The sequence below is a fragment of the Geminicoccus roseus DSM 18922 genome (assembly GCF_000427665.1).
In the GTDB taxonomy this organism is placed as follows: Bacteria; Pseudomonadota; Alphaproteobacteria; order Geminicoccales; family Geminicoccaceae; genus Geminicoccus; species Geminicoccus roseus.
Genome location: NZ_KE386572.1, coordinates 2,374,230 through 2,429,487 on the forward strand (window position 1 = coordinate 2,374,230; position 55,258 = coordinate 2,429,487).

At 69.0% G+C, this 55,258-nt stretch carries 54 protein-coding genes and 1 pseudogene (2 of these 55 only partly in view); 36 read left to right on the forward strand and 19 right to left on the reverse strand.

What is annotated here, in order from left to right; all coding sequences use genetic code 11:
* A pseudogene (locus GEMRO_RS35820) lies at positions 1-574 on the forward strand (IS5/IS1182 family transposase); it begins 195 nt to the left of the window's first position.
* Between the two features lie 148 nt (positions 575-722).
* On the opposite strand, the gene GEMRO_RS0112085 reads toward GEMRO_RS35820, so the two are convergent.
* Entirely contained in the window at positions 723-1,208 is a 486-nt protein-coding gene (locus GEMRO_RS0112085; RefSeq protein ID WP_027134190.1) for a peroxiredoxin, read from the reverse strand.
* 204 nt (positions 1,209-1,412) lie between these two features.
* Between GEMRO_RS0112085 and GEMRO_RS0112090 the strand changes: the two genes are divergently transcribed.
* Complete coding sequence (locus tag GEMRO_RS0112090; protein ID WP_027134191.1) at positions 1,413-1,988, forward strand: YqgE/AlgH family protein; 576 nt, start codon at positions 1,413-1,415, stop codon at positions 1,986-1,988.
* A gap of 60 nt (positions 1,989-2,048) precedes the next feature.
* Here GEMRO_RS0112090 and GEMRO_RS29285 read toward each other — a convergent pair whose 3' ends face one another.
* Together GEMRO_RS29285 and GEMRO_RS0112100 are read right to left on the reverse strand one after the other, a co-directional pair.
* Positions 2,049-3,419 carry an HlyD family type I secretion periplasmic adaptor subunit gene (locus tag GEMRO_RS29285; protein WP_084506855.1) on the reverse strand — a complete coding sequence of 457 codons (1,371 nt, stop codon included), beginning with the start codon at positions 3,417-3,419 and terminating at the stop codon, positions 2,049-2,051.
* Complete coding sequence (locus GEMRO_RS0112100) at positions 3,419-5,647, reverse strand: type I secretion system permease/ATPase (protein ID WP_205624958.1); 2,229 nt, start codon at positions 5,645-5,647, stop codon at positions 3,419-3,421. The genes GEMRO_RS29285 and GEMRO_RS0112100 overlap by 1 nt, the downstream gene beginning before the upstream one ends.
* 410 nt (positions 5,648-6,057) lie before the next feature.
* On the opposite strand from GEMRO_RS0112100, the gene GEMRO_RS0112105 reads away from it, so the two are divergent.
* From GEMRO_RS0112105 to GEMRO_RS0112140, 8 genes are all read left to right on the forward strand, one after another.
* Positions 6,058-7,701 (forward strand): TolC family outer membrane protein, encoded by a 1,644-nt coding sequence (locus GEMRO_RS0112105; RefSeq protein WP_169728374.1) that lies wholly within the window; start codon positions 6,058-6,060, stop codon positions 7,699-7,701.
* 199 nt (positions 7,702-7,900) lie between these two features.
* On the forward strand, positions 7,901-9,436 hold the full coding sequence (gpmI, locus tag GEMRO_RS0112110; RefSeq protein ID WP_035485217.1) for a 2,3-bisphosphoglycerate-independent phosphoglycerate mutase: 1,536 nt from the start codon (positions 7,901-7,903) through the stop codon (positions 9,434-9,436).
* A gap of 61 nt (positions 9,437-9,497) precedes the next feature.
* Entirely contained in the window at positions 9,498-10,646 is a 1,149-nt protein-coding gene (locus GEMRO_RS0112115) for a murein hydrolase activator EnvC family protein (protein WP_169728375.1), read from the forward strand.
* Entirely contained in the window at positions 10,646-11,959 is a 1,314-nt protein-coding gene (locus GEMRO_RS0112120; RefSeq protein WP_051328990.1) for a S41 family peptidase, read from the forward strand. Before GEMRO_RS0112115 ends, GEMRO_RS0112120 begins: the two co-directional genes overlap by 1 nt.
* A 206-nt stretch (positions 11,960-12,165) precedes the next feature.
* Complete coding sequence (locus GEMRO_RS0112125; RefSeq protein ID WP_084507778.1) at positions 12,166-13,011, forward strand: MetQ/NlpA family ABC transporter substrate-binding protein; 846 nt, start codon at positions 12,166-12,168, stop codon at positions 13,009-13,011.
* Between the two features lie 74 nt (positions 13,012-13,085).
* A complete protein-coding gene (locus GEMRO_RS35650; protein WP_027134198.1) occupies positions 13,086-14,165 on the forward strand; it encodes a methionine ABC transporter ATP-binding protein in 1,080 nt (359 codons plus the stop codon).
* On the forward strand, positions 14,146-14,802 hold the full coding sequence (locus GEMRO_RS0112135; RefSeq protein WP_027134199.1) for a methionine ABC transporter permease: 657 nt from the start codon (positions 14,146-14,148) through the stop codon (positions 14,800-14,802). The genes GEMRO_RS35650 and GEMRO_RS0112135 overlap by 20 nt, the downstream gene beginning before the upstream one ends.
* Positions 14,803-14,878: 76 nt before the next feature.
* Entirely contained in the window at positions 14,879-15,451 is a 573-nt protein-coding gene (locus GEMRO_RS0112140; protein WP_240476676.1) for a GNAT family N-acetyltransferase, read from the forward strand.
* A 57-nt stretch (positions 15,452-15,508) separates the two neighbouring features.
* Here the strand turns inward: GEMRO_RS0112140 and GEMRO_RS35655 are convergent, their stop codons facing one another.
* Positions 15,509-15,643: a hypothetical protein gene (locus GEMRO_RS35655; protein ID WP_276202825.1), complete on the reverse strand. Its 135-nt coding sequence runs from the start codon at positions 15,641-15,643 to the stop codon at positions 15,509-15,511.
* A gap of 199 nt (positions 15,644-15,842) precedes the next feature.
* On the opposite strand from GEMRO_RS35655, the gene GEMRO_RS0112150 reads away from it, so the two are divergent.
* Positions 15,843-16,772 (forward strand): SHOCT domain-containing protein, encoded by a 930-nt coding sequence (locus tag GEMRO_RS0112150; protein ID WP_027134201.1) that lies wholly within the window; start codon positions 15,843-15,845, stop codon positions 16,770-16,772.
* A 6-nt stretch (positions 16,773-16,778) separates the two neighbouring features.
* Here the strand turns inward: GEMRO_RS0112150 and GEMRO_RS0112155 are convergent, their stop codons facing one another.
* The gene (locus GEMRO_RS0112155; protein WP_027134202.1) at positions 16,779-17,966 is read right to left on the reverse strand and encodes a M24 family metallopeptidase; all 1,188 of its coding nucleotides are present in this window, start codon (positions 17,964-17,966) and stop codon (positions 16,779-16,781) included.
* Positions 17,967-17,975: 9 nt separating this feature from the next.
* Positions 17,976-19,118, reverse strand: coding sequence for a M24 family metallopeptidase (locus GEMRO_RS0112160; protein WP_205624959.1), 1,143 nt, complete (start codon positions 19,116-19,118; stop codon positions 17,976-17,978).
* Positions 19,119-19,417: 299 nt separating this feature from the next.
* Between GEMRO_RS0112160 and ehuB the strand changes: the two genes are divergently transcribed.
* From ehuB to hydA, 6 genes are all read left to right on the forward strand, one after another.
* Positions 19,418-20,275, forward strand: a complete 858-nt coding sequence (gene ehuB / locus GEMRO_RS0112165; protein WP_027134204.1) for an ectoine/hydroxyectoine ABC transporter substrate-binding protein EhuB — start codon at positions 19,418-19,420, stop codon at positions 20,273-20,275.
* Between the two features lie 40 nt (positions 20,276-20,315).
* Positions 20,316-21,044 (forward strand): ectoine/hydroxyectoine ABC transporter permease subunit EhuC, encoded by a 729-nt coding sequence (ehuC, locus tag GEMRO_RS0112170; RefSeq protein WP_157505558.1) that lies wholly within the window; start codon positions 20,316-20,318, stop codon positions 21,042-21,044.
* Between the two features lie 17 nt (positions 21,045-21,061).
* Positions 21,062-21,724: an ectoine/hydroxyectoine ABC transporter permease subunit EhuD gene (ehuD, locus tag GEMRO_RS0112175; protein WP_027134206.1), complete on the forward strand. Its 663-nt coding sequence runs from the start codon at positions 21,062-21,064 to the stop codon at positions 21,722-21,724.
* On the forward strand, positions 21,724-22,503 hold the full coding sequence (gene ehuA / locus GEMRO_RS0112180; RefSeq protein ID WP_027134207.1) for an ectoine/hydroxyectoine ABC transporter ATP-binding protein EhuA: 780 nt from the start codon (positions 21,724-21,726) through the stop codon (positions 22,501-22,503). The genes ehuD and ehuA overlap by 1 nt, the downstream gene beginning before the upstream one ends.
* Positions 22,500-23,216 carry a GntR family transcriptional regulator gene (locus GEMRO_RS29290; RefSeq protein WP_051328992.1) on the forward strand — a complete coding sequence of 239 codons (717 nt, stop codon included), beginning with the start codon at positions 22,500-22,502 and terminating at the stop codon, positions 23,214-23,216. Before ehuA ends, GEMRO_RS29290 begins: the two co-directional genes overlap by 4 nt.
* A 99-nt stretch (positions 23,217-23,315) precedes the next feature.
* Positions 23,316-24,776: a dihydropyrimidinase gene (hydA, locus tag GEMRO_RS0112190; protein ID WP_027134208.1), complete on the forward strand. Its 1,461-nt coding sequence runs from the start codon at positions 23,316-23,318 to the stop codon at positions 24,774-24,776.
* A gap of 51 nt (positions 24,777-24,827) precedes the next feature.
* Here the strand turns inward: hydA and GEMRO_RS34210 are convergent, their stop codons facing one another.
* Positions 24,828-25,205, reverse strand: coding sequence for a hypothetical protein (locus GEMRO_RS34210; RefSeq protein WP_157505559.1), 378 nt, complete (start codon positions 25,203-25,205; stop codon positions 24,828-24,830).
* A 104-nt stretch (positions 25,206-25,309) separates the two neighbouring features.
* Positions 25,310-25,843 carry a bactofilin family protein gene (locus GEMRO_RS29295; protein ID WP_051328993.1) on the reverse strand — a complete coding sequence of 178 codons (534 nt, stop codon included), beginning with the start codon at positions 25,841-25,843 and terminating at the stop codon, positions 25,310-25,312.
* Between the two features lie 315 nt (positions 25,844-26,158).
* Here GEMRO_RS29295 and GEMRO_RS0112205 point away from each other — a divergent pair, with 315 nt between their 5' ends.
* The 3 genes from GEMRO_RS0112205 to GEMRO_RS0112215 are packed head-to-tail and all read left to right on the forward strand — an operon-like array spanning position 26,159 to position 29,614.
* Positions 26,159-27,166, forward strand: coding sequence for an adenosine kinase (locus GEMRO_RS0112205; RefSeq protein ID WP_027134210.1), 1,008 nt, complete (start codon positions 26,159-26,161; stop codon positions 27,164-27,166).
* A gap of 17 nt (positions 27,167-27,183) precedes the next feature.
* Positions 27,184-28,044: a DMT family transporter gene (locus GEMRO_RS34665; protein WP_169728376.1), complete on the forward strand. Its 861-nt coding sequence runs from the start codon at positions 27,184-27,186 to the stop codon at positions 28,042-28,044.
* Between the two features lie 37 nt (positions 28,045-28,081).
* Positions 28,082-29,614, forward strand: a complete 1,533-nt coding sequence (locus GEMRO_RS0112215) for a hypothetical protein (protein ID WP_027134212.1) — start codon at positions 28,082-28,084, stop codon at positions 29,612-29,614.
* A 37-nt stretch (positions 29,615-29,651) separates the two neighbouring features.
* On the opposite strand, the gene GEMRO_RS0112220 is transcribed toward GEMRO_RS0112215, so the two are convergent.
* Entirely contained in the window at positions 29,652-30,941 is a 1,290-nt protein-coding gene (locus tag GEMRO_RS0112220; RefSeq protein WP_027134213.1) for an O-acetylhomoserine aminocarboxypropyltransferase, read from the reverse strand.
* Positions 30,942-31,028: 87 nt separating this feature from the next.
* Between GEMRO_RS0112220 and GEMRO_RS0112225 the strand changes: the two genes are divergently transcribed.
* Entirely contained in the window at positions 31,029-32,078 is a 1,050-nt protein-coding gene (locus GEMRO_RS0112225; protein WP_027134214.1) for a hypothetical protein, read from the forward strand.
* Positions 32,079-32,332: 254 nt separating this feature from the next.
* Positions 32,333-33,301 carry a sugar-binding protein gene (locus GEMRO_RS0112230; RefSeq protein ID WP_027134215.1) on the forward strand — a complete coding sequence of 323 codons (969 nt, stop codon included), beginning with the start codon at positions 32,333-32,335 and terminating at the stop codon, positions 33,299-33,301.
* A gap of 117 nt (positions 33,302-33,418) precedes the next feature.
* Here the strand turns inward: GEMRO_RS0112230 and GEMRO_RS0112235 are convergent, their stop codons facing one another.
* Together GEMRO_RS0112235 and GEMRO_RS0112240 are read right to left on the reverse strand one after the other, a co-directional pair.
* Complete coding sequence (locus GEMRO_RS0112235; protein ID WP_027134216.1) at positions 33,419-33,940, reverse strand: CoA-binding protein; 522 nt, start codon at positions 33,938-33,940, stop codon at positions 33,419-33,421.
* 58 nt (positions 33,941-33,998) lie between these two features.
* The gene (locus tag GEMRO_RS0112240) at positions 33,999-34,796 is read right to left on the reverse strand and encodes an enoyl-CoA hydratase (protein ID WP_027134217.1); all 798 of its coding nucleotides are present in this window, start codon (positions 34,794-34,796) and stop codon (positions 33,999-34,001) included.
* A gap of 105 nt (positions 34,797-34,901) precedes the next feature.
* On the opposite strand from GEMRO_RS0112240, the gene GEMRO_RS0112245 reads away from it, so the two are divergent.
* The 4 genes from GEMRO_RS0112245 (at position 34,902) to GEMRO_RS34220 (ending at position 36,669) form a co-directional block, all read left to right on the forward strand.
* Entirely contained in the window at positions 34,902-35,342 is a 441-nt protein-coding gene (locus GEMRO_RS0112245) for a PaaI family thioesterase (protein WP_169728377.1), read from the forward strand.
* Between the two features lie 112 nt (positions 35,343-35,454).
* A complete protein-coding gene (gene rplM, locus GEMRO_RS0112250; RefSeq protein WP_027134219.1) occupies positions 35,455-35,922 on the forward strand; it encodes a 50S ribosomal protein L13 in 468 nt (155 codons plus the stop codon).
* An 8-nt stretch (positions 35,923-35,930) separates the two neighbouring features.
* Complete coding sequence (gene rpsI / locus GEMRO_RS0112255; RefSeq protein ID WP_035485221.1) at positions 35,931-36,416, forward strand: 30S ribosomal protein S9; 486 nt, start codon at positions 35,931-35,933, stop codon at positions 36,414-36,416.
* A gap of 103 nt (positions 36,417-36,519) precedes the next feature.
* Positions 36,520-36,669, forward strand: coding sequence for a hypothetical protein (locus tag GEMRO_RS34220; RefSeq protein WP_157505563.1), 150 nt, complete (start codon positions 36,520-36,522; stop codon positions 36,667-36,669).
* A 139-nt stretch (positions 36,670-36,808) separates the two neighbouring features.
* On the opposite strand, the gene GEMRO_RS0112265 is transcribed toward GEMRO_RS34220, so the two are convergent.
* The 7 genes from GEMRO_RS0112265 to argC all read right to left on the reverse strand — a co-directional run bounded on the left by GEMRO_RS0112265 (position 36,809) and on the right by argC (position 42,995).
* Positions 36,809-37,021, reverse strand: a complete 213-nt coding sequence (locus GEMRO_RS0112265; protein WP_027134221.1) for a hypothetical protein — start codon at positions 37,019-37,021, stop codon at positions 36,809-36,811.
* Positions 37,022-37,029: 8 nt separating this feature from the next.
* The gene (locus GEMRO_RS0112270) at positions 37,030-37,929 is read right to left on the reverse strand and encodes a dihydrodipicolinate synthase family protein (protein WP_027134222.1); all 900 of its coding nucleotides are present in this window, start codon (positions 37,927-37,929) and stop codon (positions 37,030-37,032) included.
* Positions 37,930-37,969: 40 nt separating this feature from the next.
* Positions 37,970-39,073, reverse strand: a complete 1,104-nt coding sequence (locus tag GEMRO_RS0112275) for a cis-3-hydroxy-L-proline dehydratase (protein ID WP_027134223.1) — start codon at positions 39,071-39,073, stop codon at positions 37,970-37,972.
* Positions 39,070-39,732, reverse strand: a complete 663-nt coding sequence (locus tag GEMRO_RS0112280; RefSeq protein ID WP_035485224.1) for a GntR family transcriptional regulator — start codon at positions 39,730-39,732, stop codon at positions 39,070-39,072. The genes GEMRO_RS0112275 and GEMRO_RS0112280 overlap by 4 nt, the downstream gene beginning before the upstream one ends.
* Before the next feature lie 318 nt (positions 39,733-40,050).
* Positions 40,051-40,641, reverse strand: coding sequence for a DNA-binding transcriptional response regulator (locus GEMRO_RS0112290; protein ID WP_157505564.1), 591 nt, complete (start codon positions 40,639-40,641; stop codon positions 40,051-40,053).
* Positions 40,642-40,722: 81 nt separating this feature from the next.
* Positions 40,723-41,952, reverse strand: a complete 1,230-nt coding sequence (locus tag GEMRO_RS29300; protein ID WP_051328994.1) for a threonine ammonia-lyase — start codon at positions 41,950-41,952, stop codon at positions 40,723-40,725.
* Positions 41,949-42,995, reverse strand: coding sequence for an N-acetyl-gamma-glutamyl-phosphate reductase (gene argC, locus GEMRO_RS0112300; RefSeq protein ID WP_027134226.1), 1,047 nt, complete (start codon positions 42,993-42,995; stop codon positions 41,949-41,951). Before argC ends, GEMRO_RS29300 begins: the two co-directional genes overlap by 4 nt.
* 193 nt (positions 42,996-43,188) lie before the next feature.
* Here argC and purD point away from each other — a divergent pair, with 193 nt between their 5' ends.
* The 3 genes from purD to GEMRO_RS0112315 all read left to right on the forward strand — a co-directional run bounded on the left by purD (position 43,189) and on the right by GEMRO_RS0112315 (position 46,053).
* Positions 43,189-44,463 (forward strand): phosphoribosylamine--glycine ligase, encoded by a 1,275-nt coding sequence (gene purD, locus GEMRO_RS0112305; RefSeq protein WP_027134227.1) that lies wholly within the window; start codon positions 43,189-43,191, stop codon positions 44,461-44,463.
* 61 nt (positions 44,464-44,524) lie between these two features.
* Complete coding sequence (locus tag GEMRO_RS0112310) at positions 44,525-45,097, forward strand: biotin transporter BioY (protein ID WP_027134228.1); 573 nt, start codon at positions 44,525-44,527, stop codon at positions 45,095-45,097.
* Positions 45,094-46,053, forward strand: coding sequence for an L-threonylcarbamoyladenylate synthase (locus GEMRO_RS0112315; protein WP_027134229.1), 960 nt, complete (start codon positions 45,094-45,096; stop codon positions 46,051-46,053). Before GEMRO_RS0112310 ends, GEMRO_RS0112315 begins: the two co-directional genes overlap by 4 nt.
* A gap of 483 nt (positions 46,054-46,536) precedes the next feature.
* On the opposite strand, the gene GEMRO_RS35950 is transcribed toward GEMRO_RS0112315, so the two are convergent.
* Positions 46,537-46,875 carry a hypothetical protein gene (locus GEMRO_RS35950; protein ID WP_027134230.1) on the reverse strand — a complete coding sequence of 113 codons (339 nt, stop codon included), beginning with the start codon at positions 46,873-46,875 and terminating at the stop codon, positions 46,537-46,539.
* A gap of 108 nt (positions 46,876-46,983) precedes the next feature.
* Between GEMRO_RS35950 and GEMRO_RS0112325 the strand changes: the two genes are divergently transcribed.
* The 7 genes from GEMRO_RS0112325 to deoA all read left to right on the forward strand — a co-directional run.
* Positions 46,984-47,976, forward strand: a complete 993-nt coding sequence (locus tag GEMRO_RS0112325) for a BMP family ABC transporter substrate-binding protein (protein WP_027134231.1) — start codon at positions 46,984-46,986, stop codon at positions 47,974-47,976.
* Positions 47,977-48,000: 24 nt separating this feature from the next.
* Complete coding sequence (locus GEMRO_RS0112330; protein ID WP_027134232.1) at positions 48,001-49,536, forward strand: ABC transporter ATP-binding protein; 1,536 nt, start codon at positions 48,001-48,003, stop codon at positions 49,534-49,536.
* Complete coding sequence (locus tag GEMRO_RS0112335; RefSeq protein WP_027134233.1) at positions 49,536-50,645, forward strand: ABC transporter permease; 1,110 nt, start codon at positions 49,536-49,538, stop codon at positions 50,643-50,645. Before GEMRO_RS0112330 ends, GEMRO_RS0112335 begins: the two co-directional genes overlap by 1 nt.
* A 351-nt stretch (positions 50,646-50,996) precedes the next feature.
* The gene (locus GEMRO_RS0112340) at positions 50,997-51,971 is read left to right on the forward strand and encodes an ABC transporter permease (RefSeq protein WP_027134234.1); all 975 of its coding nucleotides are present in this window, start codon (positions 50,997-50,999) and stop codon (positions 51,969-51,971) included.
* Between the two features lie 435 nt (positions 51,972-52,406).
* Positions 52,407-53,618: a purine-nucleoside phosphorylase gene (locus GEMRO_RS35270; RefSeq protein ID WP_084506863.1), complete on the forward strand. Its 1,212-nt coding sequence runs from the start codon at positions 52,407-52,409 to the stop codon at positions 53,616-53,618.
* Positions 53,615-54,418: a deoxyribose-phosphate aldolase gene (gene deoC / locus GEMRO_RS0112350; RefSeq protein ID WP_051328995.1), complete on the forward strand. Its 804-nt coding sequence runs from the start codon at positions 53,615-53,617 to the stop codon at positions 54,416-54,418. The genes GEMRO_RS35270 and deoC overlap by 4 nt, the downstream gene beginning before the upstream one ends.
* Positions 54,419-55,258, forward strand: partial view of a thymidine phosphorylase gene (gene deoA / locus GEMRO_RS0112355; protein ID WP_027134237.1) — the 5' portion only. The gene runs 477 nt beyond the window's last position; the window shows 840 of its 1,317 coding nt (coding positions 1-840); the start codon lies at positions 54,419-54,421; its stop codon lies beyond the right edge, outside the window.

The following is a 55,258-nucleotide window of genomic DNA, read 5'->3' on the forward strand; positions in this document are numbered from 1 at the left end:
ACAACCGCTACAACAGCCTCCTGGTCGCGGCTCCTTAAAAGATCGGTTCATCCATCGCGTGATGGATGATGGGCACGTCGCGGATGGTGGCAGCGTCCGTTCCAGCAGATGGCTGGTAGCTACCCACTGCCAGAGGGACTCCCGATCGACAGCAGCCACATCAAGGCCCATCGCCCCGCGTCGGAGGGTTGGGCGGGCCGAATGGTGTCAGGCGACCGGCTGCTTGCGGGGCGGCCGGTTGCCTGTGCCCTGACGCCGGGCAACATCGCCGACCTTCGCATGACCCTCCCGCTGCGCCGCATGGACCCACCACCTCGGCGGGTCATCGCCAACTAAGCCCCTGATGCCGACAGCCGGCGTGCCTGGCTCTAGCTCGGCACATCCACGCGGTCATTCTCTCACCGTCAGCCGTACCATCCCCTATCGGCTCGACCGCAAGGCGTACGCCCAAGGCAACCTGTCGAGCGGCCGTTCGGCCGGCGCAGGAACTGGCGGAGCATCGCCACGCGCTCGCCTCGCCCTGGACTGCCTGGCCATGCTCGCGCCCGTCGCCCTTGCCTCAGCATGGGCCTGAAGGAGTTCCCTGCCCGGGCGTCGTTGCCGGCACGGGCTCGATTTCCGGCGGAGGCTGCTGTTCATGCATGGGGCACCTGCCCCCGACAGCGTTCGCGCCGCCGCTTGGCAGCGGCGGGACGATCGTTGCCAGCGTCAGAAGGCCGGGATCAGAGGGCGGCCAGCAGCTTGTCAGCGCCGGTCACTTCCATCACGCCCGGGCTCTCCTCGACGTTGAGGATCTTCACCACGCCGTCCTCGAGCAGCATGGAATAGCGCAGCGAGCGGATGCCAAGCCCGGCGCCGGAGCCGTCCAGCTCCATGCCGATCGCCTTGGTGAAGGTGCCGTTGCCATCCGCCAGCATCTGCACCCGGCCCTGGACATCGTTGGCCTTGGCCCACTGGTCGAGGACGAAGGCGTCGTTGACGGCGACGCAGGCGATGGTCTCGATCCCCTTGGCCTTCAGTTCCTCGGCATGCTCCAGGAAGCTGGGCAGGTGGCGGGAGTGGCAGGTCGGGGTGAAGGCACCCGGAACCGCGAACAGAACCGCCTTCTTGCCGCTGAACAGCTGGGTGGTGGTGACGTCGTCCAGCCCGTCGGCCGTCCGCACCTTGAACTTGGCCTCAGGCAGCCGATCGCCCACACGGATCGCCATGTCTTGTTCTTCCTGTCGTCGGGCCCCCGGAACGAGCCGGGAGCGCTCCTTGTCCACGATGGGGCATGATCGCCCGTGGCGCAGAGATGGAACGCCCCGCTCGCCGGCGCAACTCCCCCTTCCATGCCCGACGGACGGGAGAAGACGCACGAAGCTGCGCACGAGCATCTTGGCGCATCGCGCATTGGCCCCTATCTCCGGGGTATGGCTTCGCAGGACCAGACCAGCACCCACTTCACCGGCATGATGCTGATCGCCATGCCCAGCATGGCCGATTCACGCTTCGCAAAGTCGGTGGTCTATGTCTGCTCGCACTCGGAAGAGGGCGCGATGGGCATCGTCGTCAACCAGGTCATCGACCAGCTGCGCCTGCCGGCCGTGCTCCAGCAGCTCGGCATCGAGGGAGCCGGGCGACCGGAGGACCAGCCGGTGCATGTCGGCGGGCCCGTCGAGAGCAATCGTGGCTTCGTCCTGCATTCCGCCGATTACCGGCTGGATTCGACCCTGCAGATCGACGAAACGTTCGCCCTCACCGCGACGGTCGAGATCCTGCGGGCGATCGCCGAGGGCAAGGGCCCAAGCCGGCTCGTGCTGGCGCTGGGCTATGCCGGCTGGGCGCCGGGCCAGCTCGATGCCGAGGTCCTGGACAATGGCTGGCTTCTGGCGCCGGGCGATGCCGACATCGTGTTCGGCCGCGACGACGACGACAAGTGGAACCAGGCGCTGGCCAAGCTGAAGGTCGACCCGATCCTCCTGTCCGGGGCCAGCGGCCACGCCTGACGGGAGGCGGAAGCGATCCTTGAGGGCCCGCCCGTGGCAGGCCCCCGGCCGTTCCAGCCCTCAGCGTTCACGCAGCGCCTCGGAGCGAGCGCGCAGGATCGGCTTCAGCAGATAGTCCATCACCGTCTTCTTGCCGGTCAGGATGTCCACCTGCGCGGTCATGCCCGGGATGATCTCCAGGGGCCGTTCCTCGGTCCCCAGATAGGCCCTCTCGGTCCGCACCCGGACCCGGAAGAAGGTCTCGCCGCGCTCGTCGGCCAGCGTGTCGGCGCTGATGTCCTCGACCCGGCCCTGCATCCCGCCATAGATCGAGTAGTCGTAGGCGGTGACCTTCACCGTTGCCGGCAGGCCCGGGCGCAGGAAGGCGATGTCGGAGGGGCGCACCATTGCCTCGACCAGCAGCGTGTCCTCGATGGGCACGATCTCCATGATCTCGCCGCCCGGCGGCAGCACCCCGCCCACGGTGTTGATCTTGATCTGCTTGATCAGGCCGCGGACCGGGGAGCGTACCTCGGTACGACGGACCTGGTCGGCGCCGGCTGACACCATTTCCTTGATGCTCTGCAGCTCGGTCCGCTTCAGGGTCAGCTCGCGCAAGGATTCCGAGCGGAACTCGCTCTGGACCGCCTGGATCCGGTGGTTGGCCTCCTGGAGGGCGGCCTCCGCCCGAGGCTTTTGCAGCCGTGCCTGGTCGAGCGAGGACTGCAGGTCCAGGACCTGCCGGCGCAGCCGCAGCACGTCCATCTTGGAGAAGATGCCCTTGGCGGCCAGCGGGGTCGCCATGTCGAGTTCCTGGGTCGCCAGTTCCAGGGAGGCGGCCAGGCTCTGCTCCTTGTTGGCAAGCTCGGTCAGCTCGTTCTCACGCTGCTCGACCTGCCGGCGGAGGACGGAGATCTGGTCGTTCAGCTGGTCCTGGCGCGACTGGAAGAGGCTGAGCTCGCTTCGCGCCAGCATCGGGGCATTGTCCATCACCTCGTCGGGAAACTCGAGCTCGCGCCCGTCGATCTGCGCCTGCAGCCGCTCGACTGAAGCAAGGAGGCCCCAGTAGCGGATCATGTTCTCCCGGTAGTCGCTGGCGGCCCGGACGTTGTCGATGCGCGCCACCACCTGGTCCTTTTCGACCAGATCGCCCTCCCGCACCAGCGTCGCGGCCAGGATGCCGCCTTCCAGGTTCTGGACGATCTGCACCTGCCGGGAGGGGATGACCCGCCCCTGGCCATGGGTCACCTCGTCCAGGGTCGCCCACTGCGCCCACCAGAAGAACACCACCACGAACGCCACCACGCACCAGAGGATCAGGTGGCTGAACAGCCGCGGCTTCCAGCGCGAGGCGCCATGGGCGCCCGGGATGAAGGCCTGCTCCGGGCCGCCGCCGAGCGACCAGCCCTTGGGGGCGGGGACCGGGTTGCGCCCGGCCTGTCTGGTCGCCATCAACGCTCTCCTCGGATCTGGCCGGACGACAACGCCTTGAGCACCTTCTCCTTCGGTCCGTCGGCGGCGACCTTGCCGTTGTCGATCACCAGGATGCGCTCGGCCAGGGTGAGCATCGACTGGCGATGGGTGACCAGCAGCACGGTCCGGCCGGCGATCTCCCGGGCAAGGCGCGCCTTCAGCCGGTTCTCGGCCCCGGTGTCCATGGCGCTGGTGGGCTCGTCCAGGATCAGCACGGGCGGATCCAGCAGCATGGCGCGCGCCACCGCCACCGCCTGGCGCTGGCCGCCGGACAGGGCCTCGCCCCGTTCGCCGACATGCAGGTCGTAGCCCATCGGGTGCCGGGTGGCGAACTCCTCCACGCCGGAAATCCGCGCCGCCCGCAGCACCGCCTGGTCGTCGACGAAGGCGGCGCCCAGGGTGATGTTGTCGCGCAGGCTGCCCTGGAAGAGATAGACGTCCTGCGGCACGCAGCCGATGCTGCGGCGCAGGTCCGCCGGGTCGAGCTGGCGCACGTCGGTGCCGTCGATCAGGACCGCGCCCTCCTGCGGCTCATAGAGGCCCAGCACCAGCTTCTCGATGGTGGTCTTGCCCGAGCCGATCCGCCCGATCAGCGCGACCCGCTCGCCCGCCGAGATCTTGAACGACACGTTCTGCAGGGCCGGCAGCTTCTGGTTCGGGTAGGTGAAGGTGACGTTCTTGAACTCGATGTCGCCGCGCAGCGACGGCCGGTGCACGAACCGGCTGCCTTCCGGCCGCTCGGTCGGCAGCGCCATGATGTTGTTCAGGGTCTCCAGGGAGGTGCGCGACTGGTGGAAGCGGGTGAGCAGGGCGGCCACCTGCCCGAGCGGCGCCATTGCCCGGCTGCCGATGATGGTGCAGGCGATCAGGGCGCCCACGGTCAGTTCGCCCTCGGCGATCTTGTAGACCCCCATCACCACCATGCCGACATAGACGAGGTTCGCGGAGGTCGCGGCGAAATTGACGGTCAGCGACGAGAGGAACCGCGCCTTGTTGGCGGTCTGGGCGGTGGTCGCCACCAGCCGCTCCCAGCTGCGCTGCATCCGTCCCTCGGCGGCCACGCTCTTGATGGTCTCCAGGCCGTTGATGGCCTCGACCAGCAGGCCGTGCTTCATCGAGGTCTCGCGGAAGCTTTCCTTGACGATCCGGTCGAGCGGCAGCTGCATGAGCAGTCCTACCCCCAGCACCAGCGGCACGGCGATGCCCGGGATGATGACGAGGTCGCCGCCGATCAGGAACACGATCGCCAGGAACAGGACGATGAACGGCAGGTCGACCAGGGCAGTCACGGTGGCCGAGGTGAAGAAGTCCCGCAGCGTCTCGAATTCCCGCAGGTTGCTGGCGAATGCGCCGGCCGAGGCCGGGCGGCTGGCCAGCCGGATGCCCATGACCTGCTCGAAGATCCGGCTCGCCATCACGACATCCGAGGCGCGCCCGGCGGTATCCACAAAATAGCCGCGCGCCGTCTTCAGGATGAAGTCGAAGGCGAAGATGATCAGGGCGCCGATCGCCAGCACCCATAAGGTTTCCAGCGCGTTGTTCGGCACGACCCGGTCGTACACGTTCATGACGAACAGCGGCGAAACCAGGGAGAAGACGTTGATCAGCAGCGCCGCGATCAGGACCTCGATATAGACCGGCCACTGCTTGAACAGGGTCGACCAGAACCAGTGGTCGCCGAAGCGCGGGGCTGGATTGCGCTTGTCCCGCTCGTTCAGCTCCAGCTCGGGCCGGGCGAAGAAGGCATGGCCGATATAGATCCGCTCCAGCTCGGCCAGGTTGATCTCGCGCACGCCCAGCCCGGTCTCCGGCACGATGATCCGGACCTTGTCGTCGTCGCGGGAAATCAGCACGCAGCTGCGCCGGTCGCGCAGGAGCAGCACGCAGGGCAGCGCCAGCTCGTCGATGTCGCGCAGGCCGCGGCGGACCAGCTTGGCGTCCAGCCCGGCGCGCTCGGCGGCGCGGGGGAACAGGGCGGGGGTGAGCCGCTCGTCCTCCAGGGGCAGGCCGGCCCGCAGCGCGTCCGCCGACGAGGCGCGATCGAGCAGATGGGTGAGGGCCACCAGGCTGGCCAAGAGCGGATCGTCGATCTGCGCCGTGGAGGTGCGGATCCGCCACTGGGGCTGCTGCGGCTTGGGCGCGTCCGCTGCACGCGCCGGCGGAACCGGGTCGGCCGCGGCATTCGGATCCGCGGTCGGGTCGGCCACCGTGCGTTCGGATCCACCTTCTGGCTGGATCTCCGTCATCATCATTCCTCGAACGTCAAACCACGATCACGCCACTGCCGCAGCGGCTGCCGGCCCGCCTGTGATACTTAGGGCACAAGGCCAGCCATCGGCGTTCTACCACCGACAGGTTAGCTTTCCCTTCCCATTCTCGCTTCTTAAACACAAGCTGTCGCAGCGTTGCTCCTGCGCACCATTCCGATCACGAGATCATGAGTGGCGGGCGGCGCAACAAGTGGGATTTCCATGGGTGGTGCCGTTGACGCGTGTTCACGGGAAAGACTATCCAGGGTTGAAAGGGTTGCAAGCCCTTTCCCGGATGAAGCGATTCAGGGCGGAATGATCGGATGCGAACGTACCTAGGACGGCTCCCGGCACGAGTGTGGGTCGGCTTGCTGACGACCACGGCGCTCGTCCTGGTCGCCGGTTCGGGCGAGGCCGCGACGATCGCCGACACCGTCCGTGCAACCATCACCAGCAATCCGGAGATCGGGGTGGTCCGCAACGACCGCCTCGCCGTTGACCAGGAGCTGCAGCAGGCGCGCGCGCTGGGGCTGCCGACCATCGATCTGCGGGTGGCCGGAGGACCGGAATACACCAACTCGGTCGGAACCCGGGCGCGTGACGACAGCAATGGCCGGTTCCGCAGCGATGCGTCCCTGACCCTGACCCAGCGCGTCTTCGACGGCGGCGCCACCCGCAGCGAGATCGACCGCCAGCTCGCGCGGGTCGACAGTGCCGCCCACCGGGTCCGGGAAGCGGCCGAGTTCATCGCCCTGGACGGAATCCAGAGCCATCTCGACATCCTGCGCAATCAGGAGCTGATCGCGCTTGCCGACACCAACGTGGCGGACCATCGGCGGATCCTGGGCGAGGTGCGCGACCTCGAATCGGGCGGCACCACCGGCATTGCCGACGTCCGCCAGGCCGAAGCCCGTCTCGCGGCGGCGGTCGACAGCCTGGAGCAGATCCGCGGTGATCTTGCCAATGCCGGGGCCACCTACCTGCAGGTGGTCGGCATGCCGCCGGTCGATCTGGAACTGGAGATCCCGCCGGTCGAGGCGCTGCCGTCCGGCATGGAAGCGGCGGCCCTGCGTGCCTCGACGTCCAATCCGACCGTGCTGATCGCGGCTTCCGACGTGGACGTGGCCGCCGCCGAGGTCCGGGCCGCCAAGGCCGGCTACTTCCCGCGCCTGAACGTCGAGGCCGGCGCCACCACGGCCGACAACGTGAACGGCCTGGACGGCAGCGACGTGAACGGCCAGGTGCTCCTGGTCATGCGCTACAACCTGTTCCGGGGCGGGGCGGATATCGCGCAGGAACGCGAGGCGTTCCACCGCCTGAACGAGGCCCGTTCGTCCCTGGCGCGGGTGCGGCGTCAGGCGGAGGAGGACGCGCGCAACGCCTACATCACCCTGGCTACCGCCAGGGCCCGGGTGGCGACGCTGCGCGATCAGGTCGAGGCTAACCGCCGGACGCGCGACGCCTACGCAGATCAGTTCATCGTCGGTCAGCGCACGCTCCTGGACCTGCTCGACGCGGAGAACGAGCTGTTCGTTTCCCGGGTCAATCTGACCACCACGGAATACCAGGAACGGTTCGCGGTGTACCGCGCCATCACGGTGACTGGTGCGCTCCTGGATACGCTGGGAGTCGACCGGCCGCGCGAGGACATCAACATCGAGCGCACGCCGGAGATCGTCCACACGCCGGAACGGATCGCCGCAAAGACCCAGCAGCTCTACAGCCCGAGCGCTGAAGCGCGGCCCCTGCGCGGAGCAGAAGCCGGTGAGCCGTCCCCGCTGCCCGACAATCCCGGGCTGGCCGGCGCCATCGCTCCGGTGGAGGAGGCGACGGCCGATGCGGTGGTCGAGCCGGCGGCTCCTCCGGTCACGGCGGTCGACACGGGCGATCTGGCGGCGGTGGAGCCGACCGCCGGGCCTGTCACCCCTGCTGCCCCGGCCCCCGCGCCTGCCCAGGGCGGTGCGTCCTACGACGACTTTGGAAGCTTCTGGAGCGCGATCACCGGAGACTGATGCCGGCCGAGCGAGGAGGAGGCACGCGTCAGCTTTCTCGCTGGGCAAGAAGAGACTCCGGCCATCGTCCCGGCTCGGCTCGGGCAGGCTGGACCGTTCCGTCGATCAGGGTTAAGCCGGCTTCCATCCGGGCGTCTGGTCCTTCCCGCACGGCGTGGGCAGGGCCTCGCCAGCCGACTGCCGAGGGTGAGGGTTCTGCATGGTGATCAGGCCGGTCGCGTTGGTGATCCTCGATGGCTGGGGGGAGCGGGACGACCCGACCGACAATGCCGTGAGGCTGGCCAACACCCCGGTCGTCGACCAGATCCGCGCCGCCCATCCGATGACCACCCTGCGTGCCGACGGCAAGGCGGTCGGGCTGCCGCCCGGCCAGTTCGGCAATTCCGAGGTCGGCCACACCAATCTCGGCGCCGGCCGGATCGTGGTGCAGGACCTGCCGAAGATCACGGAAGCCGCCGAGGACGGCAGCCTCGCTGCCGACGACCAGCTGCGCGCCGCGGCCGAGGCGGTGAAGGAGGCCGGCGGGCGCTTTCATCTCCTGGGCCTGGTGTCTCCGGGGGGGGTGCATTCCCACCAGGACCATGCCGTGGCCCTTGCCAAGGCCCTGGCCGGGCAGGGAGTCGAGGTGCTGGTCCACGTCCTGACCGACGGGCGCGACACGCCACCATCCTCCGGGAAAGGCTTCGTGGAGAAGCTGGAAGCCGATCTGGGCGAGGCGGCGAAGGTCGCCACCCTGGGTGGCCGCTATTTCGGCATGGACCGGGACAACCGCTGGGACAGGGTCCAGAAGGCCTGGCACGCGATCGTGGATGCCGAGGCGCCCCGGGTCGCGAGCGCGGCGAAGGCGCTCGAGGAAGCCTACGGCACCGGCAAGACCGACGAGTTCGTCGAGCCGGTGGTCGTCGGGGACTATGACGGCATGCGCGACGGCGATGGCCTTCTGTGCTTCAACTTCCGCTCCGATCGGGTCCGCCAGATCATGGACGCCTTCGTGGCCCCGGATTTCTCAGGCTTCGAGCAGGAGCGCCGCCCGAAGCTGTCCGCCGCGATCGGGATGACCAGCTATTCGAGCAGCCTGGACCAGCAGCTGACCACGCTGTTCCCCCCCGAAACGATGTCCGACCTGATGGGCGAGGTGGTCGCCAAAGCCGGGCTGAAGCAGCTCAGGGCGGCCGAGACCGAGAAATACCCGCACGTGACGTTCTTCTTTGACGGCGGGGAAGAAAGGAAGCTGCCAGGGGCCCAGTACATCCTCGAACCATCGCCCAAGGTGGCGACCTATGACCTCCAGCCCGAGATGTCGGCCCCGGGCCTGACCGATCGGGTGGTCGAGGCGATCGGCCACGACCAGCCGGACTTCATCCTGCTGAACTTCGCCAACCCCGACATGGTCGGGCACAGCGGCAATCTGGAAGCTGCCGTGAAGGCAGTCGAAACCGTGGATGCCTGCCTCGGCCGGGTGCTCGCCGCGGTCCGGGCGCGCGATGGCGCCATCCTGGTGACTGCCGACCACGGCAATTGCGACGTGATGCGCGATCCGGAAACCGGCAACCCGCATACGGCCCACACCACCAACCCGGTGCCGCTGATCCTGGTGGGCGGACCGCCCGGGATCGGCCTGCGCGAGGGCGGTGTCCTTGCCGACGTGGCGCCCACCGTTTTGGACCTGCTCGGGGTCCCCAGGCCCGATGCCATGACCGGCAGGTCGCTTCTTTGCCCGTCCAAGGATCCTTGAGCGGATGAACCGGTTGGGCAGCCTCGTTCTTCTGGCGCTGGGCGTCCTGCTCGCCGGGTTCGTGGCCGCCTCGGCGGCCACGCTGTCGCCGGAAGTCGCCGCCGGGCCGCAAGCGGCGCCGGATTCAGCCGATCTTGAGGCGGTCGCCCAGCGGATGCGGCGCCTGCATCTTGCCACCATCGGGCTGGATGCGGCCGATGGTCACGCGCGCATGGCGATGGACCGCATGACCGCCCTGGAAGATGCCGCCGCCGCCGCGCGTGACGTGCAGGCTGCGCAGGTGCGGCAGGTGCGGCTGGCCGCGGCCGGGGGAGTGGCAGCGGTGATGGCCGCGCTGCGGGCCGAGGCGGATCCGCGGGCGCGCGCGGCGCGGCGCGCGGCGCTCTCGGTCCGCCGGTTCGCCTGGACGGCGACCGAGCGGGATTGGCGTGGCGCGCAGGCTTCGGTGGCGCAGCTGGCTGCCACGCGGTTCCGCAACGAGCTCCTGGTGCGCGATCTGGATGAGCGCGCGCTTCAGGTCGCCCGCCAGCGGGATGCCGTCGACGATCTGCCGCTCGCCGCCGTGGCGATGGCCGCCCGGAACCGCCCCTCCATGCAGGACAGCTTCGCCGTGCAACTGGCCGACATCCCGTTCGATCAAGTGCCGGTCGGGCTGGGCGAGCCGCAGCTGACCTCCGCGGCCCTGCGCTCCCAGCGTGGGATGGTGATGGGCCCGATGCCGATGCCCTCCCGAGGTCAGGGACTGCCCTGGCCTCCCCTGGGAGACGTGGCCGCTCAGGGTAGCAACGAAGGCGGGATGGACCAGCTGGACGGCAGCCTGACCGCCTGGAGCGGGCTGTTGGCCTCGATCCCGGCCACGGGCGATGCGCTCGACCTGGACCGGATGACCGATCGTGGCCTGGTCCTCCAGGCGCCTGCCGGCGGCGCCATCGCGGCGCCCGATGCCGGCACCGTGGTGTTCGCAGGATCGTTCCGGAGCTACGGGCAAATCTTGATCATCGACCACGGCAATGACTACCATACGTTGATGGCTGGATTTTCGCACCTCGACGTTGCCGAGGGTGCGCATGTCCAGGCCGGCGAGCGGATCGGCGGGATGGACCCTGGGTCCAGCGTGCCGGGACGCCTATATGTCGAAGTCCGGCGTCGTGGTGTGCCGGTTGATCCGATGCCGTGGCTTGCGGCTCGCGAAGACAAGGTCCGGGGTTGATGACGGCGAGATATCTACGCTCTGGGCTCCTGATCGGCGGCTCCGTCGCCGTCGGTGTCCTGCTCGGTCAGGTGACGCCTCTGTCCGCGCAGTCGGGCGGGGAGGTGTACCGGCAACTGAAGCTGTTCGCCGACGTGTTCGAGCGGGTCCGGGCCGACTATGTCGAGGAGGTGCCGGACCAGAAGCTGATCGAGCATGCCATCAACGGCATGCTGACCAGCCTGGATCCGCATTCCGGCTACCTGGATACCGAGCGCTACCGCGACATGCAGGTGCAGACCCGCGGTGAGTTCGGCGGGCTGGGGATCGAGGTCACCATGGAGAATGGCCTGATCAAGGTCGTCTCCCCGATCGACGATACCCCGGCTGCCCGGGCGGGTGTCGAGTCGGGCGACCTGATCACCCATATCGACGACGAGCCGGTCACCGGCCTGGCGCTCTCGGAAGCGGTCGACAAGATGCGCGGTCCGGTCGACACCTCGATCAGGCTCCGCCTCCTGCGCGAGGGCAGCGAGGAGCCGATCGACGTCACCCTGGCCCGGGCGATCATCAAGATTTCTCCGGTGCGCGCCCATGCCGAGGGCACCGTCGGCTATGTCCGGCTGACCACGTTCAGCGAGCAGACCGCCAGCGGGATGCGCGACGCCGTCGACAAGATGCGCGAGGAGATGGGCGGGGAGATGCAGGGGCTGGTGCTGGACCTGCGCAATAATCCGGGCGGCCTGCTGGACCAGGCTGTCGCGGTGTCCGACGCCTTCCTGGACCAGGGCGAGATCGTCTCGACCAGGGGGCGGGACAACGACAACATCCAGCGCTTCAATGCCCGCAAGGGCGACCTGCTCGACGGCGTGCCGATGGTCGTCCTGATCAATGGCGGATCCGCATCCGCCTCGGAGATCGTGGCTGGCGCGCTCCAGGATCATCACCGCGCCATCGTCATGGGCACCCAGTCGTTCGGCAAGGGCTCCGTGCAGACGATCATGCCGATCTCCGGCCATGGCGCGATCCGGCTGACCACGGCGCGCTACTACACGCCGGCTGGCACCTCGATCCAGGCAAAGGGCATCACCCCGGACATCGAGGTGCATGCCGCCAGCATCGAGGAGGCCGACGACACCAGCGGCCGTCGCGAGGCGGATCTGCGGGGACGGCTGCTCAACGAGCAGGGCGAGGAGATCGAGGGCGTCGAGCCTCCGTCGCCGCCGGAAGCCTCCGCGATCCCGGTGGAGGGCCAGGAGGACTACCAGCTGTCGCGGGCGGTCGACCTGTTGCGAGGAATTGCCCTCTACAGCGCCCGGGGACCGATCGACTGATCCAGGGCAGGCGGAAGGACCTTGAGCCTTCCGCCTGCCCGGTCCTAGCGCTTCAAATAGTCGATAGATTTTATTGATATTCCTGAACCCGTCGGGTCCGTTAGGTTCCGCCCGCTCGAGCATGTGCGCCATATCGGCCTTTCGCCGGGCAAGTCCCGGTCGTCCGGCCGGGCAGGAACAAGCAAGACGGGCTGATCAAGATGAAGATGGCGGACCTGATGGTCGGCGCCGGGCCGTCCGGGCCGAGGCGCGATGTGCTGAAGGCGGCGGCTCTCGCAGCCTTGGTGGCGGGCTTTTCCTCGTTCGCGGCCGGGACGGTCCTGGCGCAGGACGGGCCGGTTCGGGTCGGCATCATGGCGGGCGAGGACGAGGAAGTCTGGAAGGTTGTCGTCGACGAAGCGGCCAAGCGCGGCCTGACGGTCGAGACCGTGGTGTTCTCGGACTACACGCAGCCCAACGAGGCGCTGGCGCAGGGCGAGATCGACGCCAACGCGTTCCAGCACGGCCCATATCTGGATGCCCAGGTTGAGGCGCAGGGCTATGAAATCACTCCCGCCGGCTTCACCGCGCTGTGGCCGATTGGCCTGTACTCGAGGAAGCATGAGAGCGTGGCGGACCTGCCCGAGGGCGCGACCATCGGCGTGCCGAACGACCCGTCCAACGAGGGCCGGGCGCTGCGCCTCCTGCAGGACCAGGGGCTGATCGTCCTGGCGGAGGATGCCGGCATCCTGGCCACGGTCGCCGACATCACCGGGAACCCGAAGAACCTGGAGATCACCGAGCTCGACGCCGGGATCGTCGGGCGCGCCGTCGATGATTTCGACGCAGCGGTCGTGAATACCGACTGGGCGCTCAAGGCCGGGCTGGATCTGGAACAGGATCGCATCGCCCAGGAGTCGATCGAGGACAACCCCTACCGGAACTTCATCGCGGTGCGCACTGCGGATCTGGAGGCGTCCTGGGTGGAGCCGCTGGTCGCCGCCTACCAGAACGAGGTGATCCGCGCCGCGTTCGACCGTGTCTACCGGGGCGCTGGCGTCCCGGCCTACTGAGCCCTCCACTCCTTGAAACCGCAGCGGCCTGTCCATTCGGCCAGGACCGCTGTCTTGTCTGGCAGCAACGCCTCGTGAGCAGCAGCAATCTTTTCCCGGAGCCGCATCCGGGGCCGGCAACGTCTGGGCCGATCGTCCGACTGATCGATGCCGAGCGGCGCTTTGGAGCCACCGCGGCCCTGAACGGCGTCTCCCTGACGGTTGCGCGAGGGGAGGTGCTGGGCATCATCGGACGCAGCGGTGCCGGCAAGTCGACCCTGATCCGCTGCCTCAACGGCCTGGAGCGCGTGGACAGCGGCGTGGTCGAGATCGAGGGGCGCGACATCACCCGGCTGGACGAGCGGCAGCTGCAGCCGCTGCGCCGGCGCATCGGCATGGTCTTCCAGCACTTCAACCTCCTCTCGTCGAAGACGGTGGCCGCGAATATCGGGCTGCCGCTCAAGATCGCGGGCCAGCCGCGTGCCCAGCGCGCGGCCAGGGTCACGGAGCTGCTGGATCTGGTCGGGCTCCAGGGCATGGGCGACCGCTATCCTGCCCAGCTGTCCGGCGGGCAGAAGCAGCGGGTCGGCATCGCCCGCGCCCTGGCGGCGCGGCCCAGCCTGCTCCTGTGCGACGAGGCGACCTCGGCCCTGGATCCGGAGACGACGCGCTCGGTCCTGGCGCTGCTCCGCGACATCAACCGCAGCTTGGGTGTCACCATCGTCCTGATCACCCACGAGATGGAGGTGATCCGGCGGGTTGCCGACCGGGTGGTGGTGCTCGATCAAGGGCAGATCGCCGAGCAGGGGCCGGTGGCGGACGTGTTCGCCGACCCGCAGGCCGACACGACCCGCAGCCTGCTGCAGGTCCTGCGCCCGCAGCTGCCGGCTGACCTGCGGCAGAAGCTGCATCCCACCGCCGGCGCGGAGGCGCTGCTGCATGTCGAGGTCGCGGGCGCGGCTGCGCGCCAGCCGCTGATCGGCGATATCGGCCGGGAACTCGGCTGGTCGGTGCGTCTGGTCCATGGCGGCATCGACCACGTCCAGGACCATCCGGTCGGCAGCCTGTACCTCGGCGTGCCCAATGTCGCCGGTGCCGTCGAGAGCGTCACCCGCTGGTTGCAGTCGCGCGCCGCGCGGATCGAGGTGTTGGGATATGTCCCTGCAGATGCTTGAACTTTTCCTGCGCGCCCTGTGGGAGACGATCCTCATGACCGGGCTGTCCGGCGTGATCTCCCTGGTGGCTGGCCTGCCGCTGGGCCTGCTCCTGGTGGCGACCGCCCGCGGCGGCATTGCGGAGAACCTCTGGCTCAACCGGATCGTCGGGACCCTGGTGAACGGCTTCCGCTCGGTGCCGTTCATCATCCTGCTGGTGGCGCTGATCCCGGTCACCCGGTTGATCGTCGGCACGTCGATCGGCACCTGGGCCGCCATCGTCCCGCTCTCGATCGCGGCCACACCCTACTATGCGCGCATTGCCGAGGTGTCCCTGCGCGAGGTCGATCGCGGCCTGATCGAGGCGGCGCGTGCCATGGGCGGCAACCGCTGGACGATCGTGCGCGAGATCCTGGTGCCGGAGGCGCTGCCGGGCCTGCTGGCCGGCTTCACCGTCACGCTGGTGACGCTGGTGGGCGCATCGGCGATGGCGGGCGCCATCGGTGCTGGCGGGCTGGGCGACCTCGCGATCCGCTACGGCTACCAGCGTTTCGAGACCGAGGTGATGGTCGCGGTCGTGGCGATCCTGGTCGTGCTGGTCTGCGGGCTGCAGTGGATCGGGGACCGGCTGGTCGTGCGCCTGGACCATCGGGCCTGATCGACGTCGGGGACTCCTGTCGGCTCATCCTCGCCGCCGCTATGGTCGCCCCACCATCGAGAGGGAACGACAGCGGATGATGCGGCGACCTGGAGCCGAGAGCCTCGTGACCCAGCGGCTGATCCTGCGCCCCTGGCGGGAGAGCGACCGCCTGCCGTTTCGCGAGCTGAACGGCGATCCCGACGTCATGCGTCACTTCCCGCACCCGCTGTCCGCCGAGCGCAGCGATGCGATCATGGATGCCTGGCAGGATCATATCGAGCGGCACGGCTGGGGCTTCTGGGCGGTGGAGCGCATCCGCGACGGCGCTTTCGTCGGCGCGGTCGGCATCGCCTATGCCAACTTCGCCGCCCCGTTCACGCCGGCGGTGGAGATCGGCTGGAGGATGGCGAAGGCCTACTGGCGCAAGGGCTACACGCTGGAAGCCGCCAGCCGCGCCCTGGACCATGGCTTCGGCACGCTGCGGCTGGAGGAGATCGTGGCCTTCACCCTCCCGGCCAACCTGCCGTCGCGGGGGGTGATGGAGCGTCTCGGCATGACCCATTCCCCTGCCGACGATTTCGAGCATCCCTCGGTCGAGGAGGGGCATCCCATGCGCCACCACGTGCTCTATCGCCTGCGGCGCAAAGACTGGCATCCGCCGGCCTGACGAGCAGACGGGCGCCGGTGGCGCCCGTCGATCGACACCGGTTCGTAGCCCGTCGCGCTACTTCTTCGCGGAGGACGACGCTTCGGCCTTCGCCTTGGGCGAAGGGCTCGGGGTGTTGCCGGAGGCTGGCTTGTTCTTGTCAGCCTTGGGCTTCTTCGCCTCCCGATTTCCCTTCTGCTGTCCTTTGGCCATGACTGCATTCTCCAGCCGCGACCTGTGCGGCATTGCAGAATAGGAGCCGTTCCCGGGCCGGCGCAACTGGCGCGGTGGCGCTGTCGGTATTTGTCGGGAACTTGAGGACTGTCGTGGAAATTTCTCCTCACGAAGCCATCTGGTAGGGCTGGCGAAGCGCGGCGACACCAAAGCCCAAGGTGATGAGGAGCATGGAGCGATGCAGGAACTGACCGCCGAAGGTCGCCGTGTGGTCGGCGAGGTCGCGGACCGCCACGACTTTTCCACCGAGGCCGTCATGACCCTGCTGCACGCCCTGTCCGCCGGGAACGGCACGATGGCGCAGTTCGATCATCCGGAACTGGGTGGCATGGGCCAGTGGTCGCAGGGCGGCATGGTCATGATCGGCGACATGTTCAACAACGCGCTGAAGCACCGTGTCGACGCCGCGTGCGTCGACCTTGCCCGGGAGTTGGAGGAACGGCCGCTGTTCGCGCCGAAGGAAGCGCCGTCGCCGGGGCCGACCCAGACCCAGACGCAGGCGCAGGGTGGGACCCACCGGGCCCAGGCGGCCGGCTATGGCCATGGCGGATCCGGCGCCAGCATGGTGATGTCCTCGGGCGGCAAACCGTCGGGGAACTGGTGGCCGACCGACCTCGGCAGCCCATCCTCGACCGGTTCCCAGAACCATCTCCGCTATGCCTATTTTCCGCAGTCGCGTCGCCTGGCCCTCGACGTCGACGGGCGGATCACGGTCTACGATACCGAGGATCACCAGATCTCCGGCTTTTCCCAGCAGCAGGGCGGCGACGCGTCGATCATGTTGACCAGCCAGCATGGCTTGGTGCGGGTGGCTGATCTGACCATCGTGTCGCCGGTCCACGTGCCGGGCCCGGCGCATGTGCCCGCGCCCGACCACGGCAGCGCGCCTGTGTTCCGGCCAACTCCGATCGGAGGAACGCAGGATGCGCCACCTCCCCGCACCGGCCAGTATGTCGATCCGCCCACGCTTGCCCAGCCTGCCGCCTCGAAGGCCAAGGAAGACGAGATCTTCGCGACCATCGAGCGGCTGGCCGGGCTGAAGCAGAAGGGCATCCTCAGCGACGAGGAGTTCGCCGCGAAGAAGGCCGAGCTGCTCGCCCGGCTTTAAAGCAGGCTACTTCACGAACAGCTTGCGCTCGAACGAGCAGAAGGTCTCCACGCCCGTCTCGGTGATCCGGATCGGCTCGGAGATCGCGATGCCCCAGTCGTCCAGCCAGATGCCGGGCATGAAGTGGATGGTCATGTTCGGCTGGAGGATGGTGTCGTCGGTGGCGCGCAGCGAGATGGTGCGCTCGCCCCAGTCCGGCGGGAAGTTCAGCCCGATCGAGTAGCCGCAGCGGGAATCCTTCACCAGGCCCTGGCGTGCGATGGTGCGCGTCCAGGCGGAATGGACCTCCCGCGAGCCGGCGCCAGGCTTCGCGACCTCCAGGGCGGCCTCGATCCCCTCGGCCACGACCTTGGCGGCATCCGCCATCTTCTGCGGTGGCTGGCCGAGATAGACGGTCCGGGTCAGCGGCACGTGGTAGCGGTGCCGCACGCCGGCCACCTCGATCGTGGTGCCGGTCTGCGCCTGGAAAGGCGCGTCGGACCAGGTGAGATGTGGGCAGGACGTGCCGATGCCGGTCGGCATCAGGGGCACGATCGCGGGATAGTCGCCCCCATAGGCGTCCAGGCCCCGCGTGCCCACCGCCTGGATCTCGGCGGCGACGTCGCACTGGCGGGTCCCCACCGCCATGTGGTCGATCGCGGTGGTCATCATCTTCTCGGTGATCCGGGCCGCCTGCTGCATCAGCTCGATCTCGGCGGGCGACTTCACCGCGCGCACCCAGTTCACCAGCAGGTCGGCGTCGACGATCCGGGCGTCGGGAAGCTCGGCGCGCAGGATGTCGAGCGCCCGGCCGGTGAAATAGAAGCTGTCGGCCTCCACCCCGATCCGGCCGGTGGTCATGCCGCGCGCCTTCAGGTTGCGCGCCACGTCCTGCATGGGATGACTCGTGGTCGACTGCACGAAGTCGTCGGAATAGTAGAGGATGTTCTCGTCCGGCAGGATCGTGGTGATCCGGGCGCCGTTGGCGTCCTGGCCGCGGCCGAACCAGAGCGGCTGCTCCAGGTCCTGCAGCACGATCACCGCCTGGTGCACGTAGAACGACCAGCCATTGTAGCCGGTCAGGTAGTTCATGTTGGCGGGATCGCTGCAGATCAGGGCGTCCAGGCCGGCCTCGGCCATGCGCTGCTTGGTCTTGGCGACCCGCTCGGCGAATTCGTGCTCGCTGAACGGGGTGTTGTTCTTTCCGAATTCCATGGAGATGCCCTAGCGGATCGTCATGTCGGTGGGGGTCCTGGTCAGCACTTCCGGTCCCGCCTCGCCGAGGAGGACGGTGTCGGAGACGAAGTAGTCGCCACGCCCGGTTCCCATCAGCCAGGACAGGACATGGAAGCTCATGCCGGTGCGGAGCACCAGCTCGCTGTCGTGGCGCAGCCCGAGCACGCCGTTGCCGCCGGTCCAGCTCGGCGGCACGCCGAGGCCGACCAGGTAGCCGCAATGGTGGCGCCGGTAGTGGGCGAGGCCGGCCGCGTCGACCACGCTCTGCCAGGCCTCGTAGACGTCGCGGGCCAGCGCCCCGTCCTTCATGGCACCCAGCACGGCGGCGAAGGCATCCCTTGCCACCGAAGCCATGGCCGCGGTGCCCGGCGGCGCGCGGCCGACATGGACGAGCCGGCCGAGCGGGGCGTGGTAGCGGGCGACGCAGCCGGACAGTTCCAGGAACAGGGCGCTTCCGTCGCGCAGCTGGGCGGAACTCCAGCTGGTGTGTTCCTCGCCCAGGCGTTCGGTCGAGCGGATGAACGGGCCGAAGCCCGGATAGGTCCCCTGCTCGGTCATCGCCTTCAGGCAGGCGGCGGCTACCTCCGCTTCGCTGGCGCCGTCATGGAGGGCGGCGATGCCGGCCGCCGCGGCCGCATCGCTCACCTTGGCGGCGGCACGCAGGGCGGCCTGTTCCCCCGGGCTCTTGATCATCCGGACCGTGTCGACCAGGCCGGTGACGTCCTCCCACGCGACCTGCGGGAAGGCGTGCTGCAGCATCTGGCCCAGCCCGAGCGACAGCCCGGCGCTCCACATCTCCAGGCCGATCCGGTCGGGCAGGCGCTGTTCCAGCAGCTCGCGGAGCACCGCGTCGCCGACGTTCTCGGCATCATGGTGGCCGACGAACCGGGCCTGGTGGACCTGGGCTGCCACCGTCACCCGCTCCATTGCCCGGGTGATCAGCACGAGGTCGCCGCTCTCCGGCACCACCAGCAGGTGCGGGGCAAAGTAGCCCCAGTGATCCAGCCCGGTGAGGTAGCAGATGTTCTCCGGCGAGGAGATCAGCAGAAGCTCCAGCCCGCGCCCGGCCATGACATGCCGCACCTTGCTCAGGCGCCCGGCATGCTCCTCCGCCGAAAATGCCCCGCTCACGGCAGGATGCGGCTCCAGACCGCCTTCCCGATACCCGCACCGCCCGTTCGACCGTCCGACCATCTGATCAAGGCTGCTGCTCCAGAGCTCGCGCATGTGTACATGCGAGATCTATCTGCTGATGAGTTGAGCCACATTTCAAGCTTGTTCATGAGCATCATGACCTAGATGTACACAACTCTTGAAACGAACGTGGCCTTGGTGCACGTTGGGGATCGTTTTGCAGCCAATCACGCAGCGATGAACCTGCCGGCGGGCGTTCTGCCGGTCTGCTTCGACGTGCAACGGAGGACGACATCATGCTGAAGACGATCCTGTCGCGACGCGCCCTGATGGCCGTGGCCGCCACGGCGACGCTGCTCTCGGCGGGCGCCGCTCATGCGCAGTCGACGCTCGAGGAGGCGCGCGAGGCCGGCTACATCCGGGTGGGCTTCGCCAATGAGGCGCCGTTCGGCTTCGCGACGCCGGACGGCAAGCTCACCGGCGAGTCCCCCGAGGTGGTGCGGGCGGTCATGAAGAAGCTCGGCATCAACGAGATCGACGGCGTCCTCACCGAGTTCGGCTCGCTGATCCCGGGGCTTCAGGCCGGGCGCTTCGACATCGTCGCCGCCGGCATGTTCGTGAACCCGGCGCGCTGCGGCCAGGTGCTGTTCTCCGAGCCGACCTACGGGATCGGCCAGGCGATGCTGGTCCAGGAAGGCAACCCGAAGTCGATCGCCGACTATGCGACCTTTGCGGAGAATTCCGACCTGAAGCTCGCCGTGATGGCCGGTGCGGTCGAGGCAGGCTATGCCGCCGACGCCGGGGTCGACCAGTCGCAGCTCGTCCTCCTGCCCGACCAGTCCAGTCTGGTTGCCGCCGTGAAGTCCGGCCGCGCCGACGCGGCCGCGCTGACCGCCCTCTCGATCGCGGAGATGGCCGAGAAGAACGACGGCCTGGAGTCCACCAAGCCGTTCGGCGAGGTCGCCGGCACCTCCGTGACCGGACATGGCGCGGTGGCGTTCCGCAAGGACGATGCGGACCTGCAGCAGGCGTTCAACGCCGAGCTGAAGAACTTCCTGGGCTCCGAGGAGCATCTGGCCCTGGTCGAGCCGTTCGGCTTCGGCGCGGACTTCCTGCCGACCAAGACCACCGCCGAGCTGTGCGCCGCGGAGTGAGCTTGACCCCGATGGAACGCCGGGCCTGCGGAGACACGTCATGGTGATGAAGTCGATCACCGTCGCCAGCGTTGTCAGCTTCGCCGCGGGCCTGGCGGTCGCCTCCTTCGCGGGGTTCCGGGAGTTCATCCCGGGGCTCCTCGAAGGCGCGCTGGTGACGATCCAGATCGCGGTGGCCGGCGCGCTGGTCGCGGTGGTCTGCGGCCTGCTCGCCGCCATGGGCAAGATGTACGGCCCCCGGCCGGTGCGCTGGCTGGCGGTCGGCTACATCGAGCTGTTCCGCGGGACCTCCGCCCTGGTCCAGCTGTTCTGGCTGTTCTTCGTGCTTCCCCATTTCGGGGTCACGCTGGCGCCGATGACCGTGGCGATCGTGGCGCTCGGCCTGAACGTGGGGGCCTATGGCGCGGAAGTCGTGCGCGGTGCGGTGGGATCGGTCCCCCGGGGACAATGGGAAGCCACCGTCGCGCTCAACATGACCCGCTGGGAGGCGTTGCGGCGGATCATCCTGCCGCAGGCCTTCGTCGCGATGATCCCGCCCTGGGGCAACCTGTTCATCGAGCTGCTCAAGTCCACAGCCCTGGTCTCGCTGATCACCATCGGTGACCTGGCCTTCCGTGCCCAGCAGATGAACCAGACCACCTTCCGGACCGTGGAGATCTTCACGATCGTGCTCGTCATCTACCTGGCGATCGCCTCGGTGATCACGGTGGGAATGAAGACGCTCGAGGCCAGGGCCGCCGGCGCCATGGCCCGCGGCCGCAGCCGGTAGAACAGGGGAATCGAACCATGGACTGGGACTGGAGCTATGCCTTCGAGATCCTGCCGGTGCTGGCCAAGGCCTCGCTGGTCACCATCCAGGCGACGATCCTGGGCTTCATCCTGGCGCTGACCCTGGGGCTCGTCTTCGCGATCCTCCGGATGGCGCGCTCGCCCTACGTGTCGGTGCCGGTATCGGCGTTCGTCGAGTTCATCCGCTCGACGCCGCTCCTGATCCAGATCTTTTTCCTCTACTTCGTCTTCCCGGAGTTCGGGCTGAACCTGGATGCGCTCACCGCCGGCATCATCGCGCTGGGCCTGCACTACGGCACCTATTGCGCCGAGGTGTACCGGGCCGGCCTGGACAACGTGCCGCGCGGCCAGTGGGAAGCGTCGACCGCGCTGAACCTGACGCCCTACCACACCTTCCGCGACATCATCGTCCCCCAGGCGATTCCGCCGATCGTGCCGGCCCTGGGCAACTATTTCGTGGCGCTGTTCAAGGAGACGCCGCTGCTCTCCGCGATCGCTGTCCTTGAACTGATGCAGCAGGCCAAGATCCTGGGCTCGACCACGTTCCGCTACATCGAGCCGATCACGCTGGTAGGACTGTTCTTCCTGGTCTTCAGCCTGGTTGCCGCCGCGCTGATCCGAGGCCTGGAGCGCCGCCTCAATCGAATCGGAGCACGCTGATGACCGTCCAGCCCATGGTAAAGTTCGACGGGGTGACCAAGAGCTATGGCGCGCTGACCGTCCTGGACAATCTGGACCTCGAAGTCGGCGCTGGGGAAAAGGTCGCCATCATCGGGCCATCCGGCTCGGGCAAGACCACCGTCCTGCGCATGCTGATGACCCTCGAGGCGATCAACGGCGGCGTGATCTATGTCGACGGTGAGCCGCTGACCCACACCCGCAAGAATGGCGCGCTCGTGCCGGCCGATGCCGCCCACCTGCGCCGGATGCGGGGCAAGATCGGCATGGTGTTCCAGCACTTCAACCTGTTCCCGCACATGAGCGCGCTCAAGAACTGCATGGAGGCGCCGGTCACGGTGCTGAAGATGCCCAAGCAGGAGGCGCGCGCGCGGGCGGCGGAACTGCTGGAGATGGTGGGACTGGGCGACAAGCTCGACCACTACCCGTCCCAGCTCTCTGGCGGGCAGCAGCAGCGCGTCGCGATCGCGCGCGCCCTGGCGATGCGGCCCAAGGTGATGCTGTTCGACGAGGTGACGTCCGCCCTCGACCCGGAGCTGGTCGGCGACGTCCTGAACGTGATCCGGCGGCTCGGCTCCGAGTTGGACCTGACCATGCTGATGGTCACCCACCAGATGGGGTTCGCCAAGGAGTTCGCCGACCGGGTCTGCTTCTTCTACGCGGGCAGGATCCATGAGCAGGGGCCGCCCGAGCAGCTGTTCGGCGCCCCGCAGAGCGAGCGGACCCAGCAGTTCCTGAGCGCCTGCCTGGAGGCGACATGAATCCGCGTCTGGACGGACCGGACGGTGTCGATCCGCCGGCCAGTGCGCGGGAACGTTCCGACCGCCTGTACGGCATCCTGCGCGACCGGATCTGCACGCTCGCCTACCCGCCGGGAATGCGGCTGTCCGAGGAGGAGCTGGCCGAGGAGTTCCATGTCAGCCGCACGCCGGTGCGGCGTGTCCTGACCCGGCTGGAGAACGAGGGGCTGGTGACCATCGTCCATGGCGTGGGCACCCTGGTCACCGACGTGGAGCTCGACCAGCTGATCCAGGTCTACCATCTGCGCCTGGAACTTGCCGTCCTCCTGGGCAAGCTGTCGCCGGTCCCGCGCGAGCCTGCCGATCTGGACCGGATCCGCCGGCTGATCGAGGACTGCGGCGACCTTTCCGCCGACGCCGACCACATGGCCTTCGCCCGCCTGAACATGGCGTTCTTCGCCGAGATCAGCGCCATGACCGGCAACGCGACCCTGCGCGAGATCTCCGAGCGGCTCTATTACCAGACGACGCGGATCGTCCTGAAGATGCTGCCGATCCTCAATCTCACGGAGGAGGTCGCGGCATTCCGCCAGGAGATGACCGAGATCCTGGCGGCGTTGCAGGTGGGCGACCTGGAGGCGGTGGGGCATCTGCGCCGGGCGCATATCTCGATGAGCCTGAACCGGATGCTGCGCTATGCGGCCAGCACCGGCGCGGAACCGGTGCCGGCCTGATCGGGCCCGTCTGCGGCGTGGACAGATCAGGCGTCCGGGTCGATCATCCGCCATCGCCCGTCGGTGCGGGCAGGTGGAACCCTTGGGGGAGATCGTCCGATGGCGCTGTTGATCCGTGGCGGCACGGTGGTGAACGCCGATCGCAGCTTTCGTGCAGACGTGCTGGTCGATGGCGGGACGATCCAGGCGGTCGGCGAGAACCTGGACGCGCCGGCTGGCGCCGAGGTTGTCGATGCCGGTGGCGCCTATGTGATGCCCGGCGGGATCGACCCGCACACCCATCTGGAAATGCCCTTCATGGGCACTGTCGCGGTCGAGGACTTCTTTTCCGGCACGTCGTCGGCGCTGGCCGGCGGCACCACCATGATCATCGACTTCTGCATCCCGGGGCCTGGGCGCAGCCTGACCGACGGGCTCGACGACTGGCAGTCCTGGGCGCAGAAGGCCTGCGCCGACTACTCCTTCCACGTCGCCATCACCGAATGGACCGAGCGCACCTCCCAGCAGATGGCCGAGGTGGTCGACCGCGGCGTGACCAGCTTCAAGCACTTCATGGCGTACAAGGGCGCCTTGATGGTCGACGACGAGATCCTGTTCCACAGCTTCTCGCGCTGCCGGGACCTGGGCGCCCTGCCGATGGTCCATGCCGAGAACGGCGATGCGGTGTTCCTGCTCCAGCAGCAGCTGCTCGACCGCGGCATCACCGGCCCCGAAGGCCACGCCCTGTCGCGCCCGCCCCACGTCGAGGCCGAGGCTGCCAACCGGGCCATCATGATCGCCCAGACGGTCGGCTCGCCGCTCTACGTGGTCCACACCTCCTGCCGGGAGGCCCACGAGGCGATCGCGCGTGCCCGGGCGTCCGGCCTGCGGGTCTACGGCGAGCCCTTGATCCAGCACCTGGTCCTGGACGAGAGCGTCTACTGGTCGCCCGACTGGGAGTTCGCGGCCTCCCGGGTGATGAGCCCGCCGTTCCGCTCCAAGGAGCACCAGAAGTCCTTGTGGGACGGCCTGCTTGCCGGCTCGCTGCAGGTGGTCGCCACCGACCACTGCGCCTTCACCATCCAGCAGAAGAAGGGCGGCCTGGACAACTTCACCAAGATCCCGAACGGCACCGGCGGGCTGGAGGAGCGCCTGAAATGCCTGTGGCATTTCGGGGTGAACACCGGCCGGCTGACCCCCAACGAGTTCGTCGCGGCGAGCTCGGCCAACTGTGCGCAGATCTTCGGGCTCTATCCGAGGAAGGGTGTGGTCCAGGCGGGCTCGGATGCGGACCTGGTGGTGTGGGACCCCAAGGCCAGCGGGACGATCTCGGTCAAGACCCATCACTCCAAGATGGACACCAACGTGTTCGAGGGCATCCGCGTCGAAGGGATGCCGGCGGTCACCGTCGCCAACGGCAAGGTGGTCTGGCGGAACGGACAGCTGGACGTGCAGCGGGGTGCCGGCCGGATGATCCAGCGCAAGCCGGGCAGTTCGGCCACCGAGGCCCAGGCCAAGGTCAACGAGCGGACGCGGCCGGAAGGCGTGCGCCGGATGGTCAGCACCCAGCAGACGCCGTGAGCTGACGGGAAAGGATGGGGAAGGGGCGGCCGCGCCGCTTTCCCGCCGGGCTCAGTGCGCCTGAGGGTCTTTGGGCGGTGCGGCGGCCCGCTGGACGTCCTGGAGCTTGGCCTGCAGGGTCGCGCAGGACGAGAAGTCCGCCCCGTCGGTCGCGTCGGACGTGCGGTGGATCCGCACGTGGCTGACCTCCTGGCGCTCGCGTCCACGGTCGCTTGTCTTGATCAGGAACACTTCGACGACGCAGTCGCCGAAGGGATAGCGCCACCATTGCGCCGGACCGGCGTTCATCACCAGTTCCGGCTGGCCGAGCATGCGGTCGAGCTGATCGACTTCCAGGCCGACCAGGGCCAGCCCGCCGGACGGCCTCCCCGCCACGTCCGCGGCCATCTGGGCCGGGTTGGTGGTAGGGGAGGGGCCGTCCGGAGGCATGGCGGCTGCTGGCTCGGGCGCGATGCCGTCGGCCGAGCAACCCGGTAGGGCGAGAAGCGGGCCCGCCAGAACCAGCAAGGCTTGGATGGTGCGCCCGCGGCTCATCAGTTGCCGGCGATTTCCATCGGGGCCGCCGGCTGCTCGGTGCGGCCCTCGATCATGCTGACCGATCCCGACAGGATGCCGCCGCGCTCGATCTCGATCTCGCCATAGCGGATGTTGCCCTTCACCTTGCCGGAGGCACGGATCAGCAGGCGCTTGCGTACCGTCAGCTCGCCTTCGTAGACGCCGCTGATCTCGGCCTCCTCGACCTCGCAGCCGCCGATGAACCGGCCGCTGGCGGTGATCTCGAGGGCCCGGGTCTCGTTCAGGGTGACCTCGCAGAAACCCTCGACGACCAGGCGGTCGCAGGCCGTGATCTCGCCCGCCAGGCGGATGCCCTGGCCGACGATCAGGCGCTTGCCGGCCATGTCGTCGGCGCCGCCCTTGGGGGCCATCACGCTCGCCATGGTGGGAGCCGGCGGCTCCTCCCGCTTCGGGATGGAGGGCATGATCGGCGTCTTCTGGTCCAGGGACGGCCGGGCGGGGGGCTCGTTCTGCTCGGGACGGGGCGGCTCGTTGTCTTTCCTGCGGAACATGCTCTCACCGTCGATCTTGGGTTCGTCGGGATCTTCCGACCTTGACAGAAGAACCGAACGACACCCGGTCGTCCGATCTCCATCTGGCTCTAGCACCGGCAAATGGTCGGTTGAACCCCTGCCCGCTCTGCATCGCGGCCACGGCCGGCACCTTGCCACCGCCAGCGGGAAGAGCAAGGAAGCCGTTGAGCGCGACAAGAAATTTTCAACTTTTGGTTGCCGAATTGGCGCAGGGTCGTGAGCGGGCCGGCGTTGCCCGCCGCGTGGACATCGCTATGGTCCGCCGGGCCTCTCAATCTCCCTGGAGCAGCAGACATGCCGGCAGCCGGCCATTTTCCCGAACAGCTCGACGTGGTCGGCCTGGGCAACGCCATCGTCGACGTCGTGGCCGATGCGGATGACGCGCTGCTGGCGGAACTGGATCTCGTCAAGGGCGCGATGACCCTGATCGACGCCGAGCGTTCCGAGGCACTCTACGCCCGCATGGGGCAGGGGATCGAGCAGTCGGGCGGCTCCTGCGCCAACAGCATGGCGGCCCTGGCGGCGCTGGGGGCGAGTGCGGGCTATGTCGGCCGGGTCAAGCAGGACCAGCTGGGCGCGATCTTCGCCCACGACATCCGCGCCACCGGCGTCGCCTTCCTCAACACGCCCGTCGCCGATGGCCCGCCCACCGCGCGCTGCCTGGTCTTCGTGACCCCGGACGCCCAGCGCACCATGCAGACCTATCTGGGCGCGTGCGTGATGCTCGACGAGGAGGACGTCGACGAGGCGCTGGTCGCCCGTGCCAAGGTCACCTACCTCGAAGGCTATCTTTGGGACCGCGACGGCGCCAAGGCCGCCTGCCTGAAGGCCGCCCGGATCGCCCAGGCGAACAACCGCAAGCTGGCCCTCACCCTGTCCGACAGCTTCTGCGTCGGCCGCTGGCGCAGCGAGTTCCGCGACCTGGTGAAGAGCCGGGTCGACATCCTGTTCGCCAACGAGAGCGAGATCACCAGCCTCTACGAGACCGAGGATTTCGACGAGGCGATGGAGGCGGTCCGCCGGGAGGTGGGTCTGGCCGTGCTCACGCGCGGCCCGTCGGGCTCGGTGGTGGTGGCCGGCGACCAGAGCCATCCGATCGAGCCGGTCCCGCCGGCGCAGGTGCTGGATACCACCGGAGCGGGCGACCTCTACGCCGCGGGCTTCCTCTACGGCTACACCCACGACCTGTCGCTCGCCGCCTCGGGCCGGCTCGGCAGCGCCTGCGCCTCGGCGGTGATCGAGCAGTATGGCGCGCGGGTGCACAAGCCGCTCCGGGCGCTGATCGCCGGCGCGCAAAGCTGAACCAAGCCGGCAGATTGGTGGACGCGGTCCCGGGACGCATCGCCGGCATCGGCTTCGCGCTTTGCGGGATCCTGATCTTCACCGTGGTCTTCGCCGCCGGCAAGCTGACCGGCGGCGAGGTGCCGCTCCCGCAGCTGGTGACCCTGCGCCTGCTGGGCGCGCTCCCGGTCCTGCTGGTCTGGCGGCTGCTGGTCCGCGGCCGCGTGCCGCTGCTCACCCGCGCCCCCGGCTGGAGCATCGCCCGGGTCGTCTGCGGCTATGGCGGGCTGATGTGCGCGCTGGAGGCGGGGGTGCGCCTGCCGCTGGCCCAGGCCAGCACGCTCGGCCTCCTCGAGGGAGTGCTGGCCGTGCTGCTGGCGGGTCTGTTCCTGCACGAGCGCATCGGCAGGCGCCATGCCCTGGCCGCCGTCATCGGCCTGGGCGGCGCGATCGTCGCGGCCCAGCCCTGGCGGATCGACTGGCAGGTCTCGCTGGGCGTGCCGATCGCCCTGCTCAGCGCCCTTATGTTCGCGCTGGAGGCCGTGGTCATCAAGAAGCTGGTCGAGGTCGACGAGGCCTGGACGGTGATCTTCACCGTGCATGTGCTGGGTCTTCTGGTCCTGGCGGTGCCGGCCCTGATGGTCTGGCAGCCGCTTGAGTCCGGGACCGCCCTGTTCATCCTGGCGCTGGGGCCATTGGGCATTGTCGGCCAGTTCGTGAATGTGCGCGCCTGGCGGGCTCTTCCGGTTTCCGTGATCGGGCCCCTGACCTACTCCTGGGTGCTGTTCGCCAGCCTCCTGGGGTTCGTGGCCTTTGGGGAACTGCCGGGTATCTGGACGATCGTGGGAGCGGCCTTCATTCTTCTGGGAGGTGTCCTGCTCGCGCGCGACGAGCGATGAACCGGCTGTTCCATCCTCGCACCGCGCGTGCGGCAGCATGTTCAGGAGGTCGATCATCGCGCACATCCTAGATCACCCGGCGCGGGCCGGGCAGGGCGCACTCCGGCGCTTTGCCGAGACTGGCGAGGCGTCTGCCCTGGTTGAGGCGGTCTGCGACGTGATCGAGGGCCGGCGGGCGGTCACGCCGGTCACCGCGGCCCTGGCGGCCTGGCCGGGCGACCTGCTGCTGGGCACGAGCGACCCGGACACGCTGCTGATCCGGCTCCTGCTGGAGGAACTGGAAGACGAGGAAGCCCTGCCCGTGCCGCCGGCGGAGCCAGGCGAGCAGGGGCGCTTCGCCCCGTTCGAGCCGGCTTATCTTGCCGACGAGCTGTTCCAGGGGCTGCCGGACGACGAGCATCCGGCCGTCTGGATCGCGAGCTGGCTGTCGGTGATCTTCCCTGAGGAAGAAGCCGACCGGCGCTGGACCCATCGGCTGAAGGACATTCCCGACCATGCCCGGGAATTGGTCCTGGCGGTGGTGGAGAAGATCTGCGCAGCACCGGGAGGCGGTGGCGGCGAGGTCGCCGACCTGGTCGCGATCGCGGCGGAACTGGTCCTGCCCTCGCGGGCGGAAGGGCGGCCGCGGGCACCGGAGGCCGTGGCGCAGCTCTCCAACATCTGGCGCGAGGAGCTTCCCCAGGCGGTGGACGCCTGGAAGTGGAGCGACGACGCTTTCGCCGGGTTCCTGCCGGTCCTGCAGGCCTTGCTGGCCCTGCCGCTGCAGGGGGAAGGCGACGTCGATACCGATATCGACCATGCCAGGCCGACGCTGCTCGTCGAGATCGCCGAGACGATGACCCGCTACAATGCCGAGCGCCGCGAGCGGGTGATCGAGACTTGGCCCGAGGACAAGCCGCGGCCCCGGCACTGGCTGTCGGAGAGCTATCCCTCCGGCGAGATGGACTACATTTTCGTCGAGCTGACCGAGGAGGAGACAGCGGCGCGGGCGCCGATCCTGGCGATGGCCAGGCGCTTCTCCGACCTGGTCGCCGGGGTCTACGACATGGTGTGCCCGCTGCCGCGCGACCTGATGTGGGGGCTCGCCGCCGACATGCGCCGCCTGGACGCCAGCTCCAAGGATGTCGGCTGGCTGATCGTGCTGGCCGACCAGATGGTGCCGGACTGGTCGTTCAACTGGCTGGGCGACACCGACGACTGGCCGGACGCGTTGCGGCCGCGCCATCCGGCTACCGTTCGGGCCGGACAGATCGCGTCGCTGTGCGACGAGATCCGTTCGTTTGGCCTGGATGCGCTGGCCGACGCGCTGGCGGTCTGGCTGCTGGGCACCCAGGTGCTGTTCTGGGAGGGCGATCTCGGATTGCCGCCGGTCCGGCTCAAGGCGCTGGTCGGCTCGATCCAGACGCGCGACAGCTCGATGCGGGCCGCCCTGGTCCGGGTCCAGGCGGCCTGCCGGGAAGCGGCCGGTCGTGGCTCCGCTTACGGTGCCTTCTATGCCCAGCTTCTGCAGACGCTGGTGCCGCCGCCCAGGCGTCCGAACCTCGTGATGCTGGACGACCATCCCCGCTGACGGCGCCCTCGCCGCCAGCGGGTCGTCTCGTGCGGCGTCAGCGCGACGCCTGCTTCAGGGCCTGGTCCAGGTCCGCGATGATGTCGGAGGCCGTCTCGATGCCGATCGAGAGCCGCACCACATCCGGCCCGGCCCCGGCGGCCACCTGCTTCTCCGGGGTGAGCTGGCGGTGCGTGGTCGAGGCCGGGTGGATGATCAGCGAGCGGGTGTCGCCGATGTTGGCGACGTGGCTGAGCAGCTCGCAGCTGTCCACCACCTTCACCCCCGCCTCGTAGCCGCCCTTCACGCCGAAGGTGAAGACCGAGCCGACGCCGTTCGGGCAGTACTTGTCGAGCAGGGGCGTGCGGTTCTTCTCCAGCCGGGCATAGGATACCCAGGCCACCGCCGGGTGGGTCTCCAGGAAGGCCGCGACCTTGTCGGCGTTCTCGGCGTGACGCTGCATCCGCAGCGGCAGGGTCTCGATCCCGTTCAGGATCAGGAACGCGTTGAACGGCGACATCGCCGGACCCATGTCGCGCAGCCCGATCGCCTTGTTGCGCACGGTCAGCGCGAAGTTCCCGAAGGTCTCGTAGAACGAGAGGCCATGATAGGCCGAGGTCGGCTTGGTCATCAGCGGGAACTTGTCGTTCTGCGCCCAGTCGAACCGGCCGCCTTCGACGATGCCGCCGCCCACCGAGTTGCCCTGGCCGCCCAGGTACTTGGTCAGCGAATGCACGACGATGTCGGCGCCCCATTTCAGCGGGTTGCAGAAGTAGGGGCTGGGCAGGGTGTTGTCGACGATCAGCGGCACGCCGGCCTCATGGGCGATGGCGGCCAGCGCCTCCAGGTCGGCGACGATCCCGTCCGGATTCGACACGCTCTCGACGAACAGCGCCTTGGTCCTGGGCGTGATGGCCTGCTTGAAGTTATTGGGCTCGCGCGGGTCGACGAAGCTGACATGCCAGTCGAACTGCGGGAAGGTCCCGCTCATCTGCGCGATCGAGCCGCCATAGAGGCGGTTGGACGAGACCACGTGGTCGCCGGGCGAGAGCAGGTTCAGGAAGGTCAGGAACTGCGCGGAGTGGCCGGATGCGGTGGCGCATGCGGCGGTGCCGCCTTCCAGGGCCGCCAGACGCTCTTCCAGGACGGAGACCGTCGGGTTGGTCAGGCGCGAGTAGATGTTGCCGAACTTCTGCAGGTTGAACAGCGCCGCGGCGTGGTCGACGTCGTCGAACACGAACGAGGTCGTCTGGTAGATCGGCACCGCCCGGGCACCGGTGGTCGGATCCGGCGCTGCACCCGCATGGACCGCCAGCGTCTCGAATCCGTAACCCGTCTCTTCCGCCATCGAATGTCTCCCGATCGGACCGTGCCGTGGTGCTGCATGAGTCGCCGGTAACTTTCAAGCTCCGCCGGTTTCCGGCATGGTCCGCCCATGAAGCTCGCCCGCCGCACTTTTCTGGCCGCTCTGCCGGGTCTGCTGTCCGCCTGCGCCTCGATCGGCCCGTCCACGATCGTCCGGGACCAGCGCGACTACACCGACGCGATCGCCGATGCGGCCAAGCGGCAGGTGCTGGGGGCGGTCGTGCGGCTGCGCTACGCCGACCATGTGGCCTTCCTCGACATCGGCCAGGTGGTGGCCGGCTACCAGGTCGAGGGATCGGTCGGCACCGGCACCACGTTCACCAGCGGGCTGGACCTGGGCGAGGATCTTCGTCTGTCCGGCGAGGGCCGCTATATCGATCGGCCGACCATCACCTGGCAGCCGGTGACCGGCGCCGCCCTGTCGGAGCGCCTCCTGCAGCCGCTGCCGCCAGGCGTCCTGGCGGTGCTGGGGCTGACCGGCTTCCCGCCGGACATGGTGTTCGGCCTGACCGTGGCTTCCATCAACGGCTTGTCGAACGGCTCGACCCGGCCGGGGGAATCGATCCCCGCCCATCCGCGCTGGGAGATCGTGATCGAGCGCTTTCGCGCGGTCCGCACCACCGGCGTGCTGGGCGTCCGTACCGATCGCGACGGGCTCGGCCGCCCGCGCTTCGTGCTGGTCGACGAGAGCCGCGGCACCGACCGTCGCGTCAAGGACATCCGGATCCTTCTGGGCCTGGATCCCGACGTCAACGAGTTCCCGATGATCTATGGGTCGGGGGCGGGCAACGGCCGCGAGATCCGGATGATCACCCGCCCGCTCCTGGACGTGCTGCTGGAGGTCGCCGGGCGGATCCAGGTGCCGCCGCCCGACGTGCAGTCCGGCCGCACGCCCGCGACGGTCGCCGACATTCCCGAGCAGCCGGTCCTGCGCATCCAGGCCGGCCTGGACCGCCCCGACGACCCTTATGTCGAGATCGACCATGGCGATGGCTGGTTCTGGATCGACGACACCGACTATGCCAGCAAGCGCACCTTCACCTTCCTGATGCTGCTGGTGTCCATGGTCCAGACCGACCCGGCCAGGCCGCAGCCGCTGCTGACCATCCCCACCGGCTAGCACGCCGGCGGAAGGGCGGCCTTCCTGCAACTCGGCGCGGAAAGGCTATCCGGCTGCGGGTAGCCAGGTACGGGCATGACCCCTCGTCGAACACCGGCCAAGGCATCTCCGGGATGCGGCCATGGGCTATGCGCCGGGCAATCAATTCCCTGGACAAGGCCCGGTTTTCCCAGCCATCGAGCGCAAGCACGACCATCATTGTCCCCTGGCCGATCCGGGGGGCGCGTGCCGGATCAGCGGAGGACAAGCAAATCATGAAACTCACCAAGCGGCAGGCCGTGCTCGGCGCTGCGTCGACCGTCCTGGCCACCCCGCTGCTGGGGCGGCCGGTGCTCGCGGCGGACAAGCCGCTCATCGCGTTCGTGGTCAACGTGCCGGCGGACTTCTGGGTGATCGCCCGGCGCGGCCTGGAAAAGGCCGCCGCCGAGCTGCCGAACTACGACGTGCGGATGTTCATCCCCGGCGAGATGTCCGCGGCGGCCCAGAAGCAGATCCTGGAAGACCTGCTCGCCCTGAACGTCGCCGGGGTGACGATCAGCCCGGTGAACCCGGACAACTCCACCGACATCCTCAACCGGATCGCCGAAAAGGCCGCGCTGTTCACGGTGGACGGCGACGCGCCCAACTCCAACCGGATCATGTATATCGGCACCGACAATGTCGATGCCGGCCGCGAGCACGGCAAGCTGATCCTCAAAGCGCTGCCCGAGGGCGGCAAGATCATGCTGTTCGTGGGCACCATGGAGGCGGCCAACGCGCAAGAGCGCGTCCAGGGCATCAAGGAGGCGCTGGAAGGCAGCAAGGTCGAGATCGTCGACATCCGCACCGATGGCGGCGACCAGGCCAAGGCGCGCGCCAATGCCGAGGACACGCTGACCAAGTACGGCGACGAGATCCAGCTGCTCTCGGGCCTGTGGGCCTACAACACCCCGCAGATCTACAATGCGGTCAAGGCGGCGGGCAAGGAAGGCGCGGTCAAGATCGTCGGCTTCGACGAGGACCAGCTGACGCTGCGCGGCATCTCGGAAGGGGTGATCGAGGCGACGGTCGTCCAGCAGCCCTACGAGTTCGGCTACCAGTCGGTGATGGCGCTGGCCCGCTACATCGAGGGCGACCGCTCGATGGTCCCGGACAACAAGATGCAGATCATCCCGACCAAGATCATCGACCAGTCCAACGTCCAGGAATTCGCGGATTCGGTCCGCGAGATGCTCAAGAGCTGAGGCCCGGGCCCCGCCAGCCGCCGCTCCTGCCGGCGGCTGGCGGCACGGCCGCTTGAGGGCGACGCGCGACCCCGGGCGACGATGCCGACCAAGCGCTTGCCTGCGCCGTGGCCATGGTCACGGCCGCGCGCGGAACTTCGAAAGCTGCATGGCCTGGCCCCGCTTGGACGAGATCGTGCCGCGGTTGACGCCCAGCCAGCCGATCTCGCCGAACAGCCGCGCATACTCGATCTTCGGGCAGCGGTTCATCACCACCTCCAGGCCGGCCGCCTCCGCCTTGGCCGCCGCCTCGTCATGGCGCACGCCCAGCTGCATCCAGACCACCTTGGCGCCGATCCGGATCGCCTCGTCGACGATCGGGGGCACGTCCTGGGAGCGGCGGAAGATGTCGACCATCACCGGGACCTCGGGTAGCGAGGCTAGGTCGGGATACACCGTCTCGCCCAGCAAGGTCTGCCCGGCATAGCGCGGGTTGACCGGCATCACCCGGAAGCCCTTGCCCTGCAGATAGAGCATCGCGAAGTAGGACGGCCGCATCTCGTTCATGGAGGCGCCGACCATCGCGATGGTCTTGGCTTCCTTGAGGATGCGCCGGAGGTCAGCATCGTTGTACCGGAGGTCGGCGAGTTCGGCGCTCATGGCAAGTTCCGGCGGATGCGCATCCGCATGAAGTGAGGGAAGGGGGCAGGCGGGCGGATCAGTTGTTTGGCCAGGCGGGCTTGCGCTTCTCGGCGAACGCGGCGACGCCCTCGGCAAAGTCGGCCCCCAGCGCGTTTTCCACGATCACGCCGGTGGCATGGCGGTAGGATTCCTCCAGGCCCATGCCGGCCTCGTCGTAGAAGGCCCGCTTGCCCAGCGCGATCACGTCGAACGGCTTCTCCGCGATCCGGGCGGCGAGGTCGACGACCGCATCGTCCAGCGCCTCCTTCGCCACCACCCGCCCGACCAGACCCAGCCGCAGCGCTTCCGCGGCGTCGATGAAGTCCCCGGTGAACAGCATCTCCAGGGCGGCCTTCTGCGGCACCGCCCGGCGCAGCGCCACCGCCGGGGTCGCGCAGAACAGGCCGTACTTGACGCCCGAGGTGGCAAAGCGGCTGTCCTCGGTGCAGACTGCCAGGTCGCAGGCCGCCACCAGCTGGCAACCGGCCGCGGCCGCGATCCCGTCGACCCGCGCCACCACCGGCTGGGGCAGTCTCGTCAGCTTCACCATCACCCGCGAGCAATGGCTGAACAGGTCGGTCAGGGCCGCCTCGCTGCGATCGGACGCCATCTCCTTCATGTCGTGGCCGGCGGAGAACGCGGCGCCATGGCCGGTCAGCACCACCACCCGCACCGAGCGGTCCTGGGCGATGGCATCGACCAGCCGCTCCAGTTCGGTGAGCACCGCCTTGGACAGGGCGTTGAACGCCTTGGGGCGGTTCAGGGTGAGGGTCGCGACCCCGTTCCGGTCGTCCCGGAGGATCACGGGCTCGTTCTGCATGGTGCTGGCCGACATGAAGGCTGGGTCCCGAGAATGGCTTTGTGCGGCAACGCGCGGCTTGCGGCGGCGACGGCGCATCGCCACAGACCGCCGGTCACCTGCAGCTGGAACCCTGATATAGTGTCGGACGATCCTCTCCCACCCCTGGATGCGGCCGGGTTCGAGGCGATGGCCTGCGACACCGTGCCCCTGGCCGGGCTGCTCGGGCTGAGGCTGGAGCGGTTCGACGGCGAGGCGGCGGTCGTGCGGCTGCCGTGGCGGGAGATCGCGCTGCGTCCGGGCGGCTCGGTCTCCGGGCCTGCGATGATGACGCTGGTCGACATCGCGCTCTGGGGCGCGATCCTGGCCCGGATCGGCAACGAGCCGCTCTGCGTGACCACCGACCTGACCTTCCATTTCCTGGCCAAGCCGCGCCATGCGGACGTGCTGGCCGAGGCCAGGGTCATCCGCCTCGGCCGGACGCTCGCGATCGCCGAGGCCCGGCTTTTCTCCGAAGGAAACGTCGAGCCGGTGGCCCATGCGGTCGGCACCTACGCGATTCCACCGCGGTCGCGTTCTTGACTCCGGACCCGTGTGACGGCTAGACGACCGTCCACCGCTGGGAGCACCTGCTACCGGCGACAAATCTCTTGTGGCTGCCGTCAGGTAGCGATGGCAGAAGTGAGTTGATCTGATGGGCACCTATTCCGCCAAGCCGGCCGACATCCAGCAGGACTGGCTGTTGATCGATGCCGAAGGCCTCGTCTTGGGCCGGCTCGCGAGCTACGTGGCGAACCGTCTGCGCGGCAAGCACAAGGCGATGTTCACGCCGAACATGGACACCGGCGATCACGTGGTGATCGTCAACGCCGAGAAGGTGGTGCTCACCGGCAACAAGCGGACCCAGAAGGTCTACTATCGCCACACCGGGCATCCCGGTGGCATCAAGGGTGTGCACGCCGACAAGATCCTGGACGGCCGCTTCCCGGAGCGCGTCATCGAGAAGGCGGTGGAGCGGATGATCACCCGCGGGCCGCTTGGCCGCGACGTGATGCGCAAGCTGCACGTCTACAAGGGTGCGGAGCATCCGCATCAGGCGCAGAAGCCGGCTTCGGTCGACTTCGCCGCGCTGAATTCCAAGAACGCCCGCACCGCAGCCTGAGCAGATCCATGGCCGAGACCACCAGTTCCTTTTCCGACCTCGCCCGCCTGCGCCCGGCGTCCGCCGCCGAGCCCGTCGCCGCTCCGGCCCAGCCGAAGATCGACGCCCAGGGCCGTTCCTATGCCACCGGCCGCCGCAAGGAAGCCGTGGCCCGCGTCTGGGTGAAGCCCGGCAGCGGCAAGTTCACGGTCAACGGCAAGGAGATGCCCGCCTACTTCGCGCGGCCGACCCTGCAGATGATCGTCAACCAGCCCTTCCAGCAGCTGGAAGCGCTTGGCCATTACGACATCGTCGCGACCGTCGTCGGCGGCGGCCTGTCCGGCCAGGCCGGTGCGGTCCGGCACGGCATCAGCCACGCGCTGGTGGCCTACGACCCGACCAACCGTCCGGCGCTCAAGATCCGCGGCTTCCTGACCCGCGATTCGCGCATGGTCGAGCGTAAGAAGTACGGCAAGGCCAAGGCCCGCCGCAGCTTCCAGTTCAGCAAGCGCTGATCCCTCGGCGTTCATCGAACGATCATGGAGAAGGCCGGGCGGCGACGCCCGGCCTTCTTTGTTTTCAGCTGCAGGCGGGCGCGGCGCCAGCCAGGCAAGGGCGATGCCGGGCATCGCCTGGCTTCAGACCATGGTGGCGGGCCACGACATGCTCGCCCGGCACAGGCTCGGCGAGCATGTCGTGGTCGGCATCGGCTGCAACACGGAGATCAGGGCTGCGGTGCCCTGCGGGACGCCCAGGGCGTCGCACTGACGCCCAAGCGCCAAGGGGGGGCCGGCGGCGAGGACGCGCTGCTCCAGGAAGTCCTGGGGGGCTGCTGATCGCCAGGCGCCGCTGGCTGAAGCGCTGGCCCCTTTCTTCCAGAAGCTTCCAGGATCAACGTTGCGCCGGGTCAGGCGGCAGCCCCTGCCACCACCTCGTCCTGGCGTCGGGACTTCCGGTAGAAGGTGCCGAGCGCCCCGCCGGCGCGGGCCATGGGCCGGTCAATGCCGGTCCGGCCGAAGCCGTCCCGGCAGAACAGCCGTCCGGTCGTGGCCAGGATGTCCTGGCGCTTGCGGCCATGCTGCCCCGAGCGGAACGACCGTTCCGCTCGGGGGCAGTTCATGCGTCGGTTCAGCCGAACGCCGGCCGCTCGGCCTGCGCCTTCTTGACCATCGCCTCCACCCGTGCCCGGTCCTCGCCCGCGATGGTCAGGCGGGGTGCCCGCACCGTCTCGCTGCCGCGGCCGACCAGGTGCTGGACCAGCTTGATGTACTGGACCAGCTTGGGGCTGGTATCGAGGTGGAACATCGGCGTCGCCCATCGATAGAGCGGCAGCGCCTCATTCCAGCGGCCCTCCTCCATCAGCTCCCACATCTTCACGGTCTCGGCCGGGAAGGCGTTGGCGATGCCGTGGACGCAGCCGACCGCACCCAGCAGCGCGCTCTCCATCATCAGGTCGTCGACGCCGCAGAACAGGGTGAAGCGGTCGCCGGTGGCGTTGATGATGTCGGTGAGCCGGCGGACGTCATCCGAGCTTTCCTTGATCGCCACCAGGGTCTTCTGGTCGGCCAGTTCCACGAAGGTCTCGGGCTTCAGGTCGACCCCGTAGACCATCGGGTTGTTGTAGGCGAGCACCGGCAGGTCGGTGGCGTTCAGCACGGTGCGGAAATGCGCGACGTTCTCGCGGGCGTCCGCCTTGTAGATCATGCCCGGCAGCACCATCAGCCCGTCCAGGCCCATGGCGGCGCAGTCCTCGGCATAGCGGCAGGCATCGGCGGTGCGGTTCTCGGCCACGCCCGCGATGATCGGCACCCGGCCACCCACCAGCTCCTTGGTGGCCTTGAGCACGTCGCGCTTCTCCCCGGCGGACAGGGAGCCGTTCTCGCCGACCGTGCCGAGCATGATCAGCCCGTGCACGCCGCTCTCCAGCAGCCACTCGACATGCTTGCCGTTGGCCGCGAAGTCGATGCGCTCGTCGTCGTGGAACTGGGTGGTGACGGCCGGAAAGACGCCGCGCCAGTTGATGCCCATGGAAGTCGTCCTCTTGCTTGAAGGTGGCAGACGGTCGGGTTCAGTCGATGGTGAAGACCGGTTCGCCCAGCTCGGCCAGGCGAGGGGTGACGCCCAGGCCGGGGCCGGGCGGCAGCCGCATGATCCCGCCGTCGCGCCGGGGGGCGCCGTCGGCGAAGGAGCGGGTCACGTAGCCGTTGAAGTCGGTGGCGGCGAACAGGTTGCGGGAAGGCGTGCTGGCAGCCGCGTGGGCGATCGCCGCGGTGGTGACGTCACCGCCCCAGCTGTCCTCGACGATCATCAAAAGGCCCAGCCGGGCGCACAACTCGCGGATCAGGCGGGCCTGGGTGAGGCCGCCGAGCTTGCTGAGCTTGATGTTGACCATGTCCATCGCCCGGTCGCGGGACGCCCGCAGGAGCGGCTCCAGCCCGTCGATGTTCTCGTCGAGCACGAAGGGCAGGGTGGTCCGCTCGCGCACCGACAGGCTCTCCTCGTAGGTGAGGCAGGGCTGCTCGATGAACAGGTCGAGATCCCGGACCGCGTTGACGACCCGCATCGCGTCCGCCGCCAGCCAGCCGGTGTTGGCGTCGGCCACCAGCCTGTCGGAAGGCTCCAGGATGGCGCGGCAGGCCCGGATCCGGGCGATGTCCTCGTCGGCGTCGCCGCCGACCTTGAGCTGGAAGCGCCGGTAGCCGGCGTCGCGATGGCTGCGCAGGTTGGCCGCCATCTCCTTGGCCGGGCGTTGGCTGATCGCGCGGTAGAGCGGGATCTCCGGGGTGACGATCCCGCCCAGGAGCGTCGCCACCGGCAGGTCGGCAGCCTTGCCCAGAAGGTCCCAGGCTGCCATGTCGAGGCCGGACTTCACGAACGGGTGGCCCTTGAGCTGGCCGTCCATCGCCTGCCAGAGCCGGCCGTGCTCGCAAGGGTCCAGGCCGAGCAGGTGGGGGCCGAGCTCGCGGATCCCGCCGCGCACGCCTTCGGCGTAGGCCGGCAGGTAGACCGGTCCCAGCGGGCAGACTTCGCCCCAGCCGGTGAGGCCGGCATCGGTGTCGAGCGCGACCAGCGTGGTGTCGAACACCTGCACGGACTTGCCGCCCGCCCACTGGTAGCTGCCCTCGGCGAGCGGCAGATCGATCTGCCAGACCCTGATCCCGGTGATTCTCATGCCGCCTTCTCCCGCTTATCGATCCAGCCGGTAAGCTCGTCCCGGGTCCGCTCCAGATGGTCGCGCAAGACCGTGACCGCCCGGGCGGCATCGGCCGCCTCGACCGCCGCCACCAGCTGGCGGTGCTCGGCGATCGCCCGGGGGGCGATGCCTTCCAGCGCCAGATGGGCGCCGACATAGGCCTCGACCCGCTCGTCGAATCCCTGCGCCAGGGAAGCGATCCGGGGCCGGCCCGCCGGCGCGTAGAGCTGCCGGTGGAAGGCCCGGTTCGCCGCTCCCCAGCCGCGACGGTCGTCGCCGGAAAGCTCGCGCTCGAACAGCGCCGCCGCCTCGCGCAGGGAACTCAGGCTGGCCGGCCCGAAGCGGGGCACTGCCCGTTCCAGCAGATGCGGTTCCAGCAGAAGGCGCAGCTCGAACAGCTCGGCGACCTCCTCGCTGGACAGGCCCGACACGAAGGCCCCCCGGTGCGGCGCGAACCGCACCCAGCCCTCGGCATCCAGCCGCTGCAGCGCCTCGCGCACCGGTATCCGGCTTAGCCCGAACATCTCCGCCACCGCCTCCTGGCGCAGATGCGCCCCCGCCGGCAGCTCCCCGGTCAGGATCCGCTGCCGGAGCTCCTGGACGACCTGATCGGCGGCGGTGCGATGGAGGCGCTGCATGAGGATCCCGTTCTGCTTGCCATGATTGGATACAATATCCAATCGCGATGTCCACCCCTCGCGGGAGGGTGCCTGCGCTCAGGCGGCCCGCGGACGCGGAACCAGCCGGCGATCCAGGCGGGCAGGCCGGAGGCTCAGGTCCAACCGGCGGCCCTGGTCCTGCGCGATCGCCAAGAAAAGGAGTTCAGCAGTCCACTTGGGACCGCGTCGGACCGCTGCGCCCGTTCTTCCCGATGGAACCACCCGAGGGGCGGTTGCGGAGCGCGCTTTATCGAGCGAGGGCGGGCTCGCGAGGAGCCAGTCCGGGTCGCTGTTCCTTCAGGGCAGGAGCCCGCCGCCCTTGACCAAGGCCACCAGCCCAACCCCCAGTGCTATCAGGAAGCCGCTGGCTAGCCCGGACGTCACCGCCGACCAGAATCTTGAGCGGGCATTCTCATAGGCGCGGGCCAGCCGGATTGCGGTCTTCACGCCGTCCTCGTCGTCCAGCCCCAGCCGCGCCATCAGCCGTTCGATCGCCTGGCTGACCGCCTGGTCGGCCGCCCGGCGGGCCACGATGTCGATCTCGCCCAGGATCTCGCGGCGCTCATCGGCCAGATGCCGGGGAAGGCAGGGGAGGGCAGGCGATGCCAGCACCGCGTCGAGCTGGCGGCGTGCCTGGGCGCAATCGCCGGTCGAGAACAGCACCGGCGTGCCCGGAAAGGCCCGGCCCAGCGCGTCGACGATCTCGGCGCCCTCGCCGTCCGGCAGGGTCAGTTCGGACAGGATGGCCTGCGGCTGCCAGCCCGGCCGTTCCCGCAGCAGCATCGCCTCGGCGAGGCTGGCGGTGCCGCGCAAATCCAGCCGCTCCCCGGGTTCCCGCTGGAGACCGGCGGCGAGGCGGGAGGTCGATTCCAGGATCAGCACGCGCACCTTGCCGCTCCGTGGCATGGGACAGGAGGCGTGTTCTACCACAAGTTGAAGAGAGCTTAAAGACTTTAGTCCTAGAATGGGCTAAAGCCCGCCGGCGGACGGCGCCTCGTCCAGGCCCCGCACCGCGTAGCCTTCGGCGGCCAGGGTGTTGCGGATCTGTGCGGCATGGGCGGCGTTGCGGGTCTCAATCGTCACGTCGACATCGGTCTGCATCACCGAGATCCGCGCGAACGCGCGCTGGTGCGCCACGTCGACCACGTTGCCGCCGCATTTCGCGATCAGCCCCGTCACCTTGGTCAGGCTGCCCGGCCGGTCGGGCAGGCTGACCCGGAAGCGCACCATCCGCTCGGTGCGCACCAGGCCGCGCAGGATCACGGCGGACAGAAGCCGGCTGTCGATGTTGCCGCCGCACAAGGTCAGCCCGACCTTGCGCCCGCGGAACCGGTCGCCATTGGCGAGCAGGGCGGCCAGGCCGGCGGCTCCGGCGCCCTCCACCACGGTCTTCTCGATCTCGAGCAGCATCAGGACCGCGGTCTCCAGCGCCGCCTCGTCCACCAGCACGACATCGTCGACCAGTTCCTCGATGATCGGCAGGGTGAGGGCGCCCGGATGCTTGACCGCGATGCCCTCGGCGATGGTGGGGCCGCCCGCCTCGATCGGCAGGCCGCGCCGCAGCCGCCACACCGTCGGATAGAGCGCCGCCTCCACCCCCACGATCTCGATGCCTGGCCGGATCGCCTTGGCTGCGGTGGCCATGCCCGAGATCAGCCCACCGCCGCCGATCGGCACCACCAGCACGTCCAGGTCCGGGTGGTCCTCCAGCATCTCCAGGGCGATGGTGCCCTGCCCGGCGATCACCGCCGGGTCGTCGAACGGGTGGACGAACAGCAGGTTCTCGTCGGCAGCGATGGCGCGGGCGTGGCTGCCCGCCTCCTCGACGCTCTCACCGAACAGTTCCACCCGGGCACCGAGCTTGCGGGTGTTCTCGACCTTCACGATCGGGGTGAAGGCCGGCATCACGATCACCGAAGGAATGCCCAGCCGGCTGGCATGATAGGCCACCCCCTGGGCATGGTTGCCGGCCGACATGGCGATCACGCCCCGCGCGCGCTCTTCTGGGCTTGCCTGGAGCAGGCGGTTGAGCGCCCCGCGCTCCTTGAACGAGGCGGTGTACTGGAAGTTCTCGAACTTCAGCCGGACATCCGCGCCGGTGATCTCCGAGAGGGTGCGCGACGGCAGGCAGGGCGGGCGCGCCACTGCACCGGCGATATGCCGGTGCGCCGCCTGCACGTCGGCCAGGGTCACGGTCACGGGTAGAGGGGGCCGATGGTCAGGCCGCTGGTCTCCGGCAGGCCGGTCATCACGTTCATGTTCTGCAGGGCCTGGCCGGACGCACCCTTGATGAGGTTGTCGGTCACCGAGAGGAGGATCGCCCGGCCCTTGATCCGGTCGGGATGCACCGCGATCAGGCAGTGGTTCGAGCCGCGCACCTGCTTGGTCGAGGGCAGGGACTTGGGGGGAAGGACATGCACGAACGGCTCGTCGGCATAGGCCTCCTCCAGCCGCTCCTGCAGGTCCTGGACCTCCACGCCGTCCTTCATCCGCACATAGCTGGTGGCGAAGATCCCGCGCAGCATCGGCACCAAATGCGGGGTGAAGCTCACCTCGACCTTCCCGCCGCCGAACTCGCTCAGGCACTGGTCGATCTCGGGCGCATGCCGGTGGTTGCCGACGCCATAGGCGGAAAATCCGTCGGCCGCCTCGGCGAACAGCAGGTTCTCCCGCAGCGAGCGCCCGGCCCCGGACACGCCGGACTTGCCGTCGATCACGATCGGGTCGCGCTCGATCAGTTCCTCGGCCAGCAGCGGCACCAGCGGCAGTTCGGCGGTGGTCGTGTAGCAGCCGGGATTGGCCACCAGCCGGGTCGCCTTCACCTTGTCCCGGTAGTGCTCGGTCAGGCCGTAGACCGCTTCCTTCTGCAGTTCCACCGCCGCGTGCGGATGGCCGTAGACCTGGTGGTAGAGCTTCGGGTCGTAGAGGCGGAAGTCGGCGGACAGGTCGACGATCTTCACGTTGTGCGGCAGGTCGCGCAGCACTTCCTGGGTGGTGCCGTGCGGCAGGCAGCAGAACACCACGTCCAGCGCGGCGAAGTCGACATCCTCGATCTTCACCAGCTTCGGCAGCTTCTGCATCGCCAGATGCGGGAAGACCTCGCCGATCTGCTTGCCGGCCATGCGATCGCCGGTCAGGACCTCGACCTGGACCCGGTCGTGCTGCTCCAGCAGGCGCAGCAGTTCCGCGCCCGTGTAGCCCGACGCACCCAGCACACCCACCGCGAGTTTCGACGCTGCCATGTTCCTCACTCCAGTCGCGCCGAGCAGATAGAGCCGGACGGGGTCCTTGTGCAACGCGCGGGATTGGGTGCCGCCGTTACTGCAGCCATGAGAGTCGACCCCGCCCGGCTGCCCAGTCCGGCATCCGTGCACGCATGTCTTGCGGCATTCGACCGGACGGTCCAACACGTTCCCGCTGAGCGGAGAGACGTCCTTGAAAACCCTCGTCATCGGCAGCGGCGGCCGGGAGCATGCGCTCTGCTGGTCGCTGGCCGCCTCCCCCATGGTCAGCGAAGTCCTGTGCGCGCCGGGCAATGCCGGCATCGCCGCGGTCGCCCGGTGCGTTGCCGTCGCCGTGGACGATATCGACGGCCTGGTCCGCCTGGCGCTGGCCGAAGCCGTCGGGCTGGTCGTGGTGGGGCCGGAGCTGCCGCTGACCCTGGGCCTGGTCGACCGGCTGGCGGAAGCCGGCATCCGCGCCTTTGGGCCCTCGGCCAGCGCTGCCCAGCTGGAGAGTTCCAAGGCATTCACCAAGGATTTCTGCACCCGCCACCATATTCCCACCGCCCGCTACCGCACCTTCACCAAGGACAGGGCCGCCGAGGCCAGGGCCTATGTGGAGGCCGAAGGTGCGCCGATCGTGATCAAGGCCGACGGCCTGGCCGCGGGCAAGGGCGTGGTCGTCGCGCTGACCCTGGACGAGGCGCTGGCGGCGGTGGACGACGCGTTCGCCGGCGGCTTCGGCGAGGCCGGCGCCACCCTGGTGGTCGAGGAGTGCCTGGTCGGCGAGGAGGCGTCCATGTTCGCCTTGTGCGACGGCACCCACGCCTTGGAGATCGGCACCGCCCAGGACCACAAGCGCGCGTTCGACGGCGATCAGGGGCCCAACACCGGCGGGATGGGCGCCTATTCGCCCGCTCCGATCCTGACCGACGCCCTGGTCGAGCAGGTGATGGCGACCATCATCCGGCCCACGCTGAAAGGCATGGCGGAGGAGGGCAATCCGTTCCAGGGCTTCCTCTATGCCGGGCTGATGCTGACGGCCGAGGGGCCGAAGCTGATCGAGTACAATGTCCGCTTCGGCGATCCGGAGTGCCAGGTCGTCCTGCCGCGCCTGATGACCGATCTGTGCCAGCTCCTGCAGGGTGCCATCGACGGCCAGCTCGCCCATATGAGCCTGCGCTGGTTTCCTGCCCATGCGCTGAGCGTTGTGATGGCCGCGAACGGCTATCCCGGCGCCTATGCCAGGAACACCGAGATCCGCATCCCGGCCGACCTGGAGGGCGACGACCTGCTCCTGTTCCATGCCGGCACCCGCGCGGAAGGCGGGCGCCTGCTCGCCAGCGGCGGCCGGGTCCTGAACGTCACCGGCATCGGCGCCGACCTCCAGCAGGCCCGCGACCGCGCCTATGCCGCGGTCGAGCGGATCGACTGGCCGGACGGCTTCTGCCGCAAGGATATCGGCTGGCGGGCGCTCGCCCGCTCCTGACGCTTGCGCTCGGCATCCGCCGACTTAATCTGCACCCCGCCTCCAGCCTGCAGGAACCGCCATGTCCACGACCACCGCATCCCCGATCGACCAGCTGTGGCCGACTGACCGGCCGGCCCTGCGCAACCTGGCGCTGGTGCTGTTCGGCACGCTGCTCCTGGCCGCCTCGGCCAAGATCCAGGTGCCGTTCTGGCCGGTCCCGATGACCATGCAGACCGCCATCGTCGTGCTGATCGGCATGGCCTATGGCTGGCGCCTGGGTGCCGCCACCGTGGTCGCCTATCTGGCGGAGGGCGCCATGGGCCTGCCGGTGTTCACCGGCACGCCGGAGCGTGGCCTTGGCCTCGCCTACATGGTCGGCCCGACCGGCGGCTACCTGCTGGGCTTCGTTGCCGCTGCCGCCATCGCTGGGTGGCTGGTGCGCTCGGGCCAGGGCCTGGCCCGCATCTCCGCCGCTGTCGTCGCTGGCATCGCGACCATCTTCGTGCTGGGCGTGGCCTGGCTGTCGGTCCTGGTGGGCTTCGAGAACGCCGTCACCCATGGCGTCCTGCCGTTCCTGCCGAGCGAGATCGCCAAGATCCTGCTGGCGATCGCGGCCGGCGTCGCCATGTTCCGGGTCCGCGCCAAGGCGTGAGCCCGATCGTCCCACCCGATCCTCCGTCGATCCGGGAGGCGGCCGAGCATCTGTGCTCCGGCCGCCTCGTCGCTTTTCCGACCGAGACCGTCTACGGGCTGGGCGCGGACGCCACCGACGACGCGGCCGTGCAGAGCGTCTACCGGGCCAAGGGCAGGCCGGCCCACAACCCGCTGATCGTCCATGTCGCCGACATCAAGGCGGCCGGGCGCCTGGTCGATCTGGACGAGCGGTCCCTGCTCCTGGCAAAGGCATTCTGGCCGGGGCCGCTCACCCTGGTGCTGCCTGCCCGGTCCGGCAATCCGGTCTCCCGCCATGCCACGGCCGGCCTCGCCACCCTCGCGATCCGGGTCCCCGCCCATCCGGTGGCGCAGGCGCTGCTGCGCCAGGCAGGACGCCCGGTCGTGGCGCCCTCCGCCAACCCTTCCGGGCGGATCAGCCCGACCACGGCCCGGCACGTGGCCGAGGATCTGGGCCATGCGGTGGCGATGGTGCTGGATGGGGGTGTCTGCCAGGTAGGACTTGAGAGCACGGTGATCGGGCTGGCGGAGCCCGGCCGCGCCACGCTGCTGCGCCCGGGCGGCCTGCCCCGCCAGGAGATCGAGGCGATCCTGGGTCCCCTGGCGGCACCCGGCGACGACCCGGATCGCCCGGCTTCGCCCGGCATGCTCGCCTCGCACTATGCGCCGGCCGCCCCGGTCCGCCTGGACGCCTCCTCCGTGGCTCCCGATGAGGCGCTGCTGGCCTTCGGGCCGAATGTTCCGCCAGGCGCCCGTTCGACTTTCAACCTCAGTCCGACCGGCAACCTCGCCGAAGCCGCCGCCAACCTGTTCGCCATGCTCCGCCTGGCCGACCGGTCCGGCGCCGCCCGGATCGCCGTCATGCCGATCGAGGGGCAGGGCCTAGCCGAAGCGATCCGCGACCGCCTCCGCCGGGCCGCCGCGCCGAGACACTGACCCGGGCGCTCCCACCGGCGGCGGACCCAAGTGCGGCCAGGGTCCAGCCGGGTCTGCCGCAAGCCGGCACGTGGAGGCAGGGCGATCCACAAGGCACGCGCCCACGCCGGCCTGGCAGGGGCTGCGCCTCCTCCACCTCGCCGAGGGAGCAAGGCAGCAGCCAGCCTGCACAAATCGTGAGGCCTCTTTCGTGAGGCTCCGTTCCGGGGAGCACGATGCCGGCCGGGTCAAAGGCCGAAGGAGATGCCGGGAACGCCAGCAAGGGCCTGCGATAGCCGCCGACCTTGGGCAGCCGGGTGCTCCCGCTCGCCCGCATTTGCGAATGCACTGCCATCGGGTCCACCGCCAAGTAGCCCGCTGCCTACCGGGCTGGCCAGCTACGGCCTGCACCCTCCAGCAAAACCCGCACGCACGCGAACCTCAAACGCTCAGGAGCATTTCAAGTTCAGTTGAACGCATATTGTGCGTCCTGGAGGTGGTTGGCTACTCGGCTGGGCTGAAGGCATCGAGCAGCCGACCGATGGTGTTCCAAACGGTCTCGCGGCTTCGGACCGCCGCCTGACGCCGGAGCGTCTTGAGCTTGGCAAAGACCTGCCCGCCTCCCGGTCCTCCTGGACCGCTCCCTGCAAAGGATGCGTGCAGGAGCACGCGGCGGCGCCACACCTCGTCCGGTGCGAGGGGCGGCGCCAGGAACTGCTGGACCTGGGCATGGAAGGTCGAACCGGTCATCGGCCCGTCCAGGAAGAGCGGAACGGCGATGCCGCTGCTGCGTCGCCCGGCGAGATAGGTGGTGACCTGCCAAGTGGCCGGCGGCGGCATCATGCCCAGGACGAGATGCGAGGAGCCCGCGCCGAACGGCTTGCCATCGGCGTCGGCCCGCCTAGGCTCATCCCATGCCAGCGGCGGCGTGCCGCCAGTCTTGGGGAGACGATGATGATCCGCCGTTCGGCCCTTCTCGCCGCAGCCAGCCTCCTGGCCTTCTCGGTTGCCGCCCAGGCCCAGGAGGACTTCCAGCCGGCCCTGATCTTCGACATGGGCGGCAAGTTCGACAAATCCTTCAACGAGGCTGCCTACAACGGCGCGGAGAAGTTCAAGGCCGAGACCGGCATCGGCTATCTCGAGTTCGAGGTCACCAACGAGAGCCAGCGCGACCAGGCCCTGGAGCGCATGGCCAGGCGCGCCGACATCGTGGTGGTGGTCGGCTTCGCGTTCGGCACCTCGCTGGAGACGCTCTCCGAGCGCTATCCCGACGCCAAGTTCACCATCATCGACGCCAGCGTCGACAAGCCCAACGTCCAGTCGATCCTCTTCAAGGAGCACGAAGGCAGCTATCTGGTCGGGATGGCCGCGGCCCTGAAAAGCCAGACCGGCAAGATCGGCTTCGTGGGCGGCATGGACATCCCGCTGATCCACAATTTCGAGTATGGCTACGAGCAGGGCGCCAAGGCGGCCAACCCCGACATCAAGCTGACCTCCAACTATGTCGGCACCACCCCGGCCGCCTGGAGCGATTCCACCCGGGCGAAGGAACTGGCCTTCAGCCACTACGACAGCGGCGCGGACGTGGTCTATGCCGCCGCCGGCGCCGCTGGCCTGGGCGTGCTGGAAGCGTCCAAGGACAAGGACGAGTTCTCGATCGGCGTCGACAGCAACCAGAACCATCTCTACCCGGGCCATGTGCTGACCTCGATGCTCAAGCGCGTCGACGTCGCGGTCTACGAGGCCTTCAAGGCCGCGCAGGACAACAGCTGGCAGCCGGGCATGCTCAATCTGGGTCTGAAGGAAGACGGCGTGGACTACGCGCTGGACGAGAACAACCGGGAGGTCCTCACGCCGGAGATCGTCGCGAAGCTCGACGAGGCCAAGGCCAAGATCATCGCCGGCGAGATCGAGGTCCAGGACTACTACTCGACGCAGCAGTGACCCCTGGCCGGTAGCGGGGTCCGGATGTTCCAGCGCCAGCAGGTCGCCCCCGCGGCGCCCGCGGTCGAACTGCGCGGCATCGACAAGCGCTTCGGGCCGGTCCACGCCAACCGGGCGGTCGACCTGCGGGTCGAGGCCGGCACGATCCACGGCATTGTCGGGGAGAACGGCGCCGGCAAGTCGACCCTGATGAACATTCTCTATGGCTTTTATCAGGCTGATTCCGGTCAGGTCCTGATCGAGGGCCAGCCGGTCCGGGTCGACGGCCCGCAGGACGCGATCCGGGCCGGGATCGGCATGGTCTTCCAGCACTTCATGCTGGTCGAGACTTTCACGGTCCTGGAGAACATGCTGCTCGGTGCCGAGGGAGGGCTGCTCCTCAAGGGCGGGGCCGGGCGGGCGCGGGCGGAGATCCTGCGCCTGGAGCGCGAGTACCGCCTCGACGTGCCGCTCGACGCCCTGGTTTCCGACCTGCCGGTCGGCGTCCAGCAGCGGGTCGAGATCCTCAAGGCCCTCTACCGGGGTGCCCGCATCCTGATCCTGGACGAGCCCACCGGCGTGCTCACCCCCCAGGAAGCCGACCATCTGTTCCGGATCCTAAAGAGCCTGCGCGCGCAGGGCCGCACCATCGTCCTGATCACCCACAAGCTGCGCGAGATCATGGCCGTGACCGACCGGGTGAGCGTCATGCGCCAGGGCACCATGGTCGCCCATCGGACCACCAGCTCCACCTCCCGCGAGGAGCTTGCCGAGCTGATGGTCGGCCGCAAGGTCCTGCTCCGCGTGGACAAGGAGCCGGCGCGGCCGGGTGAACCCGCCCTGCGCGTCCAGGACCTGGTCGTCACCGACCGCCAGGGCGTCCAGCGGGTCAGGAACGTCTCGTTCGAGGTGCGGCGCGGCGAGATCCTGGGCATTGCCGGCGTGGCCGGCAACGGCCAGTCGGAGCTCCTGGAGGCGGTCACCGGCATCCGTGCCGCCACCTCCGGCTGGATCGAGCTGGACGGCCGGCCGGTCGAGGGCGGCGGCAGCCGCCCCGAGGGCCTGGGCCATGTGCCCGAGGACCGCCTGCGGATGGGGCTGGTCCGCGGCTTTCCCGCCTGGGAGAACGCGTTCCTCGGCTACCAGGACCGGCCCGGCTGCAGCGACGGCCTGTTCCTGGACCGTGCCCTGCTCAGGAAGCGCTGCGCGTCCTGGATGGAGATCTTCGACGTCCGTCCCCCCGATCCCGCCTACGACGCCAGCGCCTTCTCCGGAGGCAACCAGCAGAAGCTGGTCCTGGCCCGCGAGATCGAGCACGACCCTGTCCTGCTCGTGGTCGGCCAGCCCACCCGCGGCGTCGATATCGGCGCCATCGAGTTCATCCACCGCCGCCTGATCGAGATGCGCGACGCCGGCAAGGCGGTCCTGCTGGTCTCGGTCGAGCTCGACGAGATCCTCTCCCTCGCCGACCGGATCCTGGTCATGTTCGACGGCACGTTCACCGGCGAGCTCACCGCCGCTGCCGCCGACGAGAAGAAAATCGGCCTGCTCATGGCCGGCATCCGCAAAGGGGCGGCCTGATGGCGGCCGGGCCTTCCAGGAAGCTGCCCGCCTGGGCCGACTATGGCCTCCTGCCGCTCCTCAACCTGGTGGTCGCGTTCCTGATCGCCAGCCTAGTGGTGCTGGCGCTGGGCGAGAACCCGCTGGAAGCATCCGGCTATCTGGTGCGCGGCGCGTTCGGCAACGCCGAGCTGTTCAGCTGGACCCTGTTCTACGCGACCAATTTCGTCTTCACTGGCCTGGCAGTCGCGATCGCCTTCCATGCCGGCCTGTTCAATATCGGCGCCGAGGGCCAAGCCTATATAGGCGGCCTCGGCCTCACCCTGGTCTGCCTTTATCTGGGCGACCTGCCGTTCCTGGTGGTCCTGCCGCTGGCCACCCTCGCAGCCGCCGCCTTCGGCGCCGCCTGGGGCTTCATCCCGGGATGGCTGCAGGCCAGGCGCGGCAGCCACATCGTCATCACGACGATCATGTTCAATTTTATTGCCGCGTCGATCATGACCTACCTCCTGGTCTACGTCCTGATCCGACCTGGCAGCTCCTCGCCCGAATCCGCCACCTTCCCGCCAAATGCTTGGCTGCCGCAGCTCTGGGAGATTGCGGGCGCCCTCGGCCTGGACCTGCCGCGCAGCCCGCTCAACCTCGCCTTCTTCTGGGCGCTGATCTGCGCCTTGCTGGTCTGGCTGTTCCTGACCCGCACCCGCGCCGGGTTCGAGCTGCGGGTGGTCGGCCGCAACGACCAGGCAGCCGTCTATGCCGGGATCTCGCCGGCGCGCTGGCAGATGATCGCCATGGCGCTCTCCGGGGCTCTCGCGTCCTTCATCGCGCTCAACGAGGTGATGGGCAGCCATCACCGCCTGCTCCTGAACTTCACCGGCGGCTACGGCTTCGTCGGCATCGCCGTCGCGCTGATGGGCCGCAACCATCCGGTCGGCATCCTGCTGGCCGCCCTCCTGTTCGGCGCCCTCTACCAGGGCGGCTCGGAACTCGCCTTCGACATGCCGGCGATCACCAAGGACATGGTGGTGGTCGTCCAGGGCCTGGTGATCCTGTTCGCCGGGGCGCTGGAACATTTCTTCCGTCCGACCCTGGAGCGCATGTTCCGCCCCCGCCGGGCGGCCCCGGCATGAGCGTCTTGGCCGCCACTCCCGCGCCGGACCGGGCCGGCCCATCGGTACGAGGCCAGATCCGCTTCTGGCGAGCGCCCGGCGTTCCGTCGCCCACCCGCCCGGATCGACCTGTCCGCCATCCGCTGCGGCCGGAAGGAGGCCGGGCCCGCTGCCGGCCGGGGTGGGTGTCCGCCACGCGTGGCCAATCGTCAGCAGCACGAGGCGGAAGTGTTCTCTGTCGTCCAGCCTGCGGGGCGCGCATGCCGACGGCAGGCCCATGGCCATTTCATTTGCAGGATCCGGCAGCACGGCCCGCCGCTTCCGGGCCCTCCGGCCGGTCTGGCAGGGCCACCGGCATCGGGAGGCCTGGGCATGGATGACTACTGGCTTCCGACCCTCCTCCTGCTGGACAGCACGATCCGGCTGGCGACGCCGCTGATCCTGGCCGCTCTTGCCGGTCTGTTCTGCGAACGGGCCGGGGTCGTCAACATCGCCCTGGAGGGCAAGCTCCTGGGCGGCGCCTTTGCCGCGGCCGCCACCGCCCAGTTCACCGGCAGCGCCTGGCTGGGGGTCCTGGCCGCGATGGGGTTCGGCTGGATGCTGGCGATGATCCACGGCTTCGCCACCATCACCCACAAGGGCGACCAGGTCGTCTCCGGCATGGCGCTGAACATCCTGGTGGCGGGGCTGGGGCCGGTTTTGGCCAATGCCTGGTTCCAGCAGGCCGGCCGGATTCCCGTCACCGCCGAAGGCGCCCGCTTCCCCTCGATCAGCCTGCCGCTGGCGGAAAGCGCCCGGGCGGTCCCGGTCGTGGGCAGCATCTATGCGGAACTGGTCTCCGGCCATAACCTCCTGGTGTATTTCTCGCTCCTGGCGGTGCCGGCCACCTTCTGGGTTGTCTGGAAGACGCGGTTCGGCCTTCGGCTGCGCGCGGTCGGCGAGAACCCCGCCGCCGTGGACACGGCCGGCATCTCGGTGCCCTGGATGCGCTACCGGGCCCTGATGGTATCCGGCGCCCTGTGCGGGATCGGCGGCGCCTATCTGTCGATCGCCCAGAACGCGGGCTACCTGCGCGACATGAGCGCCGGCAAGGGCTACCTGGCCCTGGCGGCCCTGATCTTCGGCAAATGGCGCCCGGTGCCGACCCTGCTCGCCTGCCTCCTGTTCGCGTTCACCGATGCCCTGCAGATCCGCCTGCAAGGCGCGCCGCTGCCCCTGATCGGGGAAGTGCCCACCCAGTTCGTGCAGGCGATCCCCTATGTCGTGACCGTGATCCTCCTGGCCGGCTTCGTCGGTCGCGCCGTGGCGCCCAAGGCGATCGGGGTGCCTTATGAGAAGGACCGCTGAGGTGGCGCCGGCCAGACTGGCGCCGCGTTGATCGGGCGGCTCCACCGGACATGCCGGACCCTGCCGGCGGCGCGCGATCAACCGCAGGAGCAGCACGACGAGCGGATGCATGATAGTGTGAAGGCGGATGGTCCTCATCGCCCGTCCTGGTCCAGCGATCCGCGGCATGCCCGCGCGCGCCGCTCGAAGCCATCCTATCCGCCATGGGTTAACGGGCCGTTACCCGATGACGATTCGTACTGAGGCAATTCCCCATCCTGCCGATCCTCGCGCTGGCCCGTCCCGGCGGCCGGTGTATGCTCGGCCCATGATCGCGATCACCCTTACGGCGCTGCCGGTCCCCGCCTGGTTCCACATGCCGCCACCAGCCTGGGCGGCCTGCATCATGTCGGGCCATCCCCGCTGCATGCGGCGAGGCCTGTGGATCGGCCGCCGATGAGTGTTCCTGCCGACCTCTTGGCCGCGGCCAAGGCAGTGCGGGAGCGCGCCTTCGTGCCCTATTCGCACTTTCCGGTGGCGGCCGTGCTGCGGACCGCCTCCGGTCGGATCCATGCCGGCGTCAACGTCGAGAACGTCGCCTACCCCCAGAGCCAATGCGCCGAGGCATCCGCGATCGGCGTCATGGTCGCGGCGGGCGAGACGCGCATCGCCGAGGTGCTGGTGCTGGCCGGGGGCGAGCGGCTGATCGCGCCCTGCGGCGGCTGCCGCCAGCGTCTGGCGGAATTCGCCGCGCCCGAGGTGCCCGTCCATCTCTGCCACCCGGACGGCCGGCACCTGCGCACCGACATGGCCGAGCTGCTGCCCCATGCGTTCGGCCCAGGCCATCTGTCCGCCGGCACGCCCTCGGCGGCGGCCCCGGACGCCGCCGCTCGCATCCGTACGCGCCTTCCGCAGGCGGCGCCTGCCGTGGCGATCGTGCTGGGATCCGGCCTGGGCGGGCTGGTCGACGAGCTGGAGCAGCCGGAAGCCTTCGACTATGCCGATCTACCCGGCTTCCCGACGTCGGGCGTTCCGGGCCATGCCGGCCGGCTGGTGCTGGGCCGGCTCTCGGATGTCCCGGTCATGTGCTTCCAGGGCCGGGTCCATCTCTACGAGGGCCGGCCGGCCGCCGCGATCCTGCCGATGATCCGCCTGGTCCACGAGCTGGGCTGCCGGCGGCTGGTCCTCACCAACGCGGCCGGCTCCCTCAGGCCGGACGTGCCTGAAGGTGCCGTCAGCCTGATCGCCGACCACATCAACCTGCAGGGCAGCAGCCCGCTGGTCGGTGGCCCGAACTTCGTGGGGCTGACCAGCGTGTACGACCCGTCGCTGCGAAGCGTCCTCGGCAAAGCGGCGGCGCGCCTGGGGATGGAGCTGCCGGAGGGCGTCTATCTCGCCGTGCTCGGTCCGCAGTTCGAGACCCCTGCGGAAATCAGGGCATTCCGCACGCTCGGCGCGGACCTGGTCGGCATGAGCACCGTCGCGGAGGCGATCGCCGCCCGCCACTTGGGCATTCGCGTCGCCGGCCTGTCCGCCGTCACCAACCTTGCCGCCGGCATGACCCCCGCCGAGCTCAGCCACAACCATACCCTGGCCGCCGCCAAGGTCGCCGGAGACAAGCTCCGCCGCCTCCTGGCCGCCGCCCTCCCGGATCTCGCCCGAGCATGATCGACAAGAACACCAGCGACCTCCTGGCCAAGGCCTCCCTTGCCACCGCTTCCCCGGCCCTGGCGAAGCGCGCCATCCCCCTGGTCGACCTGACCTCCCTGTCGGGCAGCGAGACCGAGGCGGAGATCGCTGCCCTGTGCACCCGGGCCCTGGAGCATGGCGTCGCGGCCGTCTGCATCTACCCAGCCTTCCTGCCCCAGGCACGCCCGCTCCTGCAGGGCAGCGCGGTGCGCCTGGCGGCGGTGGCCAACTTCCCGGACGGCTCCGACGACATCGCCCGGGCCGCCGACGAGGCCGCCGCGGCGGTGGCGGACGGCGCCGACGAGGTCGACGTGGTGGCGCCGGTCCAGGCGATCATGGAAGGCGATGTCGGGATTGTCGGGGAACTGGTCGAGGCGGTCCGGCTGGCGGCCGGGCCACAGACCACGCTGAAGCTGATCCTGGAGACCGGCATCCTGGCCGATCCCGATCGGATCACCGCGGCTGCCCGGGCCGCGGTGATGGCAGGGGTCGACTTCCTGAAGACCTCCACCGGCAAGGTGCCGGTGGGCGCCACGCCGGAGGCGGCGGCCGTGATGATGCGGGTGTGCGAGGAAGCCGGCCTGCGGGTCGGGTTCAAGGCTTCAGGCGGGATCCGCACCGCCGACGATGCGGCCCGCTACCTGCACCTGGGCGATGCGCTCCTGGGAGCGGAGCGGATCTCGGCGCGCACTTTCCGCTTCGGCGCGTCCTCGCTGCTCGACGACCTGGTTCGGGTTGCGGCGGGTGGTGCGTCGTCCGGCACGGCCAGCGGCTACTGAATGCTCGCCCAGGAGATCATCCGCACCAAGCGCGACGGGGGGCAGCTTTCGGAGGCCGCCATCCGGGCCTTCGTCCAAGGCCTTTGCGACGGCAGCTGGAGCGAAGGGCAGGTGGCGGCCCTGGCCATGGCGATCCTGCTGCGCGGCATGGAGCCCGCCGAAACGGTCGCCCTGACCAGGGCAATGGCCGCAAGCGGCGAGCGCCTTGACTGGGACGGCCTGCCGGGACCGGTGGTCGACAAGCATTCCACCGGCGGCATCGGCGACAAGGTCAGCCTGATCCTCGCACCGCTCCTTGCGGCGTGCGGTTGCTTTGTCCCGATGCTGTCCGGGCGCGGCCTGGGCCATACCGGCGGCACCCTCGACAAGCTGGATTCGATCGAGGGCTACCGGACAAGCGTTCCGCCCGAGCAGTTCCGGCATGCCGTCCGGGCCGCCGGATGCGCCATCGTCGGCCAGACCGAGGACCTCGCTCCGGCCGACCGGCGCCTCTACGCGATCCGCGACGTCACCGCGACCGTCGAGAGCGTGCCGCTGATCACCGCCTCGATCCTGTCCAAGAAGCTGGCGGCCGGACCGCATGGCCTCGTCATGGACGTGAAGTACGGCTCCGGCGCCTTCCTGCCCGACCAGGCGGACGCCAGGGCCCTCGCGCTTTCGCTGGTCGAGGTGGCGACCGGGGCAGGGCTGCCTTGCCGGGCGCTGCTCACCGACATGAGCATGTGCCTGGGCACGGCCGCCGGCAACGCGGTCGAGGTGCGGGAGGCGATCGACGTCCTGACCGGGCAGGTCGCTACCGGACGGCTGCTCGACCTCACCCTTGGGCTTGCGGCCGAACTG

Bases quoted from the DNA above. Each gene is read 5' to 3' on its own strand.
- GEMRO_RS0112135 (WP_027134199.1), top strand. From the start codon at position 14,146: ATGTCCCTGCAGATGCTTGAACTTTTCCTGCGCGCCCTGTGGGAGACG.
- GEMRO_RS0112225 (WP_027134214.1), top strand. From the start codon at position 31,029: ATGAAGCTCGCCCGCCGCACTTTTCTGGCCGCTCTGCCGGGTCTGCTG.
- argC (WP_027134226.1), bottom strand. From the start codon at position 42,995: ATGGCAGCGTCGAAACTCGCGGTGGGTGTGCTGGGTGCGTCGGGCTAC.
- GEMRO_RS34220 (WP_157505563.1), top strand. From the start codon at position 36,520: ATGCCGGGCATCGCCTGGCTTCAGACCATGGTGGCGGGCCACGACATG.
- deoC (WP_051328995.1), top strand. From the start codon at position 53,615: ATGATCGACAAGAACACCAGCGACCTCCTGGCCAAGGCCTCCCTTGCC.
- GEMRO_RS0112205 (WP_027134210.1), top strand. From the start codon at position 26,159: ATGCCGGCAGCCGGCCATTTTCCCGAACAGCTCGACGTGGTCGGCCTG.
- GEMRO_RS0112230 (WP_027134215.1), top strand. From the start codon at position 32,333: ATGAAACTCACCAAGCGGCAGGCCGTGCTCGGCGCTGCGTCGACCGTC.
- GEMRO_RS0112090 (WP_027134191.1), top strand. From the start codon at position 1,413: ATGGCTTCGCAGGACCAGACCAGCACCCACTTCACCGGCATGATGCTG.
- GEMRO_RS29295 (WP_051328993.1), bottom strand. From the start codon at position 25,843: ATGTTCCGCAGGAAAGACAACGAGCCGCCCCGTCCCGAGCAGAACGAG.
- GEMRO_RS0112155 (WP_027134202.1), bottom strand. From the start codon at position 17,966: ATGGAATTCGGAAAGAACAACACCCCGTTCAGCGAGCACGAATTCGCC.
- ehuB (WP_027134204.1), top strand. From the start codon at position 19,418: ATGCTGAAGACGATCCTGTCGCGACGCGCCCTGATGGCCGTGGCCGCC.
- GEMRO_RS0112325 (WP_027134231.1), top strand. From the start codon at position 46,984: ATGATGATCCGCCGTTCGGCCCTTCTCGCCGCAGCCAGCCTCCTGGCC.
- GEMRO_RS35655 (WP_276202825.1), bottom strand. From the start codon at position 15,643: ATGGCCAAAGGACAGCAGAAGGGAAATCGGGAGGCGAAGAAGCCCAAG.
- GEMRO_RS0112265 (WP_027134221.1), bottom strand. From the start codon at position 37,021: ATGAACTGCCCCCGAGCGGAACGGTCGTTCCGCTCGGGGCAGCATGGC.
- rpsI (WP_035485221.1), top strand. From the start codon at position 35,931: ATGGCCGAGACCACCAGTTCCTTTTCCGACCTCGCCCGCCTGCGCCCG.
- GEMRO_RS0112335 (WP_027134233.1), top strand. From the start codon at position 49,536: ATGGCGGCCGGGCCTTCCAGGAAGCTGCCCGCCTGGGCCGACTATGGC.
- GEMRO_RS35950 (WP_027134230.1), bottom strand. From the start codon at position 46,875: ATGATGCCGCCGCCGGCCACTTGGCAGGTCACCACCTATCTCGCCGGG.
- GEMRO_RS0112270 (WP_027134222.1), bottom strand. From the start codon at position 37,929: ATGGGCATCAACTGGCGCGGCGTCTTTCCGGCCGTCACCACCCAGTTC.
- GEMRO_RS29290 (WP_051328992.1), top strand. From the start codon at position 22,500: ATGAATCCGCGTCTGGACGGACCGGACGGTGTCGATCCGCCGGCCAGT.
- GEMRO_RS0112280 (WP_035485224.1), bottom strand. From the start codon at position 39,732: ATGCAGCGCCTCCATCGCACCGCCGCCGATCAGGTCGTCCAGGAGCTC.
- ehuD (WP_027134206.1), top strand. From the start codon at position 21,062: ATGGACTGGGACTGGAGCTATGCCTTCGAGATCCTGCCGGTGCTGGCC.
- GEMRO_RS0112085 (WP_027134190.1), bottom strand. From the start codon at position 1,208: ATGGCGATCCGTGTGGGCGATCGGCTGCCTGAGGCCAAGTTCAAGGTG.
- gpmI (WP_035485217.1), top strand. From the start codon at position 7,901: ATGGTGATCAGGCCGGTCGCGTTGGTGATCCTCGATGGCTGGGGGGAG.
- GEMRO_RS34210 (WP_157505559.1), bottom strand. From the start codon at position 25,205: ATGCCTCCGGACGGCCCCTCCCCTACCACCAACCCGGCCCAGATGGCC.
- GEMRO_RS29285 (WP_084506855.1), bottom strand. From the start codon at position 3,419: ATGGCGACCAGACAGGCCGGGCGCAACCCGGTCCCCGCCCCCAAGGGC.
- GEMRO_RS0112310 (WP_027134228.1), top strand. From the start codon at position 44,525: ATGTCCACGACCACCGCATCCCCGATCGACCAGCTGTGGCCGACTGAC.
- GEMRO_RS0112240 (WP_027134217.1), bottom strand. From the start codon at position 34,796: ATGTCGGCCAGCACCATGCAGAACGAGCCCGTGATCCTCCGGGACGAC.
- GEMRO_RS0112330 (WP_027134232.1), top strand. From the start codon at position 48,001: ATGTTCCAGCGCCAGCAGGTCGCCCCCGCGGCGCCCGCGGTCGAACTG.
- GEMRO_RS0112125 (WP_084507778.1), top strand. From the start codon at position 12,166: ATGGCGGACCTGATGGTCGGCGCCGGGCCGTCCGGGCCGAGGCGCGAT.
- GEMRO_RS0112140 (WP_240476676.1), top strand. From the start codon at position 14,879: ATGATGCGGCGACCTGGAGCCGAGAGCCTCGTGACCCAGCGGCTGATC.
- GEMRO_RS0112220 (WP_027134213.1), bottom strand. From the start codon at position 30,941: ATGGCGGAAGAGACGGGTTACGGATTCGAGACGCTGGCGGTCCATGCG.
- rplM (WP_027134219.1), top strand. From the start codon at position 35,455: ATGGGCACCTATTCCGCCAAGCCGGCCGACATCCAGCAGGACTGGCTG.
- ehuA (WP_027134207.1), top strand. From the start codon at position 21,724: ATGACCGTCCAGCCCATGGTAAAGTTCGACGGGGTGACCAAGAGCTAT.
- hydA (WP_027134208.1), top strand. From the start codon at position 23,316: ATGGCGCTGTTGATCCGTGGCGGCACGGTGGTGAACGCCGATCGCAGC.
- GEMRO_RS0112120 (WP_051328990.1), top strand. From the start codon at position 10,646: ATGACGGCGAGATATCTACGCTCTGGGCTCCTGATCGGCGGCTCCGTC.
- GEMRO_RS0112150 (WP_027134201.1), top strand. From the start codon at position 15,843: ATGCAGGAACTGACCGCCGAAGGTCGCCGTGTGGTCGGCGAGGTCGCG.
- GEMRO_RS0112235 (WP_027134216.1), bottom strand. From the start codon at position 33,940: ATGAGCGCCGAACTCGCCGACCTCCGGTACAACGATGCTGACCTCCGG.
- GEMRO_RS35270 (WP_084506863.1), top strand. From the start codon at position 52,407: ATGAGTGTTCCTGCCGACCTCTTGGCCGCGGCCAAGGCAGTGCGGGAG.
- GEMRO_RS0112275 (WP_027134223.1), bottom strand. From the start codon at position 39,073: ATGAGAATCACCGGGATCAGGGTCTGGCAGATCGATCTGCCGCTCGCC.
- GEMRO_RS0112340 (WP_027134234.1), top strand. From the start codon at position 50,997: ATGGATGACTACTGGCTTCCGACCCTCCTCCTGCTGGACAGCACGATC.
- GEMRO_RS0112215 (WP_027134212.1), top strand. From the start codon at position 28,082: ATGTTCAGGAGGTCGATCATCGCGCACATCCTAGATCACCCGGCGCGG.
- ehuC (WP_157505558.1), top strand. From the start codon at position 20,316: ATGGTGATGAAGTCGATCACCGTCGCCAGCGTTGTCAGCTTCGCCGCG.